This is a genomic window from Modestobacter sp. URMC 112 (assembly GCF_053502575.1).
This window is the reverse complement of sequence record NZ_CP199957.1, coordinates 786925-840476: the sequence shown is the minus strand read 5'-3', so window position 1 is coordinate 840476 and position 53552 is coordinate 786925. Positions and strand designations below refer to the sequence as shown.

Genomic DNA, 53552 nt, shown 5'->3' with positions numbered 1-53552 from the left:
GGGGCCTGGTCCCGCTCACCGCCGGGGCGCTCTCGGTCCCGCTGGTGCTGGTGGACCCGGTCCTGGCCGCCACCCTCGGGGTCGTCTGCGTGGTGGTGGGCGTGCTCGGGGCCCGGACCAGCTCCGGCCCCGAGCGGCGGCACCACCTGGCCGGCGCCGCGCTCGGCGTGGTGACCGAGGCGCTCCTGGTCCTGGCGCTGACCGTGCTCAGTTCCCCGCTCGGCGCAGTGGTCGAGTCACCGCCCCTGGTCGCCGTCCCGTGAGCACCCACCCCGAGCCCTGGCGAGGGCTGGGAGCAAGGCGACGTGCTGGAACGGCCCTCCTGCAAGGGCCCGGCCCGAGCTAGCGAGGGCTGGGGGGCAGGAGGGTCCTCACTCCCATTCGATGGTGCCCGGCGGCTTGCTGGTCACGTCCAGCACCACCCGGTTGACCTCGGCCACCTCGTTGGTGATCCGGGTGGAGATCCGGGCCAGCACGTCGTAGGGCAGCCGGGTCCAGTCCGCGGTCATGGCGTCCTCGCTGGACACCGGCCGCAGCACGACGGGATGGCCGTAGGTGCGGCCGTCACCCTGGACGCCGACCGAGCGGACGTCGGCCAGCAGCACCACCGGGCACTGCCAGATCTCGGTGTCCAGGTGGGCCGCGGACAGCTCGGCCCGGGCGATCGCGTCGGCCTGGCGGAGCACGGCCAGCCGGTCGGCGGTGACCTCCCCGACGATGCGGATGCCCAGCCCGGGGCCGGGGAACGGCTGGCGCTGCACCAGGGTGTCGGGCAGCCCCAGCTGGCGGCCCACCTCCCGCACCTCGTCCTTGAACAGCGTGCGCAGCGGCTCGACCAGGGTGAAGGTCAGGTCCTCGGGCAGCCCGCCGACGTTGTGGTGGCTCTTGATGTTCGCCGTCCCCGAGCCGCCGCCGGACTCCACGACGTCGGGGTACAGCGTCCCCTGCACGAGGAAGTCGACGGTCTCCCCGTGCGCCTGGGCGTCGGCGACGACGTCCAGCGCGGCCTGCTCGAAGACCCGGATGAACTCCCGGCCGATCGTCTTCCGCTTCTCCTCCGGGTCGCTGATCCCGGCCAGCGCACCGAGGAACTGCTCGCTCGCGTCGACCACCCGCAGGTCGGCGCCGGTGACGGCGACGAAGTCCCTCTCGATCTGCTCGGTCTCGCCCTCGCGCATCAGCCCGTGGTCGACGTACACGCAGGTGAGCCGGTCGCCGATGGCCCGCTGGACCAGCGCCGCGGCCACCGCGGAGTCCACGCCGCCGGACAGCCCGCAGATGGCCCGCCGGTCGCCGATCCGCTCCCGGATCGCCGCGACCTGCTCCTCGACGACGTTGGCCATGGTCCAGCTGGGCTGCAGGCCGGCGATGTCGAACAGGAAGTGCTCGAGCACCGTCTGCCCGTGCGCGGTGTGCCGGACCTCCGGGTGGAACTGCACCCCGGCCAGCCGGCGGTCGACGTCCTCGAACGCGGCGACCGGCGCGCCGGTGCTGGTGGCGGTCACGGTGAACCCGGGCGGGGCGGCGCTGACGGCGTCCCCGTGGCTCATCCACACCGACTGCTCCGGCGGCAGCGCGCCGAACAGCGACCCCGGGGTGGTGACCGTCAGCGGGGTGCCGCCGTACTCCCGGTCCCCGGTGCGGGCGACGGTGCCGCCCAGGCTCGCGGCCATCGCCTGGAAGCCGTAGCAGATGCCGAAGGCCGGGACGCCGGACTCGAACAGCGACGGGTCGACCTGCGGCGCGCCCTCGGCGTAGACGCTGGACGGCCCGCCGGAGAGCACGATCGCCGCCGGCTTGCGGGCCAGCACCTCGTCCACGGGGAGGTCGCCGGGGACGAGCTCGGAGTAGACGCCGGCCTCCCGGATGCGCCGGGCGATGAGCTGGGCGTACTGGGCGCCGAAGTCGACGACGAGGACCGTCGGGAAGTCCATGTCAGCCCACCCGGTGCGCCGGGGCGTCGGCGTGGCCCCCGATGACGAGGTCGACCCGCTGGAACTCCTTGAGGTCCCGGTAGCCGGTCTTGGCCATGGTGCGGCGCAGCGCGCCGAAGAGGTTGGTGCGCCCGTCGGAGGAGTCGGCCGGGCCGTGCAGCACCTGGTGGAGCGTGCCGCGCGGTGCGGCCGCGGCCGACGTCCCACCGCGGGGCAGCCGCGGGTGGGCGGCCACCGAGTCCCACCAGACGCCGCCACCGGGCGCCTCCTCGGCGGCGCGCAGCGGCTCCCCCACCTGGACGGCGTCGGCTCCGCAGGCCAGCGCCCGGGCGATCGCGCCGCTTGTCTCGATCCGGCCGTTGGCGATCACGTGCACGTAGCGGCCGCCGGTCTCGTCCAGGTAGTCCCGGCGGGCGGCGGCCGCGTCGGCGATGGCGCTGGCCAGCGGCACCCGGATGCCCATTACGGCGTCCCCGGTGGACCAGCTGTCGGCGCCGACGCCCACGACCACCCCGGCCGCGCCGGTGCGCATCAGGTGCAGCGCGGTCTGGTAGTCCGCCGCGCCGCCGACGACCACCGGGACGTCGAGGTCGGCGATGAACTCCTTGAGGTTCAGCGCCTCCCCGGCGGTGGTGACGTGCTCGGCGGAGACGATGGTGCCCTGGATGACCAGCAGGTCGACGCCCGCGGACAGCACGGCCGGCGCCAGCTGCAGGGTGTGCTGGGGCGACACCCGCACGGCGGTGGTGACCCCGGAGGCGGCCATCTCCTTGATCCGCGCGGTGACCAGGTCGGGCTTCACCGGCTCGGCGTAGACCTCCTGGAGCAGCGAGATCGGCGGTCCGCTGTCCGGGCCGGCGGCGTCCCGCAGCCGGCGGAGGACGTCGGTCGGGTCGTCGTAGCGGGTCCACAGGCCCTCGGCGTTGAGCACGCCCAGGCCGCCGGCCTCGCCGACGGCGACCGCCGTCGCCGGGCTGACGACGGCGTCGCTGGAACTGGTCACCAGCGGGATCTCGAACCGGAAGGCGTCGATCTGCCAGGCCGTGGACACGTCGTCGACGTCCCGGGTGCGGCGGCTGGGGACCAGCGACACCTCGTCGAGGTCGTAGCCGCGGCGGGCGAACCGGTTGAGGCCGATCTCCACGTTGTCGCGTACGGGCATCAGGTCACCGGGCCCGGTAGTTGGGGGCTTCGACGGTCATCTGGATGTCGTGCGGGTGGCTCTCGGTGAGCCCGGCGGAGGTGATCCGGGTCAGCTGCCCGCGCTCCTGCAGCTCGGCGACCGTCGCCGCGCCGGCGTAGCCCATCGACGCCCGCAGACCGCCGACCAGCTGGTGGGCGACCCCGGCCAGCGGCCCGCGGTAGGGCACCTGGCCCTCGATGCCCTCGGGCACGAGCTTGTCGTCGGAGAGGACGTCGTCGGCGAAGTAGCGGTCCCGGCTGAAGGACTGGTTGCCGCCGCGCTTCTGCATCGCACCGAGCGACCCCATGCCGCGGTAGGACTTGTACTGCTTGCCGTTCATGAAGACCAGCTCGCCGGGGGCCTCCTCGACGCCGGCGAACAGGCCGCCGAGCATCACCGTGTCCGCGCCGGCGACCAGGGCCTTGGCGATGTCACCGGAGTACTGCAGGCCGCCGTCGCCGATGACCGGCACCCCGGCCGGGCGGGCGGCGAGGGCCGCCTCGTAGATGGCGGTGACCTGGGGGACGCCGACGCCGGCGACCACCCGGGTGGTGCAGATGGAGCCCGGGCCCACGCCGACCTTGACCGCGTCGACCCCGGCGTCGACCAGCGCCTGGGCGCCGGCCCGGGTGGCCACGTTGCCGCCGACGACCTCGACGGCGAAGTCGGCCTTCACCCGGGCGACCATGTCCAGCACCGCGCGCTGGTGCCCGTGCGCGGTGTCCACCACGAGTACGTCGACGCCGGCGTCGACCAGCAGCCCGGCGCGCTTGTAGGCGTCCTCGCCGACGCCGAGCGCGGCGCCCACGACCAGCCGGCCGTCGGCGTCCTTGGTGGAGTTCGGGTACTGGTCGCGCTTGACGAAGTCCTTGACCGTGATCAGCCCGCGCAGCCGGCCGGCGTCGTCCACCAGCGGCAGCTTCTCGATCTTGTGCTGGCGGAGCAGGGCCAGCGCGGTGTCCGGGTCGACCCCCACCGGGGCGGTGACCAGCGGCATCGGCGTCATGACGTCGCGGACCAGCCGGTTCTGGTCGGTCTCGAAGCGCATGTCGCGGTTGGTGACCATGCCGACCAGCACACCGTCGGCGTCGGTGACCGGTGCCCCGGAGATGCGGTAGCGGGCCGACAGCGAGTCCACCTCCGCGAGGGTGTTGTCCGGGGAGCAGGTGACCGGGTTGGTGACCATGCCCGCCTCGGACCGCTTCACCAGGTCCACCTGGCCGGCCTGGTCCTCGGCGGAGGTGTTGCGGTGCAGGACGCCCACGCCGCCGACGCGGGCCATGGCGATGGCCATCCGCGACTCGGTGACGGTGTCCATGGCCGAGGAGATCAGCGGGATGGCCAGCCGGATGTTGCGGGTGAGGCGGCTGCTGGTGTCGACCTCGGCGGGGACGACGTCGGAGGGCCCCGGGATGAGCAGGACGTCGTCGTAGGTCAGCCCCAGGGGGGCGAACTTGGCGGGCAGTTCGGGACGGTGCTCATCGGGCTGCATGCGTGCCGCCACCCTCTCGAGACGATGGGGGGCGCGCCGGGAGGGCGCACGGGGACCCACATGATGGTAGGCGGACGCCCCGAGGAGGCCGCCGCCCCGTTACCGTTGGCCGGTGGGCGGGCGTGCACGTCCACCTGCTGGGTCGCCAGCAGCGCAACGGGGCCGGCACGAGCTGGCGAGGAGGACGCGTGGACGCGTGGGACGACGCATTCGGGGCGGAGCCCGAGTTCGGGCCCGACGACCGGTCGGGCCAGCCTCCGCTCAGCATCGAGGAGCGGGCCGGGGTGCTCGACGACCTGGCCGAGCTGGAGGTGTTCCGCACCCTGCTCGAGCCGACCGGGGTCAAGGGCATCGTCGTCGACTGCCCGGACTGCGAGGAGGAGCACCACGTCGACTGGGCGCTGATGCAGGCCAACCTGCGGCAGCTCCTGGACGAGGGCCAGACCGGCCGGCACGAGCCGCCGTTCGACCCCGACCCGGACGACTACGTCAGCTGGGACTACGCCAGCGGCTACGCCGATGGGGTGGCCGCGCTGGCCGAGCGCGAGGAGCCCAGCGGCCGGCACGGCTCGGCCGGCCGGCACGCCCGGGACGAATGACACTGCGATCCCGACGGATCGCACCGCGGCCACCTGCCGTCCCCGGAGGGAGCTGAGCCGCTGCGTCTGGCCCTCGCCGGACCCTCCGGGCCCAGCCGCAGGGGCCCGCCCTGAGCCTGCGAAGGGCGGCGGGGTCCTTCCTCAGACCATCATGCCGCGGCGGAAGCCGGTGGCGACCGCCTCGGCGCGGTCCTTGGCGCCCAGCTTGCGGAACAGCCGGCGGGCGTGGGTCTTGATGGTGTCCTCGGACAGGTAGAGCTCCCGGCCGATCTGGGCGTTGCTCTTGCCCTGGCTCATGCCGGTGAGCACCTGCATCTCCCGCATCGACAGCGCCACCTGGGGGACGTCGGGGACGGTCGACCGGACGGTGGTGGGTGCCATGCCGGCCAGCGGGCTGGCACCGGCCCACGAGGGCGCCCCGGTGGAAGGCGGGCCGCCCGGGCTGCCGTTGGGGACACCGACCTGGTGCGGCGAGCGCGGCGCCGGGGCCATCCCCTGGACCGGTCGCTGAGGCTCGGGGCGCATGCCCGTGCGGGACAGCCCGAGGCCGAGCTCGAGGGGACTGGCGTCCCAGCGCAGAAAGCCGCGGGCACCGAGCGCGACGGCGGCGCGGACCGTGTCGGCGTCCTCCGGCGCTCCCAGCATCAGCACCGGCAGGCCGGGGTGCGTCCGCAGCACCTGGGTGGCGACGGACAGCCCGCTGTCGGTGGCGCGCTGGGTCCCGACCAGCAGGACGTCGGGCAGCCGGTTGGCCAGCCGTGCGGTCAGCGACACCGGGTCACCGACGGCCTCGACCCGGTTGACGAACGACAGCGCGAGCAGCCGGCCCGCCACGTCGTCCCGCACTCGGCGCCGCTCGTCGAACACCCACACGACGGCACCGCCGCCGTTGCCCCGCACCCTGTCCTCGATCACCGTTGCTCCTGTCCGCGCCGGGCTCCGGGGGAGCCGGCGACATACCGGCCGGGCGTCGCCCGACCGGGTGGCCGTGGCGGGGAGACCCGCCGCGGGGACGCCGGCCCGGGTGGACCCGATCGGTGTCTCCATCCCGGGTGGTCGGCACTCCCTGTGAGCACCTTGATCCACTCAGTCAGGTGAGGGCAGTGCTTCTCACTCCAGGGGGTGACGGGACACCACGGTGGCGCGGGGCTCGTGTCGGTGATGCACACCTGCGCAGATCCCGCAGCACGAGCGTGGGAGGGACGTGTTTGCGTCGTGATGGCAGCGGGCACGGGCTCCCACGTGACCGGGACGCCCCCCGGGTGCAACCGAGCCGAGGAGGTCCCATGGCCGACATCCGTCGACTGCCCACACCCGTTGCCGAGGTGTGGGACTGGCAGCTGCACGGCGCCTGCCGGGGCGAGAGCACGTCCCTGTTCTTCCACCCCGACGGTGAGCGCGGCCCGGCCCGTGCCCGTCGTCAGGCCGCCGCCAAGGCCGTCTGCGGACGCTGCCCGGTGCTCGACGCCTGCCTCCAGCACGCGCTGTCGGTCCGTGAGCCCTACGGGGTCTGGGGCGGCATGAGCGAGGAGGAGCGCACCCGGCTCATCGCTGCGGAGCCCGCGGCCATCGCCTCGGGGGTCTGACCCCTCCCTCGCGGGGCAGCCTCCCCCCGCGACACAACGCCGAGAGGGCCGGTCCGACAGTCGTCGGACCGGCCCTCTCGGCGTCTGGAGCGGCCGGCCGGCCGGGATCACCCGGCCGGCCGTCCGGCCCCGCTGCAGGGCCCCGCCGCGAGCTCGCGAGTGGTGGGAGGGCAGCGGTCAGGCCCCGCTCAGAGGCTCACCCCGAGCGTGCGAGGGGTGAGGAGAGCGGGGTCCTCAGTGGCTGTGCCCGTGGCCGTGCGAGTGGCCGTGGGTGTGCTGGCCACCCGCGGCGGGCTCGGGCTCGGCCGGCTTCTCGACGACGGCGGAGTCCGTGGTCAGCACCATGGCCGCGATCGACGCGGCGTTGGAAAGCGCGGCCTTGGTGACCTTGACCGGGTCGATGACGCCCTGGGCGGCCAGGTCACCGAACTCCCCGGTGGCGGCGTTGAAGCCCTGCCCGGCGCCCAGCTCGCGGACCCGGCCGACGACGACCGGCCCCTCGAACCCCGCATTGGAGGCGATGAGGGACAGCGGGGAGTCGATGGCGCGGCGGACCGAGCGGGCCCCGACCAGCTCGTCCCCGGTCAGGGACAGCCCGTCGATGGCCGCCGCGGCGTGCACCAGCGCGGCGCCACCCCCGGGGACGACGCCCTCCTCCACCGCGGCGCGGGTGGCGGCGATGGCGTCCTCGATCCGGTGCTTCTTCTCCTTCATCTCGACCTCGGTGGCCGCCCCGACCCGGATGACCGCGACGCCGCCGGCCAGCTTGGCCAGCCGCTCCTGCAGCTTCTCCCGGTCCCAGTCGGAGTCGGTGTCCTCGATCTCGCGACGGATCTGCGCGATCCGGTCCTGGATCGCACCGGACGTCCCGCCGCCGTCGACCAGCGTGGTGTCGTCCTTGGTGACGGTGACCCGACGGGCGGTGCCGAGCACCTCGAGGCCGACGGAGTCCAGGGACAGCCCGACGTCCTCGGTGACGACCTGGCCGCCGGTGACGACGGCGAGGTCGGCCATGAACGCCTTGCGCCGGTCGCCGAAGTACGGCGACTTGACCGCCACGACCCGGATCGTCTTGCGGATGGAGTTGACCACCAGGGTGGACAGCGCCTCCCCCTCGACGTCCTCGGCCACGATGAGCAGCGGCCGCGAGCCGCCGGCGAGGACCTTCTCCAGCAGCGGCAGCAGGTCGGCCAGCGCGCTGATCTTCCCGCTCACCAGCAGCACGAGGGCGTCCTCGAGGACGGCCTCCATGGCCTCGGGGTCGGTGACGAAGTAGGGGGACAGGTAGCCCTTGTCGAACTGCACGCCCTCGGTGACGTCCAGGTCGGTGGAGAAGGTGTTGGCCTCCTCGACGGTGATGACGCCGTCCTTGCCGACCCGCTCCATCGCCTCGCCGATCAGCTCGCCGACCTCGGCGTCCTGGGCGGAGATGGTGGCGACGCCGGCGATGGAGGCCTGGTCGGTGACGGGGGTGGCGGCCTTGTCGAGCGCGGCGCTGACGGCGTCCACGGCAGCGCGCATGCCGCGGCCCAGGGCCATCGGGTTCGCACCGGCGGTGACGTTGCGCAGGCCCTCGTGCACGAGTGCCTGGGCCAGCACCGTGGCGGTGGTGGTGCCGTCGCCGGCGACGTCGTTGGTCTTGGTGGCGACGTTCTTGGCGAGCTGGGCGCCGAGGTCCTCGTAGGGGTCCTCGAGCTCGATCTCGCGGGCGATCGTCACGCCGTCGTTGGTGATGACCGGCGCGCCGAAGTTCTTGTTGATCACCACGTTGCGGCCTCGCGGGCCGAGGGTGACCTTGACGGCGTCGGCGAGCTTGTCGACACCGCGCTCGAGGGCCCGGCGGGCGTCCTCGTCGAACAGGATGATCTTGGCCATGCCAGACCTCTCTCAGGTGGTGCGGAGCGTGCGGGGGCAGACGACGACCGCCCCGGGACCCGGTGGTTCGGGTCGCCGGGGCGGTTGAAGGACCCCGTCCTCCTCACCCCTCGCAAGCTCGGGGCGAGCCTCTGGACGGGGCCGACGTCGCTGAGGTGGGTGCCTGTCTTACTTTTCCACGACGGCGAGCAGGTCGCGGGCGGAGAGGACGAGGTAGTCCTCACCGGCGTAGCGCACCTCGGTGCCGCCGTACTTCGAGTAGACGACCACGTCGCCGACGTTGACGTCGAGCGGGACGCGGTTGCCGTTGTCGTCGATGCGGCCGGGGCCCACGGCGATGACCGTGCCCTCCTGCGGCTTCTCCTTGGCGGTGTCCGGGATGACCAGACCGGAGGCGGTGGTGGTCTCGGCCTCGTTGGCCTGGACCACGACCCGGTCTTCCAGCGGCTTGATGTTGACCTTGGTAGCGGTCGTCACGATGTGACGCCCCCTTCGTGTCGACGGGCTCGTGAGGATGGTGCTGATGCTGTGGCACGTGGCTGGCGACCTGCCGTCGCGGGGATCAGGTACCGGCCTGTGTCGTCTGGCACTCTACCCATGCGAGTGCCAGCCGCTCAACCGGGTCCGGCGGCACCCTCCCGGCCCTGGTGCGCGAGGCTGTCCCGGTGCCCACCGGTGAGCGCCCCGAGGGGACCGACGAGCAGGCCGCGGACACGGTCCGCCAGGTGCGGGCCCTGGCCACCCCGGCCGGCGCGGCCGCGCTGAGCCGCGCGGCGGAGCTGCTGGCCGACCGCACCGACGCGGTGGCCGCGCTGACCCGCCTGCGTGCCGAGGTCGGGGTGGAGCTGGCCGGCCCGGCATGGGGCGTCGCGCGCCAGCGGGCCCGGGCCCGGCCGGTGTTCGGTGCCGACGCGGACCGGCTGCTGTTCACCGGCGACACCCTCGAGCAGGCCGGCCGTCCCGGGCTGGCCGACCGCCGCGCCGCCCGGCTGCTGGCGACGGGGGCGGCGTCGGCCGCCGACCTCGGCTGCGCCGCCGGCACCGACACGATGGCGCTGGCCCGGGCCGGCGCCGCGGTCGTGGCGGTCGACCGGGACCCGGTGGCTCGCGAGCTCACCGCGCTCAACGTAGCGGCCCTCGGGCTCCGCGGGGTCGACGTGCGCGACGGCGACGTCGTCGACCTGGTGGCCGCCGCGTCCGGAGGCCGGGTCGCCGGCTGCGACGCCGCCGTCCTCGACCCCGCGCGCCGGGCGGGCGGGCGGCGGCTGATGGACCCCGAGCGCTGGTCCCCGCCCTGGTCCACGGTGACCGGGCTGCTGGACCGGGTGCCGACCTGCGTGGTCAAGGTCGCCCCCGGGCTGGACCACGACCGGGTGCCCGCCGCGGTGGAGGCCGAGTGGGTCTCGGTGGGCGGCTCCATCGTCGAGGCGCTGCTGTGGGGCCGCGGGGTCACGGCCACCTGGCGGCGGGCGACCCTGGTCCGCGGGGACGACGTCCGGGAGCTCACCGCGGACGCCGACCCGGGGCCGTCTCCGGTCGGGCCGGTGCGCGGCTGGCTGCACGAGCCCGATGCCGCGGTGATCCGGTCGGGCCTGGTCTCCCTCGTGGCCGCCGACCTCGGGGCCACCGGCGTCGACCCTACGATCGCCTACCTGACCAGCGACGCCCCCTCGCCGTCCCCGTGGGTCAGCAGCCACCGGGTGACCGACGTGCTGCCGTTCTCGGTCAAGCGGCTCAAGGCGCTGCTGCGCACCCGCGGCGTCGGTCGGGTGACGGTGAAGAAGCGCGGCTCGCCGATCGAGCCCGAGGCACTCGCCCGCCAGCTGCGCGGGCCGGGCGCGGGGACGGCGGTCGTCGTGGTCACCCGGGTCGCCGGCGCGCCCACAGTGATCGTCTGTGAGGCCCCGTCCAGAGGCTCACCCTGAGCTCGCGAAGGGTGAGGAGGACGGGGTCCTTCAACGGCTGACGACGTCGATCGGCAGGGAGCTGTCGGCGCCCAGGTCGCCGTCCGACGGCGGGACCCCGCCCGCCACCAGCCGGGACCCCAGCGCGGCGACCATCGCGCCGTTGTCGGTGCACAGCCGCCGGCTGGGCACCCGCAGCACGATGCCCGCGGCGTCGCAGCGCTCCTGGGCGAGCGCCCGCAACCGCGAGTTGGCCGCCACCCCGCCGCCGATGACCAGGTGCTCGACGCCGGCGTCGCGACAGGCCCGCACCGCCTTGGCGGTGAGCACGTCGACCACCGCCTCCTGGAACGCGGCCGCGACGTCGGCGACCGGCACCGGCTCGCCGGCCCGCTGCCGGGCCTCGACCCACCGGGCGACCGCCGTCTTCAGGCCGGAGAAGGAGAAGTCGTAGGGGGCGTCCCGCGGACCGGTGAGGCCGCGCGGGAACGGGATGGACGCCGGGTCGCCGTCCTGCGCCGCGCGGTCGATGGGCGGGCCACCCGGGAAGGGCAGGCCCAGCACCCGGGCGACCTTGTCGAAGGCCTCCCCCGCCGCGTCGTCGACGGTCTGGCCCAGCGGCTGCACGTCCCGCGTCAGGTCGGGGACCAGGAGCAGCGAGCTGTGGCCGCCGGAGACCAGCATCGCGATCGTCGGCTCGGCCAGCGGTCCGTGCTCGAGCTCGTCGACGGCCACGTGCGCGGCGAGGTGGTTGACCCCGTACAGCGGCACGTCCAGCGCGAGCGCGTAGGCCTTGGCGGCCGCCAGCCCGACCAGCAGGGCCCCGGTGAGACCGGGTCCGGCGGTGACCGCGACCGCGTCGACGTCGCCGGCCCGCACGCCGGCCTCGGCCAGCGCGCGGTGCACGGTGGGGACCATCGCCTCCAGGTGCGCCCGGGACGCGATCTCCGGGACGACGCCGCCGAACCGCTCGTGCTCGGCCATGGAGGTGGCCAGCGCGTCGGACAGCAGCGTCCGCCCCCGCACCAGGCCGATCCCGGTCTCGTCGCACGACGTCTCGAACCCCAGCACCAGCGGCTCGCTCGACGTCATCGCTCGACCTCCCGGCTCATCACGACCGCGTCGGTGTTGCTCGGCTGGTAGTACCCGCGGCGCCGGCCGATCTCGGTGAACCCGCGGCGGCGGTAGAGGCCCTGCGCCGTCTCGTTGTCCGCGCGCACCTCCAGCAGCACCACCTGGCTGCGGGTGTCCGCCTCGGCCAGCAGGCTGTCCAGCAGCTTCGCCCCGACGCCCTGCCCCTGGGCGGCGCCGGCGACGCCGATGGTCGCGATGTGCGCCTCCTCGGGATAGGCGATCAGCCCGGCGTAGCCGATGACCGTGCCGGCCTCGTCGACGGCCACCAGGTAGTGACGGGTGTCGGTGCGGGCCAGCTCGTCCCGGTACATCGCCGCGGTCCAGGTGTCCGGGGCGAACAGCTCCTCCTCCAGCGCCAGGACGGCGGGGAGGTCGGCGCGGGTCATGTCCCGCAGCGTGACGCTCACGGCCGGCTGACCGCCTTGCGCGCGGCCGGCGGGACGGCGTCGGGACGGCGGAGGTACAGCGGCACCAGCGGGCCCGCGCCCGCCGGGTCGGCCAGCTGCGGCCCCGCGGCGCGCAGCAACCCCGCCGTCGTCACCTCCGCGGGCGTGACCCCGACGCCGAGCCGCTCGGCGAACGCGGCGTCCCCGACCACCGGACCGGACAGCGTCAGCTCGCCGGGCCGGTCCACCGCGGGGCCGGACACCCGGCTGCCGTCGGCGGCGTACCCGGCCCAGTAGACCTCCTTGCGCCGGGCGTCGGTGACGACCGTCCGGGCGCCGTCGCCGACGGCGTCCAGGGAGCAGACGCCGACGACGGGCAGCCCGCGGGCGTCGGCCAGCGCGGCGGCGGTCACCACCCCGACGCGCAGTCCGGTGTAGGGCCCGGGACCGAGCCCGGTGACGACGGCGTCCAGCTCCCGCATCGACCGCCCGGCGTCGGCCAGCACCGCGCGGATCGACGGGGTGAGCAGCTCGGCGTGCCGGTTGCCCGAGGCCACCCCCCGCTCGGCGAGCACCTGCACGCTGCCGTCGGAGGCGCGGCGGGCGAGCCCCACGACGAGGGTGGGGGTCGCGGTGTCGAGGGCGAGGACGAGCACGACGGACCAGCTTAGGCGTCCGTTCCGGGAGCGAGCAGTGCAGACGTCAGCCGGGGAGCCGCTGCTCCCAGCCGGGGCCGTGCGGGACCAGCCTGGCGGTCCGCACGTCGTCGTCCCGCCGGTCCAGCTCGACCACCAGGTGCTCGTCGGCGAGCTGCTCGACCAGCCCGTGTCCCCACTCCACGACGGTGACCGACTCCGCCGCGGTCGCGTCCAGGTCCAGGTCGTCGACGTCGGCCATGCTGCCCAGCCGGTAGGCGTCGACGTGCACCAGCGGCACCCGGCCGTCGCGGTGCACGCGGGCCAGCACGAACGTCGGCGAGGTGACCGGCCCGGCCACGCCCAGTCCGGCCCCGATGCCCTGGGTGAGCGCGGTCTTCCCGGCGCCCAGCGGACCGGCCAGGACGACGAGGTCCCCCGGGCGCAGCAGCCCGGCGATCTCCCGGCCGAGGGCCCGGGTCTCCTCGACGGTGGGCAGCTCGCGGGTGCGCCTCACAGCGCCGCCGCCACCGCGGTCAGGTCGGCCAGCAGCCCCGCCCGGGGCGCGCCGTTGGGGCCGAACCGGATGGCCGCCGACGGGTGGTAGGTCGCCCACACCGCGCGGCCGTCGACCGGGTGCGGCCGGCCGCGCGCCTCCGCGAGCACGGTGCGGGGACCGAGGAACCACTTCGCCGAGGAGAGGCCGAGGGCGATGACGACCGGGGGGTCCAGCAGCTCCAGCTGACGCCGCAGCCAGCCGCCGCAGCGGGCCACCTCGGGGGCCTTCGGCGTCCGGTTGGCCGGCGGCCGGCACTTGACCACGTTGAGCACGGCGGCCTGCGCGCGGTCCAGGCCGGCCTCGCCCAGCAGCTGGTCAAGCAGCGCGCCGGACCGCCCCACGAACGGCCGGCCGGTCTCGTCCTCCTGCGCCCCGGGGGCCTCGCCCACCAGGACGAACCGCGGCCGGCCGGCCGGCGCGTCGCCGACGACCACGCGCTGCCGGGTGGTGGCCAGCTCGGGGCAGGCCACGCAGCCGCTCGCCACGGCCGCGAGCGCGCTCCAGTCCGGTGCCGCCGCCGCGGTGCGGGCCACCTCCTCGGCGGCTGCGTCGAGGCGGGGCGGGCGGAGGGCGGCCACCCCAGCACCCTACGACCCGGTCGCGACCGGTCCCGCCCCGGCGCCTGACCTCAGGGCCGTCGGCTCAGCGCCGGGCCGACTGGTCAGCAGCCACCCGGCGCAGCAGCGCGGACAGCGCAGCGGTCACCTCGGCCGGTCGCTCCAGCAGCACCAGGTGGCCGGCGTCGGGGACGACGACGTACTCGGTGCGGTCGCTCCCCTCCCGGCCCAGCTCCTCGACGATCCGGTCGCTGTGCGCCCGCGGGATCATCTTGTCCGCGTCCCCGGTGAGCACCAGCGTGGGCACCTGGCGCAGCGGCTCGACCGCGCCGCTGGCGTCCAGCCCGGCGATCGCCGGGTAGAACTCGGCGATGACGTCCACCGGCGTGCCGGCGATCATGGCGTCGACGTAGCGGCCCAGGGCCGGGTCGACGTCGGTGGAGGCGAACGACAGCGACCAGGTGGCCGCCGAGACGACGTCGCGGGCCAGCCACCGCGTCCGCTCGGCGAACCGCGGCCCCCGCCGCATGACGAACGCGGCCACCGGGAGCACCGCGGCCCGCAGCCGGGTGAGCAGCTGCGGCAGGCCCAGGTCCAGGTCGGCCAGGTTGCCGCTGGAGGTGGAGACCAGGGCCACCCCGGCGACCCGGGTGCCGAACAGCTCCGGACGGCGCTGGGCCAGCGTGAGCACCGTCATGCCGCCCATCGAGTGCCCGACCAGCACCACCGGGCCGCGCGACACCCGGGCGGCGAGCACCGACTCGAGGTCGGCGGCGAGCTGGTCGATGGTCGCGTGGGCGGCGTCCCCCCGGCCGGAGGCGCCGTGCCCCCGCTGGTCGTAGAAGACCAGCCGGGCGGTGGGCCGGTGGCCGTTGGCGGTGGCGAGCTCCGTGGCCAGGTCGCGGCGCTGGAAGGTCCAGGACGCCATCGACAGCGAGTAGCCGTGTACGAAGACGACGGTCAGCGGGGCGTCCAGCGGACCGATCTCCTCGACGGCGAGCAGCACCCCGTCGTCGGTCTGCACCAGGGCGGTGCGGTCGGCCGTGCGGCTCGCCGTGCCCAGCGGGTCCTGCTCGCGCTGCTCGCGGGCCGGCATCTGCTCGAGCACCCGGCCGTCGTCGGCGGCCTGGGCGGACAGCCGGTCGGCGCGCACGCGGGAGGTCGCCGTCCGGGCGACGGCCACGCCCACCGCCGTGCCGGCGGCCGCCAGCCCGACCGCGGCGCCGATGAGCCCGGCGGTCCGGCCGAGCGAGTGCGGATGGCGCTGCGTCATCAGAAGGTCCCCGCCGTCCCGACGTAACGGCGGCGGAAGCGTCCGCCGACCCGCGTCACCAGCTCGTAGTGGATCGTGTCGACGGCGTCGGCCCACTGCTGGGCGGTGGGCTCGCCGTCGCTGCCCGGCCCCCACAGCACCACCGGGTCGCCGGGGGCGACGGGGTCGTCCCCGACGTCGAGCACGAACTGGTCCATGCACACCCGGCCGGCGATCGGCCGCTGCGCTCCGGCGGCCAGCACCGGAGCCCGGTTGCCCGCGGCCCGTGGGACGCCGTCGGCGTACCCGACCGGCACCAGGGCGAGGGTGGTCTCCCGCGCGGCGGAGTAGGTGTGGCCGTAGGAGACGCCGGCGCCGGCCGGGACCCGCTTCGTCAGCACCACCCGGGCCTGCACGGTCATCGCCGGCCGCAGCCCGTGGCGGCCGGGGTCGCCGCCCAGCGGGTCCAGGCCGTACAGCGCCACGCCGGGCCGGACCATGTCCGCCCACGTCTCGGGCAGCGCGATCGTGGCGGCCGAGTTGGCCAGGTGCCGGCGGGCGTCGGTCAGCCCGGCGGCCCGGGCGACCTCGACCGCCTCGTCGAACACCCGCACCTGCCGGCCGATGGTGGGGTGCTGCGGCGCGTCGGCGTAGGCCATGTGGCTCCAGAGCCCGACGACGGCGACCTCCCCGTCCGCCTGCGCGCGGCCCGCGGCGGCCACCAGCGCCGGCCAGTCCTCCGGGGTGGCGCCCTCGCGGCTCAGCCCGGTGTCCACGCACAGGTGCACCCGGGCGGTGCGGCCGGTGGCACGGGCCGCCGCCACCACCTCGGCCAGCCCCCACGAGGCGTTGACCGACACGTCGACGTCCGCGGTGAGCGCCGCCGCGTGGTCCTCCCCCGGCCCGTGCAGCCAGGCCAGCACCGGCGCGGTGACCCCGGCGGCGCGCAGTGCGAGGGCCTCCTCGAGGACGGCCACGCCGAGCTCGTCCGCGCCGCCGGCGAGCACCGCCCGCGCGGCGGGCAGCAGGCCGTGGCCGTAGCCGTCGGCCTTGACCACCGCCATCAGCGGGCGTCCCACCCGCTCCCGGAGGACGGCGGTGTTGGCCGCGATGGCGTCGAGGTCGACCACCACCTCGGCCCGGTCCTGCACGGTCTGCCCCAGGAGCGTCACGCCCCCACTGTCCCAGGCCGGGACGACGCGGGCCGCCCGCCCCGGCCGATCCGGCCGAGGGTCTCGGGCAGCCGCCGGACCAGGTCGCCGGCGATGAGCGGACCGTCCTCGGCGGCCAGCTGCCCGGCGCGGCCGTGCACGTGCGCGGCGACGGCGGCCGACTCCGCGGCGCCCAGCCCGGTGGCCAGGACCGCGCCGAGGACGCCGGCCAGCACGTCGCCGGTGCCGGCGGTGGCCAGCCAGGGGGTGCCGGTGGCGTTGACGAAGGCGCGGCCGGAGGCGTCGGCGACCACGGTGGCGTCGCCCTTGAGCAGCACCGTGCAGCCCAGTCCGGCGGCTCCGCGGCGGGCGGCCCCGACCCGGTCCTCCCCCGGCTCGCCGAACAGCCGGGCGAACTCCCGGTCGTGCGGGGTGAGCACGGTGGGCGCCGTCCGGTCCCCGACCAGCGCCGGCTCGCGGGCGACGAGGGTGAGCCCGTCGGCGTCCACCACCACCGGCAGGTCGCTCGCCAGCACCTCGGCCAGCGCGCTACGGGCGTCGTCGTCGGTGCCCATCCCCGGGCCGGCCACCCAGGCCTGCACCCGGCCGGCGTCGCCGGGCCGGCCGGCGGTGACGACGGCCTCCGGCCAGGCCGCCCGGACGCCCTCGGCGGCGGTGCCGGCGTACCGGACCAGCCCGGGGCGGGTGCGCAGCGCGGCTCCGGTGCACAGCACGCCGGCGCCGGGGTAGGTGGCCGACCCGGCGACGATCCCGACCACGCCGCGGGAGTACTTGTCGTCCACGGCGGTGGGCGGTTCCAGGTACGCGGCGACGTCGGCGTCGGTGAGCTGCTCGGCGTCGGGAGCGGGCAGGTGGCCGGCCAGCCCGATGTCGACCAGGTGCACGGTCCCGGCCACCCCGCGGGCGGCACCCACCACCAGCCCGGTCTTGACCGCCCCGAAGGTGACCGTGTGCTGGGCCGGGAAGACCTCCCCCGGGACGGCGCCGGTGTCGGCGGTGACCCCGCTGGGCAGGTCGACGGCCACCAGCAGCCCGGGGCCGGCGGTGGCGCGGCGCACCACCTCGGCCGCCGCGGGTCGCAGTCCGCCGGAGCCGCCGATGCCGACGATGCCGTCCAGCACCAGGTCGGCCCGGTCCAGGCCGGCGTCGTCCGGGCCGGTGACCCGGCCACCGGCCCGGCGCAGCGCCGCCAGGCCGTCGGCGTGGACCCGGTCGGGGTCGAGCAGGACCGCGCGCACCGCGGCGCCGCGACCGGCGAGCACCGCCCCGGCGAACAGGGCGTCCCCGCCGTTGTCCCCGGATCCGACGAGCAGCACCACCCGCGCTCCGTGCGCGCGGCCGAGCAGCCCGAGGCAGACGGTCGCGAGCCCGGTGGCGGCGCGCTGCATCAGGGTGCCGGCCGGCAGGCCGGCGAGCACCGAGCGCTCGGCCGCGCGGACCTGGTCGGCGGTGTACAGGCCGGTCATGCGGTCGGGCCCTCGGCGATCACCACGGCCGAGGCGATGCCCCCGTCGTGGGACAACGACACGTGCCAGCCGGTCACGCCGAGCTCCTCGGCGCGGCTGGCCACCGTGCCGCGGACGGTCAGCAGCGGCCGGCCGTGCTCCCCGACCTCGACCTCGGCGTCGTGCCAGCGCAGGTTCCCGGGAGCGCCGAGGGCCTTGGCCAGGGCCTCCTTGGCGGCGAACCGGGCGGCCAGCGACTCACCGGTGCGCGGGACGCCGGAGGGCGTGTGCTGCTCGGCGGGGGTGAACAGCCGGTCCCGCAGGCCCGGATGGCGGGTCAGGGAGGCGGCGAACCGCTCCACCGGACACACGTCGATGCCGACCCCGATGATCATGGTGACGTACTGGAACGGCCTCGGTGCAGGGGCCCACGGCGCGCTGGGGACGTGCTGGAGCGGCCCCTCTGCAGGGTCCCGCCGCGAGCTCGCGAGCGGTGGGGGGCAGAGGGGTCCTTCATTCGACGGTGACGCTCTTGGCGAGGTTGCGCGGCTGGTCGACGTCCAGGCCGCGGGTGTCGGCGATCTCGCAGGCCAGCACCTGCAGCGGCACCGTGGTGACCACCGGCGCCAGCAGCGTCGGCGTCCGCGGCACCCGGATCAGGTGGTCGGCGTAGGGCACGACGTCCTCGTCGCCCTCCTCGGCGATGACGATGGTGCGCGCGCCGCGGGCCCGGACCTCCTGGATGTTGCTGACCACCTTGCCGTGCACCGACCCGCGGCTACGCGGCGAGGGCACGATCACCACGACCGGCGTCCCCTGGTCGACGACGGCGATCGGACCGTGCTTGAGCTCGCCGGCGGCGAAGCCCTCGGCGTGGATGTAGGCCAGCTCCTTGAGCTTCAGCGCCCCCTCCAGGGCCACCGGGAAGCCGACGTGCCGGCCCAGGAAGAGGATCGTGCCCGCGTCGGCCAGCGACCGGCCGAGCTCGCGCACCGGCTCCATCTGCTCGAGCACCCGGCGGACGGCGTCGGGGAGCCGGCGCAGGTCCTCGACGATGGCGGCGATCTCGTCCTCGTACTTGATGCCGCGGACCTGGGCGAGGAAGAGCCCCACCAGGTAGCAGGCCACCAGCTGCGTGAGGAACCCCTTGGTCGAGGCGACGGCGATCTCCGGACCGGCGTGGGTGTAGAGCACGGCGTCGGACTCCCGCGGGATCGTCGACCCGTTGGCGTTGCAGATGGCCAGCACCCGGGCCTTCTGCGCCTTGGCGTGCCGCATCGCCATCAGGGTGTCCATCGTCTCGCCGGACTGGCTGATCACCACGACCAGCGTCGAGCGGTCCAGCACCGGGTCGCGGTAGCGGAACTCGCTGGCCACCTCGACCTCGACCGGGATGCGGGTCCAGTGCTCGATGGCGTACTTGGCGATCAGCCCGGCGTGGAAGGCGGTGCCGCAGGCGACGACGAAGACCTTGTCGATGTCCCGCAGCTCCTGGTCGGACAGGCGCACCTCGTCCAGCACCAGCTCGCCGGTCTCACCGAGGCGGCCGAGCAGGGTGTCCGCGACGGCCTGCGGCTGCTCCGCGATCTCCTTGAGCATGAACCAGGGGTAGCCGCCCTTCTCGGCCGCCGCGGCGTCCCAGTCGACGGTGTACGAGGTCGGCTCGACGGGGGCGCCGGCGAAGTCGGTGGTGGTGGCCCCCCGGGTCCGGTGCAGCTCCACGACCTGGTCCTGGCCGAGCTCGAGGGCGTTGCGGGTGTGGCCGATGAACGCCGACACGTCGGAGCCGAGGAAGTACTCGCCGTCGCCGATGCCCACCACCAGCGGGCTGTTCCGCCGGGAGGCGACCAGGGTGTCCGGCTCCTCCGCGTGGGTGGCCACCAGCGTGAACGCACCCTCCAGGCGGCGGCTGACCACCCGCATGGCCTCCGCCAGCCGGCCCTCCCCGGGGGCGGTCTCCCGGTACGCCGCCGCCAGCAGGTGGGCGGCGACCTCGGTGTCGGTCTCCGAGGTGAACTCCACCCCGGCCCTCTCGCACTCGTCGCGCAGCGCCGGGAAGTTCTCGATGATGCCGTTGTGCACCACCGCGACGGTGCCGTCGGCGGACACGTGCGGGTGCGCGTTGCGGTCGGTGGGGCCGCCGTGGGTGGCCCAGCGGGTGTGCCCGATGCCGATGGTGGCCGCGGGCAGAGCCGCGTCGGCCAGCTCCTTCTCCAGGTTGGCGAGCTTCCCGGCCTTCTTCGCCGTGCTCAGCCGGCCGTCGGCCAGCACGGCCACGCCGGCCGAGTCGTAGCCGCGGTACTCCAGCCGGCGCAGCCCCTCCAGGACGACGTCCAGCGAGTCCTGCGGGCCGACGTACCCCACGATGCCGCACATCCGTCGAACGATACCGGCGATGGCCCCGCCGTCCGGGAGGACGACCGGGGCACCGCCGGGATCACACCGCGGCGACGACCTCGGCGAGGCGCGCCGCGGTGGCCTCGGCCTGCTCCTGGGTGGGCGCCTCCACCATCACCCGGACCAGCTGTTCGGTCCCCGACGGGCGCAGCAGCACCCGGCCGCTGTCGCCGAGCTCGGCCTCCACCGCGTTCACGGCGCCGGCCACCTCGTCGCTCTCCACCACCGCGAGCCGGTCGCTGACCGGCACGTTGACCAGGATCTGCGGCAGTCGGCGGACGACCGAGGCCAGCTCGGCCAGCGAGGCGCCGGTGGCGCTCATCCGGGACAGCAGGGCCAGGCCGGTGAGCAGCCCGTCCCCGGTGGTCGCCCAGTCGAGGAACACCAGGTGGCCGCTCTGCTCGCCGCCGAGGCTGAGCCCGCGGGACCGCAGCGCCTCGAGCACGTAGCGGTCCCCGACGGCGGTGGTGTGCACCTGGATCCCGGCCGCCCGCATGGTGTGGTGGAAGCCGAGGTTGCTCATCACGGTGGCCACGACGGTGTCGTCGGTGAGGTTGCCGCTCTCGTGCAGCGCGAGCGCGCAGATGGCCAGGATGGCGTCGCCGTCGACGACGGTGCCGTCCGCGGTGACCGCCAGGCAGCGGTCGGCGTCGCCGTCGTGGGCGATGCCGATGTCGGCACCGTGCCGCGCGACGGCGGCCTGCAGCGGCCCCAGGTGGGTGGAGCCGATGCCGTCGTTGATGTTCCAGCCGTCGGGCTCGCCGCCGATGACGTGCACCTGGGCCCCGGCCCGGCGGTACACCTCGGGTGCGCACCGGGCGGCCGCACCGTGAGCGCAGTCGACGACGACGCGCAGCCCGGTCAGCGGCTGCCGGAGCGCGGACAGCACGTGGTCGACGTAGTCCTCGGTGGCCCCCGGGAGGTCCCGCACCCGGCCGATGCCGCCGCCCGTGGGGCGGTGGTCCGGGTGCGCATCCCGGCCGGTGACCTGCCGCTCGATGGACGCCTCGACGGCGTCGGGCAGCTTGTGCCCTCCGCGGCTGAACAGCTTGATGCCGTTGTCGGGCATCGGGTTGTGGCTGGCCGAGATCATCACGCCGAGGTCGGCGCCGGTCTGCCCGGTGAGGTGCGCGACGGCCGGGGTGGGCAGCACGCCCACCCGCAGCACCTCGGCCCCCGCGCTGGCCAGCCCGGCCACGACCGCGGCCTCGAGCATCTCGCCGCTCGCCCGCGGGTCGCGGCCGACGACCGCGACGGGACGCGAGGTCCCGTCGCGGTCGGCGAGCACGCCGGCGGCCGCCCGGGCCACCGAGAGGGCCAGCTCCGGCGTGAGGTCGGCGTTGGCCAGACCACGGACGCCGTCGGTACCGAAGAGGCGACCCATGGACGACTCGGTCGGACCGGGCGTCAGCGCTTGGAGTACTGGGGCGCCTTGCGGGCCTTCTTCAGGCCGTACTTCTTCCGCTCCGTGACGCGCGGGTCACGGGTCAGGAAGCCGGCCTTCTTCAGCGCCGGCCGGTCGTCGGGCTCGACCTCGATGAGGGCACGGGCGATGGCCAGGCGCAGCGCGCCGGCCTGGCCGGAGACGCCGCCGCCGTGCAGCAGGCCGACGACGTCGTACTGCTCGCCCTTCTCCAGGATCACCAGCGGCTCACGGATGAGCTGCTGGTGCACCTTGTTGGGGAAGTACTCCTCGATGCTGCGGCCGTTGAGCTTGAACTGGCCGGTACCGGGGAGCAGCCGGACGCGGACGACGGCCTCCTTGCGGCGGCCGACCGTCTGGATGGGACGCCCGTCGGCGTCGGTCACGGTCTGGGCGCTGGTCACTGGGACACCTGCTTGATCTCGAAGGTCTGGGGCTGCTGGGCGGCGTGCGGGTGCTCCGGCCCGGCGTACACCTTGAGCTTGGAGATCATCTGCCGGCCCAGCGAGTTGTGCGGGAGCATGCCCTTGACGGCGCGCTCGATGACGCGGTCCGGGCGGGTGCGGATCTCGTCACCGACGTTGATGGTCTTCAGACCACCCGGGTAGCCGGAGTGCCGGTAGGCGAGCTTGCTGTCGCGCTTGGAGCCGGTGAGGGCCACCTTGCCCGCGTTGACGATGACGACGAAGTCGCCGGCGTCCACGTGCGGCGCGAACTGCGGCTTGTGCTTGCCGCGCAGCAGGATGGCGGTCTGGCTGGCCAGTCGGCCGAGCACCACGTCGGTGGCGTCGATGACGTGCCAGGCCCGGGTGATGTCACCGGGCTTGGGGGTGTACGTGCGCACGAGGCTCACAGTCCTTGTCGTCGTCAGGCGGGCGGCTGGTCGGATCGCCTCACCGAGCACGGGAGACAGACCCTGGAGGGTCGAGAGGACGCGCACGCACCAGCCGGCGTCGCGCGCCAGCAGACGACGATACCAGTCGAAGGACCCCCGTCCTCCCCACCCTTCGCAAGCTCAGGGCGGGCCCCTGGACGGGGGCCTAGACGACTTCCCGGAGCCGGCCCGTCGAGACGTCGTAGACGGTGCCGCGGACGTCGTGGGAGAGCAGGTAGGGGCTCTCCCGGACCAGGCGCATGGACTCCCGCACGTCGTCGTCCACGTCGGTGAACGCGCGAGCCGCCCACGGCGGCCGCCGACCGGTGGCCCGCTCGACGGTGTCGGCGAAGGAGACGTCGTCGGTGGTCATCAGCCCGCACTCGGTGTGGTGGACCAGGACGATCTCGCGCGTGCCCAGGGCGTGCTGGCTGACGGTCAGCGACCGGATGACGTCCTCGGTGATGACACCACCGGCGTTGCGGATGACGTGCGCGTCGCCGATGTCCAGACCCAGCACACCGAACAGCGGGATGCGGGAGTCCATGCACGCCACCACGGCGACCTGCCGCGCCGGGCGCACCGGCTTGCTGCCCGGGAACTGCTCCGCCCACCGCTCGTTCGCCTCGAGCATCCGGTCGATCTCGGCCACGTGCCCTCCTCCGTCTGTGATCCCAGCGACCCTAACCGGCGGCGCCGAGGCCACCCCCATGCTCATCCGCCAGGATGGGCGGATGCGCACGGTCGAGGAACACCAGGCGGTGGTGGCCGGGCTCGTCGGGCTGCTGCCGGTCGAGGAGGTGGCGGTGACCGCCGCCGCCGGGCGCGTGCTGGCCGAGGACCTCCCCGCCCGGGTCGCCCTGCCCGGCTTCGACAACTCGGCGATGGACGGCTACGCCGCCCGCTGGGCCGAGGTCGGGACGGCGAGCGGCCAGGCGCCGGTGCGGCTCCCGGTCGCCGCGGACATCCCGGCCGGCCGCACCGACGTCCCGGTGCTCGAGCCCGGGACGGTGCACCGCATCATGACCGGCGCGCCGATGCCGGCCGGCGCGGACGTCGTCGTCCCGGTCGAGCTCACCGACGCGGCCACCGACGTGGTGACCATCACCGGCTCCCCCGCCGCGGGCACCCACCTGCGCCGGGCCGGGGAGGACATCACCGCCGGCACGGTGGCGCTGCGCTCCGGGACGGCGCTGGGCGCCGCGCAGCTCGGGCTGGCCGCCGCGGTCGGGCACGCCGCCCTGCCGGTGCGCCGCCGCCCCCGCGTGCTGGTGCTCTCCACCGGCAGCGAGCTGGTCGCCCCGGGCTCCCCGCTGGCGCCGGGGCAGATCTACGAGTCCAACTCGGTGCTGCTCGCCGCGGCCGTCGAGGACGCCGGCGGCGAGGCCCGGACCCTGCACTTCGTCCCGGACGACGTCGACACGTTCCTGCGCACGGTCCGGGCCGAGCTCGCCACCGCCGACCTGCTGATCACCAGCGGCGGGGTCAGCGCGGGCGCCTACGAGGTGGTCAAGGACGCCTTCGGGGAGCTGGGCACCGTGGAGTTCGTCAAGGTCGCGATGCAGCCGGGCGGACCGCAGGGCGCCGGCACCGTGGACGGCGTCCCGGTGGTCACCCTGCCGGGCAACCCGGTGAGCTCCTTCGTCTCCTTCGAGGTCTTCGTCCGGCCCGCGCTGCGCCGCGCGCTGGGCCACGGCAGCCCCGACCGGCTGCGCACCTCCGCCCGGCTGACCGAGGGGCTGCGCTCCCCCGCCGGCCGGCGCCAGTTCCTCCGTGGCCGCTTCGACGGGGAGGTGGTCACCCAGGTCGGTGGCCCCGGCTCGCACCTGGTCGCGCACCTGGCCCGGGCCAACTGCCTCGTCGTCGTCCCCGAGGACGTGACCGAGCTGCCCGCCGGCGCCGAGGTCGTCGTCGTCCTGATCGAAGGAGCCCTCCAGTGACCGAACCCCGCCTCACCCACGTCGACGAGACCGGCGCCGCCCGGATGGTCGACGTCACCGCCAAGCCGGTGACCGCCCGGGTCGCCACCGCGGCCGGCCGGGTGCTGGTCAGCCCGGAGGTCGTCGCGCTGCTGCGCGGCCGCGGCGTGCCCAAGGGCGACGCCGTCGCCGTGGCCCGGATAGCCGGGATCGCCGGCGCCAAGCGGACGCCGGACCTGATCCCGCTGTGCCACCCGATCGCCCTGCACGGCGTGACGGTGGACGTCGAGGTCACCGACGACGCGGTGGAGATCACCGCCACCGCGCGCACCGCCGACCGGACCGGGGTGGAGATGGAGGCGCTGACCTCGGTCGCCGTCGCCGGCCTCACCGTGATCGACATGGTCAAGGCGGTGGACCCGCGGGCCACCGTCAGCGACGTGCGGCTGCTGGCCAAGTCCGGCGGCAAGAGCGGGGAGTGGACCCGGTGAGCGAACTGCCCGGCGACGCCCGCGCCGTCGTCGTCACCGCGTCGAACCGCGCCTCGGCCGGCGTCTACGAGGATCGCAGCGGCCAGGCGCTGGCCACGGGGCTGCGGGACCTCGGCTTCGAGGTGGACGGGCCGCACGTCTGCCCGGACGACGTCGACCAGCTCGCCGAGGTGCTGCGGGAGGCGGTGGCGTCCGGCGCCGACGTCGTCCTCACCACCGGCGGGACCGGCCTGTCCCCCACCGACGTGACGCCCGAGGCGACCCGCTCGGTCATCGAACGCGAGGCGCCGGGCATCGCCGACGCGGTCCGCCGGTACGGGGAGCCGACGGTGCCCACCTCGGTGCTGTCCCGGGGGCTGGCCGGCATCGCCGCCCGGACCCTGATCGTGAACCTGCCCGGCTCCACCGGCGGCGTGCGCGACGGCCTGGCGGTGCTCGGCCCGCTGCTGCCGCACGTGGTCAGCCAGCTCCGCGGCGGCGACCACTGAGCACATCGCGACGCTTCGCGTCGCACCGCGGCCAGGTGCCGTCCCGGCAGGCGCTGAGCCGCTGCCCGCGTCCCCGGCGGGAGCCTCCGGCCCCGCGCCGGGTCCACGGAGCCGACTCCGTCGGCGACCTCGGTCCCGTTCCGCTGTGGGGCGTTCCCCTCAATCCAGGATGAGCCTGTCGGGGCGGGTGTAGACGTTGCAGCCGTCGCCGCGGAGGAAGCCGATCAGGGTGATGCCCACGTCCTCGGCCAGCTCGACCGCGAGCGAGCTGGGCGCCGACACCGCGGCGAGCACCGGGATGCCCGCCATGGCCGCCTTCTGGGTGAGCTCGAACGAGGACCGTCCGCTGACCATCAGCACGTGCCCGGACAGCGGCATCCGGCCCTCGCGGACGGCGTCGCCGACGACCTTGTCCACGGCGTTGTGCCGGCCGACGTCCTCGCGCAGTGCCACCAGCTCGCCCTCGGCGGTGAAGAGGCCCGCCGCGTGCAGCCCGCCGGTCCGCTCGAACACCTCCTGGGCGGCCCGCAGCCGGTCCGGCAGCGCGAGCAGCGTCGCCAGGGTCAGCCGCGTGCCGTCGGCGGCGACGTCGACGGTCGTCTTCGTGCGGATCGCGTCGATGCTCGCCTTGCCGCACACGCCGCACGAGCTCGAGGTGTAGAAGTTCCGGTCCAGCGCGGTGTCCGGCGCCTCCACGCCCGGGGCCAGGTCGACGTCGACGACGTTGTAGGTGTTGCGCCCCTCGTCGTCCACGGAGTTGCAGTACCGCAGCCCGGCCACGTCCGCCGAGGAGTGGATCACGCCCTCGGTGACGAGGAACCCGTGCACCAGGTCGAAGTCGTGCCCCGGCGTCCGCATGGTGACCGCGAGCGGCGTGCCGCCCAGCCGGATCTCGAGCGGCTCCTCGGCGGCCACGGTGTCGGGCCGGGTGCCGTGCACGGCACCCCGGATGCGCAGCACGGGCGTACGGCTGGTGACTCGTCCCACGGAGCCGACGGTACTCACCGGTAGCGCCCTACCGTTCGCCCCATGGACGCCCTCCCGCCCTACGCGGCCGTGGTACTGGCCGGCGGCAAGGCGGCCCGGCTCGGCGGCCGGCACAAGCCGCAGCTGCAGGTGGGCGGCCGCGCGATGCTGGACACCGTGCTCGCGGCCGTGGCCGACGCGGAGCCCCGCGTGGTGGTCGGCCCGCCCCAGCCGGTGCCCGAGGGTGTGGTCCTGACCCGCGAGACGCCGCCCGGGGGCGGGCCCGTGCCGGCGCTGCGGGCCGGGCTCGCCGCCGTCCCGGGGGACGTGGTCGTGGTGCTGGCCGGCGACCTGCCCTTCCTGACCGCCGGCCTGGTCACCGCCCTGCGGGAACGGCTCACCGGCGACGGCGTCCTGGTGGTGGACGAGACCGGCCGGGACCAGCTGCTGCTGGGCGCCTGGCGGACGGAGGTGCTGCGCGCGGCGGTGGCGGGCGCGCGCGGGCCGACGTCGCTGCGGTCGGTGCTGGCCCCCCTTGCCGTCCGCCGCTACCGGCCCCCGGTCCCCCGAGGCGGCCCGGCGCCCTGGACCGACTGCGACACCCCCGCCGACCTGGCCCGCGCCCGGGCGCACCGCCCCGCCGACTGACCTCCGGGCCCACGGGTAGGGCCGGCACCATGCGCGTCGTCATCGCCGGAGCCCACGGCCAGGTCGCGCGCCGGTGGGCCGGCTGCTCACCGCCCGGGGCGACACCGTCCTCGGCGTCGTCCGGGACCCCGCCCAGCGCGACGACCTGACCGCCGACGGCGTCGACCCGGTGGTGCTGGACCTGGAGCGGGTGAAGGCCGAGGCTGTCGCGACCATGCCCTCGATGGGCGTCGAGTCGGTCGCCGGCGGGGCGACCCCCGAGGGCATGGACGAGGTCTTCGTCGCCTACCTGCGCGCCAAGCCGGCCGCTGAGGAGGACCTGCTGGCCCGCGCCGCCCTGGACCTCACGGTGCTGCGCCCCGGCGGGCTGACCGACGAGCCCGGCACCGGGCGGGTGCGGCCGGCCCGCCACGTCCCCCGCGGGGAGGTACCCCGGGACGACGTGGCCGCCGCCCTGGTGGCCCTGCTCGACCGCCCGGGCGGGGGTGCCGTCGTCGAGCTCGTCGGCGGGGACACCCCCATCGGGGACCCCGTTGCCGCCCTGACCTCCCCGCGCTAGGAGCGCTTCGCGCGGGTGACCAGCGCGCGGGCGGCGAGCTGCTCGTCCGGCGGGTAGTCCACGCGCACCAGGGTCAGCCCGGACGCCGGCGCGACCGGCACGTCGTTCGCGCGGGTCCGCAGGGACAGCAGCGTGGCGGGCCAGCCCGCCGGGCGGCGCCCCTCCCCCACCGCGAGCAGAGCCCCGACCAGGCTGCGGACCATCGAGTGGCAGAACGCGTCGGCCGACGCGCGCACCTCGACGAGGTCACCGTCCCGGCCGACGTCGAGGTCCAGCAGCGTGCGGACGGTCGTCGCGCCCTCGCGCCGGCGGCAGTACGCCGCGAAGTCGTGCTGGCCGACCAGCAGCGCCGCGGCCACCCGCATGGCGGGGACGTCGAGCCGGCGGGGCCAGCCGACCGTGTCGGCGCGGCGCAACGGGGGCGGGCCCGCGTCGGCGTCGGTGAGCCGGTAGACGTAGTGCCGGGCCAGCGCGCCGAAGCGGGCGTCGAAGGCGGGCGGCACGACCCGCACCGCCGTGACCGCGACGTCGGCCGGCAGCACGCCGCGCAACCGCCGCAGCAGCCTGTCCCGGTGCCCCGCCAGGAGGTCGGCGGGGAGGTCGGCGTGCGCCACCTGACCGGTCGCGTGCACGCCGGCGTCGGTGCGCCCGGCGACGGTCAGGTCCACGTCGCAGCGCAGCACCGTGGCCAGCGCCAGCTCCAGCTCGCCCTGCACGGTCCGCAGCCCGGGCTGCCGGGCCCAGCCGTGCAGGCCGGTGCCGTCGTAGGCGACGTCGAGCCGGACGCGGACGAGCCCGCCACCGGGGTCGGTGACGGGCTCGTCGTGGTGCGCGTGCTCCAGGGCGGTGCTTACTTCGGGTCGGGCGCCGACTCGCCGCCGGGGGCCTGACGTCCGGCGGTGGCGGCGTCGCCGAGCTCGGCTGCCTCCACCTCGGCCGCAGCCGCGGCCGCGACGTCCGGGGACAGCGCCGGGTCGTCGACCAGGGCGGCGTTCTCCCGGGTGGGCTCCGGGGTCACGTCGGAGTCGTCCTGGACCTCGCCGTCGGGGTTGAAGACGTCGGCGACGACCTCCTGGGCCTCCGCGACGTCGTCCTCGGACGCCGCAGTGGCACCGGTGACGGCCGGGCTGGTGTCCCCGCCCGGACCGGTGGTCTCGCCCTCGTTCTCCACGACCTGGACGTCGTCGTCGGAGGTGTCGTCGGAGGCCTCGAGGGCGTCCGCGGTGACCTCACCGGCCGCGGAGGCGGCGCCGGCACCGCTGGCGAACCGCGTGCCACGGGCCCGCTCGGCCTCGCCGACGGCCTGCTGACCGACGGTCAGCGCCTCGACCAGCTCGATGACCGCCATCGGCGCGTTGTCGCCCTTGCGGGGACCGACCTTGACGATGCGCGTGTAGCCACCGGGCCGGTTCTCGAAGCGGGGACCGATGTCGGCGAACAGGTGGTGCACGACGTCCTTGTCCCGGATCGTCGTCATCACCTGGCGCCGGGCGTGCAGGTCACCGCGCTTGGCGAAGGTGACGAGCTTCTCGGCCAGCGGACGCAGCCGCTTGGCCTTGGCCTCGGTGGTGGTGATCCGGCCGTGCTCGAACAGCGAGGTGGCCAGGTTGGCCAGCATCAGCCGCTGGTGCGCGGGGGAACCGCCGAGACGGGGGCCCTTGGTGGGGGTGGGCATGTCGGTCCTTCCTCAGGCGGCCGGGCGGGCGTGTGCCGGGCTGCGTCGTCCATCACGTGCTGCATGTGCTGCGTCCGGGCCAGTGTGGCGGGTCCGGACGCGGAGCCGGACGGCGGGTTCACCGCCGTCCGGCTCGGCCCCGCTGCAGGCCCCGTCCCGAGGCTCGCCCCGAGCGTGCGAGGGGTGAGGAGGACGGGGTCCTTCTACAGCGGGGTCCTTCGTCAGAGCTGCTCGGTCTCCTGGTAGCCGCCCTCGGCGTACTCCTGGCCGTCGGCGTACTCGGTGACGCCCTGGTAGGCGTCGGTCTCGTAGCCCTCGTCGTAGCTCTCGATCGAGGAGGGCACGAACCCGGGCGGGCTGTCCTTGAGCGCGAGGCCCATGGCAGCCAGCTTCAGCTTGACCTCGTCGATGGACTTGGCACCGAAGTTCCGGATGTCCAGCAGGTCGGCCTCGGAGCGGGTGACGAGCTCGCCGACGGTGTGCACGCCCTCGCGCTTGAGGCAGTTGTACGACCGGACGGTGAGGTCCATGTCCTCGATCGGCATCGAGAAGTTCGCGATGTCGGCGGCCTCGGCCGGGCTGGGCCCGACCTCGATGCCCTCGGCGTCGACGTTCAGCTCACGGAGCAGGCCGAACAGCTCGACCAGCGTGGAGCCGGCGCTGGCGATCGCGTCCCGCGGCTCCATCGACGGCTTGGTCTCGACGTCGACGACCAGGCGGTCGAAGTCCGTGCGCTGCTCGACACGGGTGGCCTCGACGGCGTAGGTCACCTTGAGCACCGGGGAGTAGATCGAGTCGACGGGGATGCGACCGATCTCCTGGCCGGGCTGCTTGTTCTGGGTGGCCGGCACGTAGCCACGACCCCGCTCGACGACCAGCTCGATCTCGAGCCGGCCCTTCGCGTTCAGGGTGGCGATGTGCAGCTCGGGGTTGTGCACCTCGACACCGGCCGGGGGCGCGATGTCGGCGGCGGTCACCTCACCGGGACCCTGCTTGCGCAGGTACATGGTCACCGGCTCGTCGGAGTCGGAGCTGACGACCAGGCCCTTGAGGTTCAGGATGAGCTCGGTGACGTCCTCCTTGACGCCCGGCACGGTGGTGAACTCGTGCAGGGTGCCCTCGATCCGGATGCTGGTGACAGCAGCGCCGGGGATCGAGGAGAGCAGGGTGCGACGCAGCGAGTTGCCGAGGGTGTAGCCGAAGCCGGGCTCGAGGGGCTCGATGACGAAGCGCGAGCGCTGGGCGTCGATCGTCTCCTCGGTGAGGGTCGGACGCTGTGCGATGAGCATGGTGGATCTCCTCCAGGTCCTCCGGCGACCGCCATATGACGCCGTGAGGGGGTGGTGCCGCCGGGGCGGACATCGGTCCACCCGCCCCGCCGTCGTGCTGTCGTGCCGTGCTGGTCGTGCGGTCTAGCTGAGCGGCAGGGCGCCGATCACTTGGAGTAGAGCTCCACGATCAGCTGCTCCTGCACGGGGGTGTCGATCACCTGGCGCGCCGGGATCGAGTGCACCAGCACCTTGAGCTGGCTGCTGATGACCTCCAGCCACGGCGGCACCGGCCGCTGGCCGGCGCGGGCCTGGGCGATCTGGAAGGGCAGCATCTCGACCGACTTGGCGGCGACCTCGACGATGTCGTTGGCGCTCACCCGGTAGGACGGGATGTCGACCTTGCGGCCGTTGACCTTGATGTGGCCGTGGCGCACCAGCTGGCGGGCCATGTCGCGGGACTCGGCCAGGCCGGCCCGGTAGACCACGTTGTCCAGGCGGGACTCGAGGATCTGCAGCAGGACCTCACCGGTCTTGCCCGACTTCTTGTTCGCCTCTTCGTAGTAGCCGCGGAACTGCTTCTCCAGCACGCCGTAGATGCGGCGGGCCTTCTGCTTCTCGCGCAGCTGCAGCAGGTACTCGCTGTCCTTGGTGCGACCGCGGCCGTGCTCGCCCGGCGGGTAGGGCCGGATCTCGATCGGGCACTTCGGGGACTCGCACTTGCTGCCCTTGAGGAACAGCTTCATCTTCTCGCGCCGGCACATGCGGCAGTCGGCTCCGGTGTAACGGGCCACGTCAGGTACTCCTCGTTCGTCTCGTCAGTGACCGGTCAGACCCGGCGGCGCTTCTTGGGGCGGCAGCCGTTGTGCGGCTGCGGCGTCACGTCCTGGATCTGCCCGACCTCGAGGCCCGTGGCCTGGAGGGAGCGGATCGCCGTCTCGCGACCGGACCCAGGGCCCTTCACGAAGACGTCGACCTTGCGCATGCCGTGCTCCTGGGCCTTGCGCGCGGCGTTCTCGGCAGCCATCTGCGCCGCGAACGGCGTGGACTTGCGGGAGCCCTTGAACCCGACGTGCCCGGCCGAGGCCCAGCTGATCACGTTGCCCGTGGGGTCGGTGATCGACACGATCGTGTTGTTGAAGGTGCTCTTGATGTGCGCCGCGCCGTGGGCGACGTTCTTCTTCTCCTTGCGGCGCACCTTCTTGGCGGCACCCGCGCGAGCCCTGGGAGGCATGTCTCTCCGGTCTGTGTCTGTGTTCGTGGCCTGGTCGTGCACTGCACGGGGGCAGCAGGGTTGGGCAGCAACCCGGGGGCTGCGGGCGCGCGACCGGTCCGCGTCAGCGGACGCCGGGACCGCGCGCCGTCACGCCTGGGTCAGCGGGCCTTCTTCTTGCCCGCGATGGTCTTGCGCGGGCCCTTGCTCGAGCGCGCGTTGGTCTTCGTGCGCTGCCCGTGCACCGGGAGACCGCGGCGGTGCCGGATCCCCTGGTAGCAGCCGATCTCCACCTTGCGGCGGATGTCACCGGCCACCTCGCGGCGCAGGTCACCCTCGACGCGGAAGTGCTCGTCGATGTAGTCGCGCAACTTCAGCAGGTCCTCGTCGGTCAGGTCCTTGGCGCGCAGGTCGGGGCTGACGCCCGTCGCGGCCAGGGTCTCCTTCGCGGAGGTCTTGCCGATGCCGTAGATGTAAGTGAGAGCGATCTCCATCCGCTTCTCGCGGGGGAGGTCGACACCAGCCAGTCGTGCCATTTGTCAGGTACTCCCTCAGCCCTGGCGCTGCTTGTGCCGGGCGTTGTCGCAGATGACCATGACCCGGCCGTGCCGGCGGATCACCTTGCACTTGTCGCAGATCTTCTTCACCGACGGCTGGACCTTCACCGGTGCCGGCCCTCATTCCTCAGATCGATGTGTGCCGCCGTCCGCGCACGGTGGCGCGACCGGGCGGCGGTCACTTGTAGCGGTAGACGATGCGTCCGCGGGTCAGGTCGTAGGGCGAGAGCTCCACGACCACGCGGTCCTCGGGCAGGATGCGGATGTAGTGCTGCCGCATCTTGCCGCTGATGTGGGCGAGCACTCGGTGCCCGTTCTGCAGCTCGACCCGGAACATCGCGTTGGGCAGCGGTTCGACGACGCGACCCTCGACCTCGATGGCCCCGTCCTTCTTCGCCATGCCCTGCGGGCTCCTTCTTCTCGTCCGAGCTGACAGCGCCCATGCCGGACCGGCAGGAGCGGTGGTGCGGGATTCGGTGGTGCGGGCGGTCTCGCAGAGGCGCCCGGAGTCGTACGGCCACAGCACGACGACGGACGGCGCGAACGCCAACGGCCACTGTACTCCCAGGACCACCGGCTCTCCAACCCGGCCCACAGTGACAGCGACCATGCCCTGTCGGCCCCGCTGCAGGGGCCCACACCGAGCGTGCGAGGCGTGGGGGGCAGCGGGGTCCTCCTACTGCACGAGGGCCGTCAGGTGCGGGGGGTGATGCCGAACGGGGCGAGGCCGGCGACGCCGCCGTCGGTGGCGGTGAGCACCCACGGGCCCTCGGGCGTGATCGCCACGGTGTGCTCGAAGTGCGCGGCGCGCGACCCGTCCTTGGTCACCACGGTCCAGCCGTCCTCGAGCTCGGCGGTCGCCGGGTCGCCCACGGTGACCATCGGCTCGATGGCCAGGGCCAGACCCGGGACGAGCTTGGGCCCCCGCCCGGCGCGTCCGTAGTTGAGCACGTGCGGGTCCTGGTGCATCTCGGTGCCGATGCCGTGGCCGCCGTAGTGGTCGACGATCCCGTACCTGTGCGGGTGCGCGGTGATGGACTCCTCGACCGCGTGGCTGATGTCGGTCAGCCGGCCGCCGGCCACCGCCTTGGCCAGCCCGGCCCACATCGACCGCTCGGTGACGGCGATCAGCTCGGCGTCCTCCGCGGAGGGCTCCCCCACCGTGACGGTGACGGCGGAGTCCCCGTGCCAGCCGGCGAGGATCGCGCCGCAGTCGATCGAGATGTTGTCGCCCTCGGCGAGGGCGCGCCCCGGGTCCGGGATGCCGTGCACGACCTCGTCGTTGATCGAGGCGCAGATGCTGCCGGTGAAGCCGTGGTACCCGAGGAAGGAGGGCACCGCCCCGGCGGTCCGGATGTGGTCCTCGGCGATGGCGTCGAGCTCACCGGTGGTCACGCCGGGACGGACGGCGGCCCGCACCGCGTCGATCGCGCCGGCCACCACCAGCCCGGCGGCCCGCATCAGCTCGACTTCCTGCGCGGTCTTGATCTGGATCATCCGTCCACTCCACTTCGCCAGTACCGGGAGGCGGGCCAGGAGCGTGGAGCCGAGGTCACCGTGCACCGCCGTCCCGCCCTGCTCAGACCGCGGAAGCCGGACCCACGCCGAGCGCGGCCAGCGCCCGGCCGGTGACCTCGTCGATCTCCCCGATCGCGTCGATCCGGCTCAGCAGACCCGCCTCGTCGTAGAACCCCGACAGCGGAGCGGTCTGTTCCCGATACACCTCCAGCCGGTGGCGCACCGTCTCGGGCTTGTCGTCCTCGCGCTGGACCCACTCGCCGTCGACCTGCATCCGCCGTCCGGACAGCCGGCGCACAAGCTCGTCCTCGTCGACGACGAGCTCGAGCACCCGGTCGAGCTTCTGGCCGAGCTCCGCCAGGGAGTCCCGGAGCTGCTCGGCCTGGGCGATGGTCCGCGGGAAGCCGTCGAGCAGGAAGCCGTCGACCGCGTCGGCCTCGGCGAGCCGATCGGTGACCATGGCGACGGTGATCTCGTCAGGTACCAGGTCACCGGCGTCCATGTAGACCTTGGCCTGCTGGCCGAGGTCGGTCTGGCCGCTCACGTTGGCCCGGAAGATGTCCCCGGTCGAGATGGCCGGCACCGACAGCTCTCCGGCGATGATCTGGGCCTGGGTCCCCTTGCCGGCTCCCGGCGGTCCCAGCAGCACGACGCGCACTAGCGGAGGAACCCTTCGTAGCTGCGCTGGTTGAGTTGCGTCTCGATCTGCTTCACGGTCTCCAAGCCCACTCCCACCATGATCAGCACCGCGGTCCCGCCGAACGGGAAGTTCTGGTTCTGCCCCTCCTGGGTGATCGAGAGGAACAGGTTGGGCAAGACTGCCACGAGACCCAGGTAGATCGACCCGGGGAGGGTGATCCGGGACAGCACGTACTGCAGGTACTCCGCCGTGGGCCGGCCGGGACGGATGCCGGGGATGAAGCCGCCGTAGCGCTTCATGTCGTCGGCCCGTTCCTCGGGGTTGAACGTGATCGAGACGTAGAAGTACGTGAAGAACACGATGAGCGCGAAGTACACCGCGATGTGCACCGGGCTGCTCTGGTTGATGACGTAGTTCTCGATGAACCGGCGCACCGGCCCGCTGCTGTCGCCCTGCAACTGGCTGATCAGCTGGGGCAGGTACAGCAGGGACGAGGCGAAGATGACCGGGATGACACCGGCCTGGTTCACCTTGAGCGGCAGGTAGGTCGACGTGCCGCCGTACATCCGGCGGCCGACCATCCGCTTGGCGTACTGCACCGGGATCCGGCGCTGCGCCTGCTCGACGTAGACCACGGTGCCGATGATCAGCACGGCGATGGCGCAGACGATGCTGAAGATCAGGACGCCGCGGGTCTGCAGGATCGCCCCGCCCTCGGCCGGGATCCGGGCGGCGATCGAAGTGAAGATCAGCACGGACATGCCGTTGCCGATCCCCTTCTCGGTCAGCAGCTCGCCCAGCCACATGATGACGGCGGTGCCGGCGGTCAGGGTCACGACCAGGACGACGGTGGTCCACACCGAGTCCGACGGGATGATGTCCTGCGGGCAGTTGGGGAACAGCTGACCGCTGCGGGCCAGGGCGATGATCCCGGTGCTCTGCAGGACGGCGAGCGCGATGGTCAGGTACCGGGTGTACTGGGTCAGCTTCTGCTGGCCCGACTGCCCTTCCTTCTTCAGCTGCTCGAAGCGCGGGATCACCACGACCAGCAGCTGCACGATGATGCTGGCCGTGATGTACGGCATGATCCCCAGCGCGAACACCGACAGGCGCAGGAGCGCACCGCCGGAGAACAGGTTCACCAACGAGTAGACGTCGGCCTGGTCGGAGGCCTGTGCCTGGTCGAGGCAGCTGTTGATCGCCTCGACGGACACCCCGGGACCGGGGACGCTGGCGCCCAGCCGGTAGACGGCGATGATCGCCAGGGAGAACAGCAGCTTGCGCCGGAGGTCTGGCGTCCGGAACGCCGCGGCGAACGCCTGCAGCACGTGCCCTCCCCGAGTCGGTCGTATGAGTTTAAGGACCACCCTGCCCCCACCAGTCGCAGGCTCGCGACGGGGCCCTGCAGGGCGGACGTCGGATCGCACCTGTGGGAGCTGAGCGACAGAAGACCCCCGGGGCAGAGAGCCCCGGGGGTCGACCGCTGCTAGAGCTGGGTGGCGCTGCCCCCGGCCGCGGCGATCTTGTCCGCGGCGGACGAGGAGAAGGCGTGCGCCGACACGTGGACGGCGACACCGCCGAGGTCACCGGAGCCGAGGACCTTGACCGGCTGGCCACGGCGGACGGCGCCGGCCTCGGCCAGCGTGTCGGGGTCGATGGACCCGCCCTGCGGGAACAGGGAGGCGATCCGGTCCAGGTTCACGACCTGGAAGACGACCTTGTTGGGCCGGGTGAACCCGGACAGCTTCGGCAGCCGCATGTACAGCGGGGTCTGGCCGCCCTCGAAGCGGGCCGAGACCTGCACGCGGGCGCCGGAGCCCTTGGTGCCGCGACCGGCGGTCTTGCCCTTGGAGCCCTCACCACGACCCACGCGGGTCTTCTTGGTGTGGGCGCCGGGAGCCGGTCGCAGGTGGTGGACCTTGAGAGTCATGTCGTTCCCCGTCTCAGACGATCTCTTCGACGGCGACCAGGTGCGGCACCGTCGCGACCATCCCGCGGATCTCGGGACGGTCCTCCTGGACGACCGAGTCGTTGATCCGCTTGAGCCCCAGCGAACGCAGCGTCTGACGCTGGTTCGGCTTGGTGCCGATGGCCGACTTGACCTGGGTGACCTTCAGCTGAGCCACGTCAGACCCCCTGACCGGCCCGCGCCCGCAGCATCGCCGCCGGAGCGACGTCCTCGAGGGGCAGACCGCGGCGGGCCGCGATCTCCTCGGGACGCACGAGATCCTTCAGCGCCTGCATGGTCGCGTGCACGATGTTGATCGGGTTCGAGGACCCGAGGCTCTTGGAGAGCACGTCGTGGATGCCGGCGCACTCGAGGACGGCGCGCACCGGGCCACCGGCGATGACACCGGTACCCGGGCTGGCCGGCTTGAGCAGCACGACACCGGCCGCCGCCTCACCCTGCACCGGGTGCGGGATGGTGCTGGCGATGCGCGGCACGTTGTAGAAGTGCTTCTTGGCCTCCTCGACGCCCTTGGCGATGGCCGCGGGCACCTCCTTGGCCTTGCCGTAGCCCACGCCGACCTTGCCGTCGCCGTCGCCCACGATCACCAGGGCGGTGAAGCTGAAGCGCCGACCGCCCTTGACGACCTTGGACACGCGGTTGATGGCCACGACCCGCTCGATGAAGTTGCTCTTCTCGACCGGACCGCCGGGGCCGCGCCCGCCGTCACGGCGGTCACGCCGGTCGTTGCCGCCGCCGGCGCCACCGGCACCGCCGGCGCCACCGCCGCGTCGCTGTGGTCCTGGCATCAGACGTCCCTCTCGATCATGCTCGGCATCTCGTTCGTGGATGAGGTGCTCATCAGAAGTCCAGCCCGCCCTCGCGGGCGGCGTCGGCCAGCGCCGCGATGCGCCCGGAGTACCGGTTGCCCCCACGGTCGAAGACCACCGCGGTGATCCCGGCGGCCTTGGCGCGCTCGGCGACCAGGGCCCCCACCTGGCGGGACAGCGCGGACTTGTCGCCGTCGGCGCCCTTGAGGCTCGCGTCCAGCGTCGAGGCGCTGACCAGGGTGCGGCCGACGGTGTCGTCGACGACCTGGACGTGGATGTGCCGCGAGCTGCGCTTGACCACCATGCGGGGGCGCTCCGGCGTGCCGGAGACGCGCTTGCGCAGCCGGTTGTGCCGGCGGAGCCGGCCCACCCGGCGGGCGGTGCTGATGTCGGTGCCGACGGGCTTGTGCACCCTGGCGGCCTTCTCGGTGGTCCCGGTCTGGGACTGTGCCTGTGCCATCACTTGCCCGTCTTCCCGACCTTGCGCTTGACGACCTCGCCCTGGTACCGCACGCCCTTGCCCTTGTACGGGTCGGGCTTGCGGATCTTGCGGATCTTGGCGGAGACCTCGCCGACCTGCTGCTTGTCGATCCCGCTCACCCGAAGGCGGGTGGGGGCCTCGACGGTGAAGGAGATCCCCTCGGGGGCGCGCACCACGACCGGGTGGCTGAAGCCCAGCGCGAACTCGAGGTCGGCACCCCGGGCCTGCACGCGGTAACCGACGCCGACGATCTCCAGGGTCTTGTCGTACCCCTGGGTCACGCCGGTGATCATGTTGGCGATGAGGGTCCGGGACAGCCCGTGCAGGGCCCGGCTCTCCCGCTCGTCGTCGGGCCGCTGCACCTGCAGCGTGCCGTCCTCACCGCGCTCGACGGTGATGGGAGCCGCGACCGTGTGGCTCAGCTTCCCCTTCGGTCCCGAGACGTTGACCGTGCGCCCGTCGATGGCCACGTCCACGCCGCTCGGCACCGGAATCGGGAGTCGTCCGATCCGTGACATGTCAGCTCGCTCCTCTTACCAGACGTAGGCGAGGACTTCCCCACCCACGCCCTTCTTGTTCGCCTGCTTGTCGGTGAGCAGCCCGGTGGAGGTCGAGATGATCGCCACTCCGAGACCGCCGAGCACCTTGGGCAGAGCGGTGGACTTCGCGTAGACCCGCAGGCCCGGCTTGGACACCCGACGGAGGCCGGCGATGCTGCGCTCCCGGTTCGGCCCGTACTTGAGGTCGACCACGAGCTCCTTGCGCACGTGGCCGTCGACCTCGACGTCCTTGACGGTCCAGCCGCCGATGTAGCCCTCCTGCTGGAGGATCTCGGCCACCTTCGTCTTCAGCTTCGACGACGGCATGGCCGCCGCGTCGTGGTACGCCGAGTTCGCGTTGCGGATGCGCGTGAGCATGTCCGCGATCGGGTCGGTCATCGTCATGGGTGTGTGTTGCCTCTCTCGCCGCGGTTCCCTCCGCACGGTGCGGGGGCCTTTCGGCGATCGGTACTACGGGAAAGGTGCGTTGCGAGCCCGGACGGATGTCTGGGACCGGCCCTGTCGTAGGGGCCCCGCGACGTGCGAAGCGCGTCGTGGGGGGACGACGGGGTCCTTACCAGCTGGACTTGGTGACGCCGGGAAGCTCGCCGGCGTGGGCCATCTCGCGGACGCAGATCCGGCACAGGCCGAACTTGCGGAAGACGGCGTGCGGACGGCCGCAGCGCTGGCAGCGGGTGTACCCGCGGACCGCGAACTTCGGCTTGCGGGCCGCCTTGTTGATGAGAGCCTTCTTGGCCATTTCTGTGATCCCCTCGCCCGCGGTCAGCGGGTCGCGTTCACGACGGTCTGGCCGGCGAAGGGGAAGCCGAGCAGCGTGAGCAGCTCGCGACCCTCCTCGTCGGTGGTGGCGGTGGTGACGAGCGTGATGTCCATGCCCCGGGGCCGGTCGATCCGGTCCACGTCGATCTCACGGAACATCGACTGCTCGGTCAGCCCGAAGGTGTAGTTGCCGTGGCCGTCGAACTGCTTGGGGTTCAGACCGCGGAAGTCACGGATGCGGGGCAGCGCCAGGCTCAGCAGGCGGTCGAGGAACTCCCACATGCGGTCGTTACGCAGGGTGACCTTGGCGCCGATGGGCATGCCCTCACGCAGCTTGAACTGGGCGATGGACTTGCGGGCGCGGACGACGATCGGCTTCTGGCCGGTGATCGCCGTCAGGTCGCGGACGGCGCCGTCCATCAGCTTGGCGTCGCGGGTGGCCTCGCCGACCCCCATGTTCACCACGATCTTGACCAGACCGGGGATCTGCATGACGTTGTCGTAGCCGAACTCGTTCTTCAGCGCCGGCGCGATGTCCTCGCGGTAGCGGGCGAGCAGCCGGGGCAGCTCACGGGTGGGTGCGCTCATGGCTTCAGAGGTCCTTACCGGTGCGCCGCGAGACCCGGATGCTGCGGCCTTCCTCGTCCTTGCGGTAACCGACCCGGGTCGGCGTGTCCTCGGAGTCGATGACCATCACGTTGCTCACGTGGATGGCGGCCTCCTGGGTGACGATCCCGCCCGACTGGGCACCGCGCTGGGTGGTGCTGATCCGGGTGTGCTTCTTCACCCGGCCGATGCCCTCGACGAGGACCTTCTGGGTCTTGGGGTAGGCGGCGATGACGCGGCCCTTCGCACCCTTGTCCTTGCCGGACAGGACGACGACCGAGTCGCCCTTCTTGACCTTCATCGACGGGGTCTTCCCGCTGGTCGGCTGAGCCATGGTCACAACACCTCCGGGGCGAGCGAGATGATCCGCATGAACCGCTTGTCGCGGAGTTCCCGGCCCACGGGGCCGAAGATGCGCGTGCCGCGCGGGTCGCCGCTGTCGCGGATGATGACCGCGGCGTTCTCGTCGAAGCGGATGTAGGAGCCGTCGGGACGACGGCGCTCCTTCACCGTGCGGACGACGACGGCCTTGACCACGTCGCCCTTCTTGACGCCGGCGCCGGGCAGCGCGTCCTTGACGGTGGCGACGATGACGTCACCGATGCCCGCGTAGCGTCGGCCGGACCCGCCGAGCACACGGATGCACAAGATCTCCTTGGCACCGGTGTTGTCGGCGACTCGCAGCCGCGACTCCTGCTGGATCACAACCTGCTCCTGTGTCTCTGCGGCGACAGCCGGACCGGATCGGTGAACCGGCTGTCCGGCACCCACGTGCGTACGCACCGGCAGCGAGCGCCGCCGGTGCGTACGAGCACGGGTACCGGGATGCGGCGCGCACCCGGGGGGCGCGCCAGTCGTCCAGGGTACTCCCTGCCGGCCGGCCCCGAGAGACCGGCGTCGGGTTCGCCTACTTGGCCTTCTCGACGACGGTCACCAGGCGCCAGCGCTTGGTGGCCGAGGTGGGCCGCGTCTCCATGATCTGGACGCGGTCGCCGATGCCGGCGGTGTTCTGCTCGTCGTGCGCCTTGAGCTTGCTCGTCCGGCGGAGCACCTTGCCGTACAGGCCGTGCTTCACCCGGTCCTCGACCTCGACGACGATGGTCTTCTCCATCTTGTCGCTGACGACCAGGCCCTCGCGCACCTTGCGGTCACCACGGCGGGCGATCTCGGGGGTGCCGGTCTGCTGGGTCTCGCTCATGCCACACCCTCGTTCGGGGCGACCGAGAGGCCCAGCTCGCGCTCACGCATGATCGTGTAGATCCGGGCGATGTCGCGGCGGACGGTCTGCAGTCGCCGGTTGTTGTCCAGCTGGCCGGTGGCCACCTGGAACCGCAGGTTGAACAGTTCCTCGCGCGACTCACGCAGCCGCGTGGCCAGCTCGTCGGCCGACAGCTCGCGCAGTTCGGGGGCGGACAGTCCGGCGGCCATCACACCTCTCCTTCACGGGTGATGAAGCGGCACTTCATGGGGAGCTTGTGGATCGCGCGGCGCATGGCCTCGCGGGCCACGGGCTCGGCGACACCGGACAGCTCGAACATGATCCGGCCCGGCTTCACGTTGGCCACCCACCACTCGGGCGAGCCCTTGCCCGAGCCCATGCGGGTCTCGGCCGGCTTCTTGGTCAGCGGGCGGTCCGGGTAGATGGAGATCCACACCTTGCCGCCACGCTTGATGTGGCGGGTCATGGCGATACGGGCGGACTCGATCTGCCGGTTGGTGACGTACGCCGGCTCCAGGGCCTGGATCGCGAAGTCACCGAAGTTGATCGCGGTGCCACCCTTGGCGGCACCCGACCGGCTCGGGTGGTGCTGCTTGCGGTGCTTGACCCGACGTGGGATGAGCACGTGTCAGCCCTCCGTGTTCTCGGCACCGGCGGCCGTGGCGGCCGCGGTGCCCTCGGCGCCGGCGGCCTCGCCGACGCTCTGTGCGGGAGCGGCGTCGCCGGAGGTCGCGGCCACGGCGCTGGCCGTGGTGTCGACGGTGTCGGCGGACGCCTCGGGAGCCTGGCCGGCCGGGGTCTCGGCCGCTGCGCGACCGGCCTCGGTGCCGCCGGCGGTGGTGCCGGTCGAGCCCGACCGGCGCTGCGGACGCTGGGCCCGCTCGCGGCGCTGCTGACGCTGGGCGAGCGCCTCGAGGGCCTCCCGCTCGGCGCGCGAACCGCTGGCGTCGCCCTTGTAGATCCAGACCTTGACGCCGATGCGGCCGAAGGTCGTGCGGGCCTCGTAGATGCCGTAGTCGATGTTCGCCCGGAGGGTGTGCAGCGGCACGCGACCCTCGCGGTAGAACTCCGACCGGCTCATCTCGGTGCCGCCCAGACGACCGGAGCACTGCACCCGGATGCCCTTGACCTGCGGGCTGCGCTGGGCGGACTGCATGGCCTTGCGCATCGCGCGGCGGAAGCTGACACGGCTGGACAGCTGCTCGGCGACACCCTGGGCGACCAGCTGCGCGTCCGACTCGGGGTTCTTCACCTCGAGGATGTTCAGCTGCACCTGCTTGCCGGTGAGCTTCTCCAGCTCCCCGCGGATGCGGTCGGCCTCGGCGCCGCGGCGGCCGATGACGATGCCCGGGCGCGCGGTGTGGATGTCCACCCGGACGCGGTCACGGGTGCGCTCGATCTCCACCTTCGAGATGCCGGCGCGCTCCATGCCCTTGCCCATGAGCTTGCGGATCGCCACGTCCTCCTTGACGTAGTCCGCGTACAGCTTGTCCGCGTACCACCGGGACTTGTAGTCGGTGGTGATGCCGAGCCGGAACCCGTGCGGGTTGACCTTCTGACCCACTAGCGGGTCCCTCCCCTCGTGTTGCTCTTCTGCTGGACGGCCGGGCCGGACTGCCCGGTGTCGCGCCGTGCCTTGCGAGACCGCTGGGCGAGCTCGGCGTTCGAGCTCACCTCGGTGACCTCGACGGTGATGTGGCTGGTCCGCTTGTTGATGCGGAACGCCCGGCCCTGCGCCCGCGGACGGATCCGCTTGAGCGTCGGGCCCTCGTCGACGAACGCCGCGCTCACCACGAGGGCGGCCGGGTCCAGACGGAGGTTGTGCTCGGCGTTGGCCACCGCGCTGGCGACGACCTTGGCCACCGGCTCGCTGGCGCTCTGCGGGGCGAAGCGCAGCAGCGCGAGCGCCTCGGAGGTCGGCAGGTAGCGGACCATGTCCACCACCCGGCGCGCCTTCATCGGGGTGACGCGGACGAACCGGGCGGTGGCCCGGGCGACCGGCGTCTCCTGTCCCAACTGGGAAGTCATGTCAGCTTCTCTCTACCTGGTCGGCCGTCAGCCGCGCCGCGACCGGCGGTCGTCCTTGACGTGCCCGCGGAACGTGCGGGTGGGCGCGAACTCGCCGAGCTTGTGCCCGACCATCGCCTCGGTCACGAAGACCGGGACGTGCTTGCGGCCGTCGTGCACCGCGAGGGTGTGGCCGAGCATGTCGGGGATGATCGTCGAGCGCCGCGACCAGGTGCGGATGACGTTCTTGGTGCCCTTCTCGTTCTGGGCGTCCACCTTGGCGAGCAGGTGGTCGTCGACGAAGGGGCCCTTCTTGAGGCTACGTGGCATGTCTGGAGAGCTCCTCTACCCGCTCAGCGCTTCTTGCCGGTGCGCCGGCGGCGCACGATCATGGCGTCACTGGCCTTCCGCTTGCGCGTCCGGCCCTCCGGCTTGCCCTTCGGGTTCACCGGGTGGCGGCCACCGGAGGTCTTGCCCTCACCACCACCGTGCGGGTGGTCGACCGGGTTCATGGCCACACCGCGGACGGTCGGGCGCTTGCCCTTCCACCGCATCCGGCCGGCCTTGCCCCAGTTGATGTTCGACTGCTCGGCGTTGCCGACCTCGCCGACCGTCGCGCGGCAGCGGACGTCGACGTTGCGGATCTCGCCCGAGGGCATCCGCAGCTGGGCGAAGCGGCCCTCGCGGGCGACCAGCTGGACGCTGGTCCCGGCCGAGCGGGCGATCTTGGCCCCGCCACCCGGGCGCAGCTCGATGGCGTGGACCACCGTGCCGACCGGGATGTTGCGCAGCGGCAGGTTGTTGCCCGGCTTGATGTCCGCGGCCGGGCCGCACTCGACGGTGTCGCCCTGCTTCAGCCGCGCCGGCGCGATGATGTAGCGCTTCTCACCGTCGGCGAAGTGCAGCAGCGCGATCCGCGAGGTGCGGTTCGGGTCGTACTCGATGTGCGCGACCTTGGCCGGCACGCCGTCCTTGTCGGCCCGGCGGAAGTCGATCAGCCGGTACGCGCGCTTGTGCCCGCCGCCCTGGTGCCGGGCGGTGACCCGGCCGTGGACGTTGCGCCCGCCACGACCGTGCAGCGGCCGGACCAGCGACTTCTCGGGATGGTCGCGGGTGACCTCGGCGAAGTCGGCGACGGACGAGCCGCGGCGGCCCGGCGTCGTCGGCTTGTACTTACGGATGGCCATGGTTCCTCAGAGTCCCTGTCTGTTCTCTCTGGTCCGATCGGTGGTCCGGGCTGGCGACGGCGGAAGCCGTCAGGCGCCCGGGCCCCCGAAGAGCTCGATGCGGTCGCCGGGGGCGACGGAGACGATGGCGCGCTTGGTGTCCTTGCGCTTCCCCATCACAGCGCCCTTGGAGCGCTTCCTCTTCCCCTGGCGGTTGATCGTGTTGACGGCGAGGACCTTCACGTTGAAGACCTGCTGCACAGCGATCTTGATCTGCGTCTTGTTCGCGTCCGGCCGGACGATGAACGTGTACTTGTTCTCGTCGAGCAGGCCGTAGCTCTTCTCCGAGATGACCGGGGACAGCAGGACGTCCCGGGGGTCGCGGACGCTCATGCCTTCTCCTCGGTGGTGTCGGTGGTGCCGTCCTCGGTGGGCGCCTGCGCGTCCGGCCCGGCGTTGGCGGCGGCCGCCTGCTCGGCGGGCGCGGCAGCGGCCTCGGCGGCGGTGGACGGAGCGGCCTCCTGCGGGTCGGCGGCGGGAGCCGTCGTCCGCGGCTTGGCGGCCACCGACTGGGGGGCCGCCGACGCGGAGGTCACCTCGACGGTGCCCTCGCCCTCGGCCGGGGCGATCGACGGCACGCCGCCGGAGAGCCCCGAGGTGGACAGGTCGGGCAGCTCGGCGGACGAGGCGCGCCCCGTGACGCTCTTGCCCTTGGCCGGCCCGGCGACGTACTCGGCGAGCGCGGTCTCGGTGAAGACCACCTCGTCGGCGACGAGCACGTCGTAGGTGTTGAGCTGGCCGGCCTCGATCAGGTGCACCCGCGGCTCGTTGCGCAGGCTGATCCAGTTGAGGACGTCGTCGCGGTCGAGGACGACCAGCACGCGCTTGGCGGTGGTGATGCCGTTGAGCACGGCCAGCGCGGACTTCGTCGAGGGGGTGTCCCCGTCGACGAACGCGGAGACCACGTGCACGCGGTCCTCGCGGGCCCGGTCCGAGAGGGCACCGCGCAGCGCGGCGGCCTTCATCTTCTTGGGCGTCTTCTGGTCGTAGTTGCGCGGCACCGGGCCGTGCGAGATGCCACCGCCGGAGAACTGCGGCGCACGCAGCGACCCCTGACGGGCCCGGCCGGTGCCCTTCTGGCGGTACGGCTTGGCGCCGGTGCCGCTGACCTGGGCGCGCGTCTTGGTCGAGTGCGTGCCCTGGCGCGCCGCGGCGAGCTGGGCGACGACGACCTGGTGCAGCAGGGACACGTTGGCCGGGGCGTCGAAGAGCTCGCCGGGCAGCGTCACGCTGCCGGAGGTCTCCCCCGCCGGGGTGCGGACGTCGACCTGGCGGTCGGTCCGGGTGTCGGTCGGCTGGCTCACTTCTCGTCACTCCTCACGGGCCCGCCCTTGACCGCGGAACGGACGAGCAGCAGCCCCCCGCGCGGACCGGGGACGGCGCCCTTGATCAGCACCAGGCCCTTCTCGGTGTCGACCGCATGGACGGTCAGCGAGAGCGTCGTCGTGGTGACGTTGCCCATGCGACCGGCCATCCGGACGCCCTTGAAGACGCGGCCGGGGGTGGAGGCGCCACCGATCGAGCCGGGGGCGCGGTGCTTGCGGTGGGTGCCGTGGCCGGCGCCGAGGCCCTTGAAGCCGTGACGCTTCATGACGCCGGCGGTGCCCTTGCCCTTGCTTGTGCCGATGACGTCGACCTTGGCGACGTCGGAGAGGACCTCGGCGGTCAGCTCCTGGCCCACCTGGTAGTCACTGGCGTCCTCGGTGCGCAGCTCGACGACGTGCCGCCGGGGCGTGACGCCCGCCTTGGCGAAGTGCCCGGCCTCGGGCTTGTTCACCTTGCGGGGGTCGATCGCGCCGAAGCCGAGCTGGACGGCGGAGTACCCGTCCTTCTCGGGGGTGCGGACCTGCGTGACCACGCACGGGCCCGCCTTGACGACGGTCACCGGCACGATGCGGTTGTTCTCGTCGAAGACCTGGGTCATCCCCAGCTTCTCGCCGAGGAGACCACGGAATGTGCTCGCCATGTCTGGAACAGCCCTTACTGGATGTTGACGTCGACCGAGGCCGGCAGGTCGATGCGCATGAGCGCGTCCACCGTCTTCGGCGTCGGGTCGAGGATGTCGATGAGCCGCTTGTGCGTGCGCATCTCGAAGTGCTCGCGCGAGTCCTTGTACTTGTGCGGCGAGCGGATCACGCAGTACACGTTCTTCTCCGTCGGCAGCGGCACCGGGCCGACGACGCGCGCTCCGGTCTTCGTCACCGTGTCCACGATGCGCCGCGCCGAGGCATCGATGGCCTCGTGGTCGTAGGCCTTCAGCCGGATGCGGATCTTCTGTCCCGCCATCGCCTGTCTTCGCTCCTGCCGATCGGGTGGTTCTGGGGTCACTGGGTCGGTTGACCCGGGGGTCCCGGGGCGACCCGGGGGGTGGGCGGCGGCCGTCCGGCCGCCGCCCACCGGGGACTCACTTGTTGATCTTGACGACCCGGCCGGCGCCGACGGTGCGGCCACCCTCGCGGATGGCGAAGCGCAGGCCCTCCTCCATGGCGATCGGCTGGATCAGCTCGACCGTCATCTCGGTGTTGTCGCCGGGCATGACCATCTCGGTGCCCGCGGGCAGGGTCACGACGCCGGTGACGTCCGTCGTCCGGAAGTAGAACTGGGGACGGTAGTTGTTGAAGAACGGCGTGTGCCGGCCACCCTCGTCCTTCGAGAGGATGTAGACCGAGCCCTCGAAGTTCGTGTGCGGGGTGATCGAGCCCGGCTTGACGATGACCTGGCCGCGCTCGACGTCCTCGCGCTTGATGCCGCGCAGCAGCAGACCGACGTTGTCACCGGCCTGGCCCTGGTCGAGCAGCTTGCGGAACATCTCGACGCCGGTGACGGTCGTCTTGTGCGAGCCGGGACGGATCCCGACGATCTCGATCTCCTCGGAGACCTTGACGATGCCGCGCTCCACGCGACCGGTCACCACGGTGCCGCGGCCGGTGATGGTGAAGACGTCCTCGACGGGCATGAGGAACGGCTTGTCGATCTCACGCTCGGGCTCGGGGATGGCCGTGTCGACGGCGTCCATGAGCTCCATGAGCTTGTCGCCCCACTCGGCGTCGCCCTCGAGGGCCTTCAGCGCGGAGACGCGGACCACGGGGACGTCGTCGCCCGGGAACTCGTACTCGGACAGCAGCTCACGGACCTCCAGCTCGACGAGCTCGAGGATCTCCTCGTCGTCCACCATGTCGGCCTTGTTCAGGGCCACCACGATGTAGGGGACGCCGACCTGGCGGGCCAGGAGGACGTGCTCCTTGGTCTGCGGCATCGGGCCGTCGGTCGCCGCGACCACCAGGATGGCGCCGTCCATCTGCGCCGCACCGGTGATCATGTTCTTGATGTAGTCGGCGTGACCGGGGCAGTCGACGTGCGCGTAGTGACGGTTCTCCGTCTGGTACTCCACGTGCGCGATCGAGATCGTGATGCCGCGGGCCTTCTCCTCGGGCGCCTTGTCGATCTGGTCGAACGCGGACGCCTCGTTGAGGTTCGGATACTTGTCGTGCAGGACCTTGGTGATCGCCGCGGTGAGCGTCGTCTTCCCGTGGTCGATGTGCCCGATGGTGCCGATGTTGACGTGCGGCTTGGTCCGCTCGAACTTGGCCTTGGCCACTGAGGTTCCTCTCGGTCGGTTCTTCGCAGTCGTTCGCGTGTCTGGGGGGTGCGAGCTCACGCTCGCGGTGGCCGGCGGCGTCAGCCGCCCACCGGTTACTCGCCGGTCGCCTTGGCGATGATCTCCTTGGCGACGTTGGAGGGAACCTCGGCGTAGGTGTCGAACACCATGGTGTAGCTCGCCCGTCCCTGGGTGCGGCTGCGCAGGTCGCCCACGTAGCCGAACATCTCCGACAGCGGCACCAGGGCCCGGACGACGCGGGCGCCGGAGCGCTCCTCCATCGCCTGGATGGTCCCGCGGCGGGAGTTCAGGTCGCCGATCACGTCACCCATGTAGTCCTCGGGGGTGACGACCTCGACGGCCATCAACGGCTCGAGCAGGGCCGGGCTGGCCTTGCGTGCGGCCTCCTTGAAGACCATCGAGCCGGCGATCTTGAAGGCCATCTCCGAGGAGTCGACCTCGTGGTACTGGCCGTCGACGAGGGTCGCCTTGACGCCCACCATCGGGTAGCCGGCCAGGATGCCGTACTGCATCGCGTCCTGCATGCCGGCGTCGACCGACGGGATGTACTCCCGCGGGATGCGACCACCGGTCACGGCGTTGACGAACTCGTAGGTCGGGCCGTCGGCGGCGACCTCGAGCGGCTCGATGCTCACCTGCACCTTGGCGAACTGGCCCGACCCACCCGTCTGCTTCTTGTGGGTGTAGTCGACCTTCTCGACGGCCTTGCGGATCGTCTCGCGGTAGGCGACCTGGGGCTTGCCGACGTTCGCCTCGACGCGGAACTCGCGCCGCATGCGGTCGACCAGGATCTCCAGGTGGAGCTCGCCCATGCCGGAGATGACGGTCTGGCCGGTCTCCTCGTCCAGGCGGACCTGGAACGTCGGGTCCTCCTCGGCGAGCTTCTGGATCGCGGTGCCCAGCTTCTCCTGGTCGCCCTTGGTCTTCGGCTCGATGGCCACCGAGATGACCGGCGCGGGGAAGGTCATCGACTCCAGGATCACCGGCTTCTGCGGGTCGCAGAGCGTGTCCCCGGTGGTCGTCTGCTTCATGCCGTTGACGGCCACGATCTCGCCGGCACCCACGCCCTGGCGCTCCTCGCGCTTGTTGGCGTGCATCTGGTAGATCTTGCCGACCCGCTCCTTGCGGTCCTTGGTGCTGTTCAGCACCGGGGACCCGGCGTCCAGCTTGCCGGAGTAGACCCGGATGTAGGTGAGCTTGCCCAGGTGCTGGTCGGTCTGGATCTTGAACGCCAGTGCCGAGAACGGCTCGTCCTCGTCGGCGTGCCGCAGCACCTCGGTCTCGCCGTCGAGCGCGGTACCGACGATGGCCTCGATGTCCAGCGGGCTGGGCAGGTAGTCGACGACCCCGTCGAGCAGCGGCTGCACGCCCTTGTTCTTGAACGCCGTCCCGGTGAGCACCGGGTTGACCTGGCCGGCGATGGTCGCCTTGCGGATGGCGGCCTTCAGCCGGTCGACGGTGATCTCCTCGCCTCCGAGGTAGTCCTCCATCAGCGAGTCGTCGAAGTCGGCGATGTTCTCCAGGAGCTTCTCGCGGTACTCGGCGGCCTGGTCGGCCAGCTCGGCGGGGATCTCCTCGATGGCGTAGTCCTCGCCCATCTTGGTCTCGCCGCGCCAGGTCAGCGCGCGCATCTGCACCAGGTCGACGACGCCGATGAAGTCGGCCTCGGCACCGATCGGCAGCTGCAGCACCAGCGGGTTGGCGGCCAGCCGCTCGATCATCATCTGGACGCACCGGAAGAAGTCCGCGCCGGTGCGGTCGAGCTTGTTGACGAAGCACATGCGCGGGACGCCGTACTTCTCCGCCTGCCGCCAGACCTGCTCGGTCTGCGGCTCCACGCCGGCGACACCGTCGTAGACCGCAACAGCACCGTCGAGCACCCGCAGGGACCGCTCCACCTCGACGGTGAAGTCGACGTGCCCGGGGGTGTCGATGATGTTGATGTCGTGGTCGTTCCAGGAGCACTTGGTCGCGGCCGACGTGATGGTGATGCCGCGCTCCTGCTCCTGCTCCATCCAGTCCATCGTGGCCGCGCCGTCGTGGACTTCACCGATCTTGTAGTTGATGCCGGTGTAGAAGAGGATCCGCTCGGTCGTCGTCGTCTTGCCGGCGTCGATGTGCGCCATGATCCCGATGTTGCGGGTCTTGGCGAGTTGGGCCGCGTTCTGGGCCATTACGTCACTCCTCTTCCTGTTCGTCCGTGCGCGGTGACCGGGGGTCGCCCGGTCTCACCGCGGGCAGCGGCTGCTGGTCGACCGGGGGTCACCAGCGGTAGTGCGCGAAGGCCTTGTTCGACTCGGCCATCTTGTGGGTGTCCTCGCGCCGCTTCACGGCGGCGCCGAGGCCGTTGCTCGCGTCGAGCAGCTCGTTCATCAGGCGCTCGGTCATCGTCTTCTCGCGGCGGGCCCGGCTGTACTGGATGAGCCAGCGCAGGCCGAGGGTGGTGCTGCGGGAGGCGCGGACCTCGATCGGCACCTGGTAGGTCGCACCGCCGACGCGGCGGCTGCGGACCTCGAGAGCCGGCTTGACGTTGTCCAGCGCACGCTTGAGCGTGACGACCGGGTCGGTGTCGTTCTTCGCCCGGACGCCCTCCAGGGCGCCGTAGACGATCGCCTCGGCGACCGAGCGCTTGCCGTCGACGAGCACCTTGTTCACCAGCTGGGTCACCAGCGGCGACTGGTACACCGGGTCGGCGACGAGCGGACGACGGGGAGCGGGTCCCTTGCGAGGCATGTCAGCTCTTCTCCTTCTTCGCGCCGTACCGGCTGCGAGCCTGCTTGCGGTTGCGGACGCCCTGGGTGTCCAGCGAGCCACGGATGATCTTGTAGCGGACGCCGGGGAGGTCCTTCACCCGGCCGCCGCGCACGAGCACCATCGAGTGCTCCTGCAGGTTGTGGCCGACGCCCGGGATGTAGGCGGTCACCTCGATGCCACTGGTGAGGCGGACGCGAGCGACCTTGCGCAGCGCCGAGTTCGGCTTCTTCGGCGTCGTCGTGTAGACGCGCGTGCACACGCCGCGGCGCTGAGGGGAACCCTTCAACGCCGGGGTCTTGGTCTTCTCGACCTTGTCCTCGCGGCCCTTGCGGACCAGCTGCTGGATCGTGGGCATGGGTGGCCTGGATCTCCTGCCTGCGCTGGGTCGTGCTGTGGATGGGTGGTGCACTGCTGTGGTGTGCCCGGTGGCCCGGCCTGAGTCTGCCCGCACGACCCTGTCCGGTACACGCGGTCGGGCGTGTCGCCCTTCGCGAGAACCGGCCAGATTGGTGGAACCGACTCGTCCGCCCCTCGCGACTCGGCACCGGCCAGCCCGCCTGGCGGCGGGCGGGACCCCCGGCACCGGGGGTCGTGGACGACCTCCGGGCACCCAGGTGCACCGCGAACGGGAGCAAGGCCCAGGTCTCCCTGGGCACGGCTGACCACGATACCCGGGCATCGGAACCCGGTGCAAACCGGGTCCGGATGCCTGCGCGGGCGCCGGGTCAGCCACCGCACAGGCAGAACCATCGCCGGGGGCGACACATTCCCGTCCAGGTGCGGCGTACTGCCTCGGCGCCCGGCCACCGGGGGCCGGGCGGGCTCCCCTGCCCCGAGGAGGGCGGGAGCTACGTGGCCTGCGGTGGCCGGCCGGGACCGTACCGCCGGTCACAGTAGCGCGCCCGCACCGGCGGCGGGAGTGACCACCCGTCCGGGCCCGCCCGCATCGCTGCTGTCACACCCCCGCCCTACCGTCGGGGTCGACCCGCCCCCCCGCCACCCCCGGAGGCCCCGTGCTGCCCGACTCCGCCCGTGAGCTCAAGGCCCTGCTGTCCCAGCGGCTGTCCGACGCACCGCCGGGCAGCGTGCTCCCCCGAGGGTCCGGGCAGGCGGAGGCGTACGACCTCGGTGGGGCGACCCGGTGGAGCGGCGTCGCGCTCGGGCTGGCGCCGGTGGGACCCCGGTCGGTGCACCTGGCGGTCCGGCTGGTGGCGGAGGCCGACGCGGCCGCGGTGCTCGGCGGCCTGGACGAGGCCGCCCGCGGGGAGGTGGACGTGCGGGTCATCGGGCGGGTGCGGCCGCTGTCCTCCCCCGGGTCGTCACCCGAGGAGCTGCAGCGACGGGTGCGCCCGCTGCGCCCCGGGCTCTCGGTCGGCCACCCCGCCGTCTCCGCCGGCACGCTGGGCGGCTTCGTCCGGGCGCCCGGGGACGACCGGCTGCTGGTGCTGTCCAACAACCACGTGCTGGCCGCCAGTGACGCGGCGACCGCGGGCGACGCGGCACTGCAGCCCGGGGTCGCCGACGGCGGCACCCCGGCGGACCGGATCGGCGTCCTGTCGTCGTCCGTGCCGCTCTCCCCCGAGCCGGGCAACCTGGTCGACGCCGCGGTGGCCGTGCTGGACCCGGCGGAGACGGCCGACCCGGCCGGCTACCCGGGCGGCGCGCTGGCGGCGCTGGTGGCCGCGGTCGACGACGTGGACCCCGACGAGCTGGTGGAGAAGGTGGGCCGCACCACCGGGCACACCCGCGGCCGGGTCACCGCCGTGGAGGTGGACGGCGTCGGCGTGCAGTACGACGAGGGCATCGTCACCTTCGACGACCAGGTGGAGATCGAGGGCCTCACCGGCGCGTTCAGCGCCGGCGGCGACAGCGGCTCGGTCATCTGGCGCGGCAGGGACCGCGCGCCGCTGGGCCTGCTGTTCGCCGGCTCCTCGACCGGCGGGAGCGCCGGCGGCGGGGTCACGTTCGCCAACCCGATGGCCACCGTGCTCCGCGAACTCGGGGTGGACTGGGCGAAGGACCCCCTGCCCCCCACCACTCGCTAGCTCGCGGCGGGGCCCTGCAGGGGGCCATCGGGTGCAGGAGCACTGTCCGCCGGCGGTCCGGCGGGGCACGATGGGGGCATGACCGACCGTGCCTCCGCCCGGGCCGCCAAGTCCGCCCTGGCCGCCCGCTTCGCCGGCGACCCCGGGGTGGCTGCCGTGGGCCTGGCCCGGCAGGACGCCGAGTACGTGGTGCGGGTCGACCTGACCGAGGCCGGCGCGGGGTCGCGGGTGCCCCGGGACGTGGACGGCGTCCGGGTGGTCACGCACGTGATCGGCCCGGTGCGGGCCCTGTAGGAGAAGGACCTGGTCCTCCTCACCCTCGCAGACTCGGGGCGAGCCTCTGGACCAGGCCGCCGGCGGCCGCCCCGGCCCCAGGCCGGCCGGTCACCGGCGCTAGCGTCGCCCGCAGCGGTGCCGACGAGGGGCACCGCGCTCGCTGAGGAGGACGCGTGCGCATCGGTATCCAGGCCAGCTACGCCGGGGGCTTCGCGGAGACGGCGGCGGAGATCCGCGACCTCGAGTCCGCCGGCCTCGACCTCGCGATGGTCGCCGAGGTCTACACGTTCGACGCCGTCAGCCAGCTGGGGTACCTGGCCGCGGTCACCGAACGGGTCGAGCTGATGAGCGGCATCCTGCCCATCTACTCCCGGACCCCCGCGCTGACGGCCATGACCGCGGCCGGACTGGACTTCGTGTCCGGTGGCCGCTTCACCCTCGGCCTCGGGGCCTCCGGGCCGCAGGTGGTCGAGGGCTGGCACGGCGTGCCCTATGACGCGCCGCTGCAGCGCACCCGCGAGGTCGTGGAGATCTGCCGGCAGGTGTGGCGGCGCGAACGGCTGGTCCACGACGGCCCCAAGTACACCGTCCCGCTGCCCGCCGACCAGGGCACCGGCCTGGGCAAGCCGCTCAAGCTGATCAACACCCCGGTCCGCGAGCGGATCCCCGTGCTGCTGGCCGCGATCGGGCCCAAGAACGTCGAGCTGGCCGCGGAGATCGCGGAGAAGTGGGAACCCATCTTCTTCAACCCCGAGCGGGCCGAGGACGTCTGGGGGGCCTCGCTGGCCGCGGGCAAGGCGAAGCGCGACCCGGCGCTGGGTGAGCTGGACGTCGTCGTCGGCGTCCCCGTCGCGATCGGCGACGACGTCGAGC

At 73.1% G+C, this 53552-nt stretch carries 69 protein-coding genes (2 of these 69 only partly in view); 12 read left to right on the top strand and 57 right to left on the bottom strand.

Annotated features, from left to right (window positions below):
* On the top strand, positions 1–263 hold the 3' portion of the coding sequence (locus ACWIX6_RS04110) for a hypothetical protein (protein ID WP_448615568.1). Its footprint begins 58 nt before the window's first position; only the last 263 of its 321 coding nucleotides appear in the window; its start codon lies off the left edge, out of view; the stop codon is at positions 261–263.
* A 108-nt stretch (positions 264–371) separates the two neighbouring features.
* Here ACWIX6_RS04110 and guaA read toward each other — a convergent pair whose 3' ends face one another.
* The 3 genes from guaA to guaB are packed head-to-tail and all read right to left on the bottom strand — an operon-like array spanning position 372 to position 4609.
* Entirely contained in the window at positions 372–1934 is a 1563-nt protein-coding gene (gene guaA / locus ACWIX6_RS04105; RefSeq protein WP_448615567.1) for a glutamine-hydrolyzing GMP synthase, read from the bottom strand.
* A gap of 1 nt (position 1935) precedes the next feature.
* On the bottom strand, positions 1936–3096 hold the full coding sequence (locus ACWIX6_RS04100; RefSeq protein WP_448615566.1) for a GuaB3 family IMP dehydrogenase-related protein: 1161 nt from the start codon (positions 3094–3096) through the stop codon (positions 1936–1938).
* Between the two features lie 4 nt (positions 3097–3100).
* Positions 3101–4609, bottom strand: coding sequence for an IMP dehydrogenase (gene guaB / locus ACWIX6_RS04095; RefSeq protein WP_448615565.1), 1509 nt, complete (start codon positions 4607–4609; stop codon positions 3101–3103).
* 188 nt (positions 4610–4797) lie between these two features.
* On the opposite strand from guaB, the gene ACWIX6_RS04090 reads away from it, so the two are divergent.
* Positions 4798–5208: a DUF5319 family protein gene (locus ACWIX6_RS04090; RefSeq protein WP_448615564.1), complete on the top strand. Its 411-nt coding sequence runs from the start codon at positions 4798–4800 to the stop codon at positions 5206–5208.
* A 141-nt stretch (positions 5209–5349) separates the two neighbouring features.
* On the opposite strand, the gene ACWIX6_RS04085 is transcribed toward ACWIX6_RS04090, so the two are convergent.
* Entirely contained in the window at positions 5350–6123 is a 774-nt protein-coding gene (locus ACWIX6_RS04085) for a response regulator transcription factor (protein WP_448615563.1), read from the bottom strand.
* A gap of 371 nt (positions 6124–6494) precedes the next feature.
* On the opposite strand from ACWIX6_RS04085, the gene ACWIX6_RS04080 reads away from it, so the two are divergent.
* Positions 6495–6794: a WhiB family transcriptional regulator gene (locus tag ACWIX6_RS04080; protein WP_448615562.1), complete on the top strand. Its 300-nt coding sequence runs from the start codon at positions 6495–6497 to the stop codon at positions 6792–6794.
* Positions 6795–7028: 234 nt separating this feature from the next.
* On the opposite strand, the gene groL is transcribed toward ACWIX6_RS04080, so the two are convergent.
* Together groL and groES are read right to left on the bottom strand one after the other, a co-directional pair.
* Positions 7029–8669 carry a chaperonin GroEL gene (gene groL, locus ACWIX6_RS04075; RefSeq protein WP_448615561.1) on the bottom strand — a complete coding sequence of 547 codons (1641 nt, stop codon included), beginning with the start codon at positions 8667–8669 and terminating at the stop codon, positions 7029–7031.
* 168 nt (positions 8670–8837) lie between these two features.
* Positions 8838–9146 carry a co-chaperone GroES gene (gene groES, locus ACWIX6_RS04070; protein ID WP_179654014.1) on the bottom strand — a complete coding sequence of 103 codons (309 nt, stop codon included), beginning with the start codon at positions 9144–9146 and terminating at the stop codon, positions 8838–8840.
* 170 nt (positions 9147–9316) lie between these two features.
* On the opposite strand from groES, the gene ACWIX6_RS04065 reads away from it, so the two are divergent.
* Entirely contained in the window at positions 9317–10594 is a 1278-nt protein-coding gene (locus ACWIX6_RS04065; RefSeq protein WP_448615560.1) for a THUMP-like domain-containing protein, read from the top strand.
* A 30-nt stretch (positions 10595–10624) separates the two neighbouring features.
* Here the strand turns inward: ACWIX6_RS04065 and tsaD are convergent, their stop codons facing one another.
* From tsaD to ACWIX6_RS03995, 14 genes are all read right to left on the bottom strand, one after another.
* Positions 10625–11665 (bottom strand): tRNA (adenosine(37)-N6)-threonylcarbamoyltransferase complex transferase subunit TsaD, encoded by a 1041-nt coding sequence (tsaD, locus tag ACWIX6_RS04060; protein ID WP_448615559.1) that lies wholly within the window; start codon positions 11663–11665, stop codon positions 10625–10627.
* On the bottom strand, positions 11662–12114 hold the full coding sequence (gene rimI, locus ACWIX6_RS04055; RefSeq protein ID WP_448615558.1) for a ribosomal protein S18-alanine N-acetyltransferase: 453 nt from the start codon (positions 12112–12114) through the stop codon (positions 11662–11664). Before rimI ends, tsaD begins: the two co-directional genes overlap by 4 nt.
* Positions 12111–12749, bottom strand: a complete 639-nt coding sequence (tsaB, locus tag ACWIX6_RS04050) for a tRNA (adenosine(37)-N6)-threonylcarbamoyltransferase complex dimerization subunit type 1 TsaB (protein WP_448615557.1) — start codon at positions 12747–12749, stop codon at positions 12111–12113. The genes rimI and tsaB overlap by 4 nt, the downstream gene beginning before the upstream one ends.
* A gap of 46 nt (positions 12750–12795) precedes the next feature.
* A complete protein-coding gene (gene tsaE, locus ACWIX6_RS04045; protein ID WP_448615556.1) occupies positions 12796–13245 on the bottom strand; it encodes a tRNA (adenosine(37)-N6)-threonylcarbamoyltransferase complex ATPase subunit type 1 TsaE in 450 nt (149 codons plus the stop codon).
* Positions 13242–13865 carry a uracil-DNA glycosylase gene (locus tag ACWIX6_RS04040; protein WP_448615555.1) on the bottom strand — a complete coding sequence of 208 codons (624 nt, stop codon included), beginning with the start codon at positions 13863–13865 and terminating at the stop codon, positions 13242–13244. Before ACWIX6_RS04040 ends, tsaE begins: the two co-directional genes overlap by 4 nt.
* A gap of 64 nt (positions 13866–13929) precedes the next feature.
* Positions 13930–15117 carry an alpha/beta fold hydrolase gene (locus ACWIX6_RS04035; protein ID WP_448615554.1) on the bottom strand — a complete coding sequence of 396 codons (1188 nt, stop codon included), beginning with the start codon at positions 15115–15117 and terminating at the stop codon, positions 13930–13932.
* Positions 15117–16268, bottom strand: a complete 1152-nt coding sequence (gene alr / locus ACWIX6_RS04030; protein ID WP_448615553.1) for an alanine racemase — start codon at positions 16266–16268, stop codon at positions 15117–15119. Before alr ends, ACWIX6_RS04035 begins: the two co-directional genes overlap by 1 nt.
* Positions 16265–17734 carry an NAD(P)H-hydrate dehydratase gene (locus ACWIX6_RS04025; RefSeq protein ID WP_448615552.1) on the bottom strand — a complete coding sequence of 490 codons (1470 nt, stop codon included), beginning with the start codon at positions 17732–17734 and terminating at the stop codon, positions 16265–16267. Before ACWIX6_RS04025 ends, alr begins: the two co-directional genes overlap by 4 nt.
* Positions 17731–18108, bottom strand: coding sequence for a holo-ACP synthase (locus ACWIX6_RS04020; RefSeq protein ID WP_448615551.1), 378 nt, complete (start codon positions 18106–18108; stop codon positions 17731–17733). The genes ACWIX6_RS04025 and ACWIX6_RS04020 overlap by 4 nt, the downstream gene beginning before the upstream one ends.
* Positions 18109–18226: 118 nt before the next feature.
* Entirely contained in the window at positions 18227–20089 is a 1863-nt protein-coding gene (gene glmS, locus ACWIX6_RS04015; RefSeq protein WP_448615550.1) for a glutamine--fructose-6-phosphate transaminase (isomerizing), read from the bottom strand.
* Between the two features lie 61 nt (positions 20090–20150).
* Positions 20151–21494, bottom strand: coding sequence for a phosphoglucosamine mutase (glmM, locus tag ACWIX6_RS04010; RefSeq protein ID WP_448615549.1), 1344 nt, complete (start codon positions 21492–21494; stop codon positions 20151–20153).
* A 23-nt stretch (positions 21495–21517) separates the two neighbouring features.
* Complete coding sequence (rpsI, locus tag ACWIX6_RS04005; RefSeq protein WP_179654026.1) at positions 21518–21937, bottom strand: 30S ribosomal protein S9; 420 nt, start codon at positions 21935–21937, stop codon at positions 21518–21520.
* Positions 21934–22377 carry a 50S ribosomal protein L13 gene (rplM, locus tag ACWIX6_RS04000; protein ID WP_448615548.1) on the bottom strand — a complete coding sequence of 148 codons (444 nt, stop codon included), beginning with the start codon at positions 22375–22377 and terminating at the stop codon, positions 21934–21936. The genes rpsI and rplM overlap by 4 nt, the downstream gene beginning before the upstream one ends.
* Positions 22378–22573: 196 nt before the next feature.
* On the bottom strand, positions 22574–23059 hold the full coding sequence (locus tag ACWIX6_RS03995) for a beta-class carbonic anhydrase (RefSeq protein WP_448615547.1): 486 nt from the start codon (positions 23057–23059) through the stop codon (positions 22574–22576).
* 82 nt (positions 23060–23141) lie between these two features.
* Between ACWIX6_RS03995 and moeA the strand changes: the two genes are divergently transcribed.
* From moeA to ACWIX6_RS03980, 3 genes are read left to right on the top strand one after another with little or no spacing between them, the layout of a single operon-like run.
* Positions 23142–24347: a molybdopterin molybdotransferase MoeA gene (moeA, locus tag ACWIX6_RS03990; RefSeq protein WP_448615546.1), complete on the top strand. Its 1206-nt coding sequence runs from the start codon at positions 23142–23144 to the stop codon at positions 24345–24347.
* Positions 24344–24817: a cyclic pyranopterin monophosphate synthase MoaC gene (gene moaC / locus ACWIX6_RS03985; RefSeq protein ID WP_448615545.1), complete on the top strand. Its 474-nt coding sequence runs from the start codon at positions 24344–24346 to the stop codon at positions 24815–24817. Before moeA ends, moaC begins: the two co-directional genes overlap by 4 nt.
* A complete protein-coding gene (locus ACWIX6_RS03980; RefSeq protein WP_448615544.1) occupies positions 24814–25305 on the top strand; it encodes a MogA/MoaB family molybdenum cofactor biosynthesis protein in 492 nt (163 codons plus the stop codon). Before moaC ends, ACWIX6_RS03980 begins: the two co-directional genes overlap by 4 nt.
* 159 nt (positions 25306–25464) lie before the next feature.
* Here ACWIX6_RS03980 and fdhD read toward each other — a convergent pair whose 3' ends face one another.
* Positions 25465–26292, bottom strand: a complete 828-nt coding sequence (gene fdhD / locus ACWIX6_RS03975) for a formate dehydrogenase accessory sulfurtransferase FdhD (RefSeq protein WP_448615543.1) — start codon at positions 26290–26292, stop codon at positions 25465–25467.
* Positions 26293–26334: 42 nt separating this feature from the next.
* Here fdhD and mobA point away from each other — a divergent pair, with 42 nt between their 5' ends.
* Positions 26335–26919 carry a molybdenum cofactor guanylyltransferase gene (gene mobA, locus ACWIX6_RS03970; protein ID WP_448615542.1) on the top strand — a complete coding sequence of 195 codons (585 nt, stop codon included), beginning with the start codon at positions 26335–26337 and terminating at the stop codon, positions 26917–26919.
* A 73-nt stretch (positions 26920–26992) separates the two neighbouring features.
* On the top strand, positions 26993–27478 hold the full coding sequence (locus ACWIX6_RS03965; protein WP_448615541.1) for an NAD(P)H-binding protein: 486 nt from the start codon (positions 26993–26995) through the stop codon (positions 27476–27478).
* On the opposite strand, the gene truA is transcribed toward ACWIX6_RS03965, so the two are convergent.
* The 36 genes from truA to rpsL all read right to left on the bottom strand — a co-directional run bounded on the left by truA (position 27475) and on the right by rpsL (position 50713).
* Positions 27475–28320, bottom strand: coding sequence for a tRNA pseudouridine(38-40) synthase TruA (truA, locus tag ACWIX6_RS03960; RefSeq protein WP_448616972.1), 846 nt, complete (start codon positions 28318–28320; stop codon positions 27475–27477). The genes ACWIX6_RS03965 and truA overlap by 4 nt on opposite strands.
* A gap of 8 nt (positions 28321–28328) precedes the next feature.
* The gene (gene rplQ, locus ACWIX6_RS03955; RefSeq protein ID WP_448615540.1) at positions 28329–29153 is read right to left on the bottom strand and encodes a 50S ribosomal protein L17; all 825 of its coding nucleotides are present in this window, start codon (positions 29151–29153) and stop codon (positions 28329–28331) included.
* 221 nt (positions 29154–29374) lie between these two features.
* Positions 29375–30442 carry a DNA-directed RNA polymerase subunit alpha gene (locus ACWIX6_RS03950; protein ID WP_448615539.1) on the bottom strand — a complete coding sequence of 356 codons (1068 nt, stop codon included), beginning with the start codon at positions 30440–30442 and terminating at the stop codon, positions 29375–29377.
* Positions 30443–30588: 146 nt separating this feature from the next.
* On the bottom strand, positions 30589–31215 hold the full coding sequence (rpsD, locus tag ACWIX6_RS03945; protein ID WP_448615538.1) for a 30S ribosomal protein S4: 627 nt from the start codon (positions 31213–31215) through the stop codon (positions 30589–30591).
* A gap of 35 nt (positions 31216–31250) precedes the next feature.
* Positions 31251–31655 (bottom strand): 30S ribosomal protein S11, encoded by a 405-nt coding sequence (gene rpsK, locus ACWIX6_RS03940; protein ID WP_179654038.1) that lies wholly within the window; start codon positions 31653–31655, stop codon positions 31251–31253.
* Between the two features lie 140 nt (positions 31656–31795).
* On the bottom strand, positions 31796–32170 hold the full coding sequence (rpsM, locus tag ACWIX6_RS03935) for a 30S ribosomal protein S13 (protein ID WP_179654039.1): 375 nt from the start codon (positions 32168–32170) through the stop codon (positions 31796–31798).
* Between the two features lie 15 nt (positions 32171–32185).
* Complete coding sequence (gene rpmJ, locus ACWIX6_RS03930) at positions 32186–32299, bottom strand: 50S ribosomal protein L36 (protein WP_012950458.1); 114 nt, start codon at positions 32297–32299, stop codon at positions 32186–32188.
* Between the two features lie 70 nt (positions 32300–32369).
* Positions 32370–32591, bottom strand: a complete 222-nt coding sequence (gene infA, locus ACWIX6_RS03925; RefSeq protein WP_012950459.1) for a translation initiation factor IF-1 — start codon at positions 32589–32591, stop codon at positions 32370–32372.
* Between the two features lie 293 nt (positions 32592–32884).
* Positions 32885–33688, bottom strand: a complete 804-nt coding sequence (map, locus tag ACWIX6_RS03920) for a type I methionyl aminopeptidase (RefSeq protein WP_448615537.1) — start codon at positions 33686–33688, stop codon at positions 32885–32887.
* A gap of 82 nt (positions 33689–33770) precedes the next feature.
* Complete coding sequence (locus tag ACWIX6_RS03915) at positions 33771–34367, bottom strand: adenylate kinase (protein ID WP_448615536.1); 597 nt, start codon at positions 34365–34367, stop codon at positions 33771–33773.
* The gene (gene secY / locus ACWIX6_RS03910; RefSeq protein ID WP_448615535.1) at positions 34367–35677 is read right to left on the bottom strand and encodes a preprotein translocase subunit SecY; all 1311 of its coding nucleotides are present in this window, start codon (positions 35675–35677) and stop codon (positions 34367–34369) included. Before secY ends, ACWIX6_RS03915 begins: the two co-directional genes overlap by 1 nt.
* Before the next feature lie 158 nt (positions 35678–35835).
* Positions 35836–36279, bottom strand: a complete 444-nt coding sequence (rplO, locus tag ACWIX6_RS03905) for a 50S ribosomal protein L15 (protein WP_448615534.1) — start codon at positions 36277–36279, stop codon at positions 35836–35838.
* A gap of 13 nt (positions 36280–36292) precedes the next feature.
* Positions 36293–36475 (bottom strand): 50S ribosomal protein L30, encoded by a 183-nt coding sequence (gene rpmD / locus ACWIX6_RS03900; RefSeq protein ID WP_164699904.1) that lies wholly within the window; start codon positions 36473–36475, stop codon positions 36293–36295.
* Position 36476: 1 nt separating this feature from the next.
* Complete coding sequence (rpsE, locus tag ACWIX6_RS03895; RefSeq protein WP_448615533.1) at positions 36477–37106, bottom strand: 30S ribosomal protein S5; 630 nt, start codon at positions 37104–37106, stop codon at positions 36477–36479.
* Positions 37107–37158: 52 nt separating this feature from the next.
* Positions 37159–37587 (bottom strand): 50S ribosomal protein L18, encoded by a 429-nt coding sequence (gene rplR / locus ACWIX6_RS03890; RefSeq protein WP_448615532.1) that lies wholly within the window; start codon positions 37585–37587, stop codon positions 37159–37161.
* Positions 37587–38126: a 50S ribosomal protein L6 gene (gene rplF, locus ACWIX6_RS03885; protein WP_448615531.1), complete on the bottom strand. Its 540-nt coding sequence runs from the start codon at positions 38124–38126 to the stop codon at positions 37587–37589. Before rplF ends, rplR begins: the two co-directional genes overlap by 1 nt.
* Positions 38127–38141: 15 nt before the next feature.
* A complete protein-coding gene (gene rpsH / locus ACWIX6_RS03880) occupies positions 38142–38546 on the bottom strand; it encodes a 30S ribosomal protein S8 (RefSeq protein WP_448615530.1) in 405 nt (134 codons plus the stop codon).
* A gap of 175 nt (positions 38547–38721) precedes the next feature.
* Positions 38722–38907, bottom strand: a complete 186-nt coding sequence (locus ACWIX6_RS03875) for a type Z 30S ribosomal protein S14 (protein WP_448615529.1) — start codon at positions 38905–38907, stop codon at positions 38722–38724.
* 23 nt (positions 38908–38930) lie between these two features.
* Positions 38931–39515, bottom strand: a complete 585-nt coding sequence (gene rplE / locus ACWIX6_RS03870; protein ID WP_448615528.1) for a 50S ribosomal protein L5 — start codon at positions 39513–39515, stop codon at positions 38931–38933.
* 4 nt (positions 39516–39519) lie between these two features.
* Positions 39520–39867, bottom strand: coding sequence for a 50S ribosomal protein L24 (gene rplX / locus ACWIX6_RS03865; RefSeq protein WP_448615527.1), 348 nt, complete (start codon positions 39865–39867; stop codon positions 39520–39522).
* 2 nt (positions 39868–39869) lie between these two features.
* On the bottom strand, positions 39870–40238 hold the full coding sequence (gene rplN, locus ACWIX6_RS03860) for a 50S ribosomal protein L14 (RefSeq protein ID WP_029433456.1): 369 nt from the start codon (positions 40236–40238) through the stop codon (positions 39870–39872).
* 202 nt (positions 40239–40440) lie between these two features.
* Positions 40441–40731 (bottom strand): 30S ribosomal protein S17, encoded by a 291-nt coding sequence (gene rpsQ / locus ACWIX6_RS03855; RefSeq protein WP_448615526.1) that lies wholly within the window; start codon positions 40729–40731, stop codon positions 40441–40443.
* Positions 40728–40961: a 50S ribosomal protein L29 gene (gene rpmC, locus ACWIX6_RS03850; protein WP_091536438.1), complete on the bottom strand. Its 234-nt coding sequence runs from the start codon at positions 40959–40961 to the stop codon at positions 40728–40730. The genes rpsQ and rpmC overlap by 4 nt, the downstream gene beginning before the upstream one ends.
* Positions 40961–41377: a 50S ribosomal protein L16 gene (gene rplP / locus ACWIX6_RS03845; protein ID WP_110550656.1), complete on the bottom strand. Its 417-nt coding sequence runs from the start codon at positions 41375–41377 to the stop codon at positions 40961–40963. The genes rpmC and rplP overlap by 1 nt, the downstream gene beginning before the upstream one ends.
* Before the next feature lie 3 nt (positions 41378–41380).
* Complete coding sequence (gene rpsC, locus ACWIX6_RS03840) at positions 41381–42316, bottom strand: 30S ribosomal protein S3 (RefSeq protein ID WP_448615525.1); 936 nt, start codon at positions 42314–42316, stop codon at positions 41381–41383.
* Positions 42316–42780 (bottom strand): 50S ribosomal protein L22, encoded by a 465-nt coding sequence (rplV, locus tag ACWIX6_RS03835; RefSeq protein ID WP_448615524.1) that lies wholly within the window; start codon positions 42778–42780, stop codon positions 42316–42318. The genes rpsC and rplV overlap by 1 nt, the downstream gene beginning before the upstream one ends.
* A 27-nt stretch (positions 42781–42807) precedes the next feature.
* Positions 42808–43089, bottom strand: a complete 282-nt coding sequence (gene rpsS / locus ACWIX6_RS03830; protein ID WP_091061398.1) for a 30S ribosomal protein S19 — start codon at positions 43087–43089, stop codon at positions 42808–42810.
* A gap of 23 nt (positions 43090–43112) precedes the next feature.
* Positions 43113–43946, bottom strand: coding sequence for a 50S ribosomal protein L2 (rplB, locus tag ACWIX6_RS03825; protein ID WP_448615523.1), 834 nt, complete (start codon positions 43944–43946; stop codon positions 43113–43115).
* Between the two features lie 69 nt (positions 43947–44015).
* The gene (gene rplW / locus ACWIX6_RS03820; protein ID WP_014742856.1) at positions 44016–44318 is read right to left on the bottom strand and encodes a 50S ribosomal protein L23; all 303 of its coding nucleotides are present in this window, start codon (positions 44316–44318) and stop codon (positions 44016–44018) included.
* Positions 44315–45289, bottom strand: coding sequence for a 50S ribosomal protein L4 (gene rplD / locus ACWIX6_RS03815; RefSeq protein ID WP_448615522.1), 975 nt, complete (start codon positions 45287–45289; stop codon positions 44315–44317). The genes rplW and rplD overlap by 4 nt, the downstream gene beginning before the upstream one ends.
* Positions 45286–45951 (bottom strand): 50S ribosomal protein L3, encoded by a 666-nt coding sequence (rplC, locus tag ACWIX6_RS03810; protein ID WP_448615521.1) that lies wholly within the window; start codon positions 45949–45951, stop codon positions 45286–45288. Before rplC ends, rplD begins: the two co-directional genes overlap by 4 nt.
* A gap of 14 nt (positions 45952–45965) precedes the next feature.
* On the bottom strand, positions 45966–46271 hold the full coding sequence (gene rpsJ / locus ACWIX6_RS03805; RefSeq protein ID WP_014742859.1) for a 30S ribosomal protein S10: 306 nt from the start codon (positions 46269–46271) through the stop codon (positions 45966–45968).
* Between the two features lie 118 nt (positions 46272–46389).
* The gene (tuf, locus tag ACWIX6_RS03800) at positions 46390–47583 is read right to left on the bottom strand and encodes an elongation factor Tu (protein WP_448615520.1); all 1194 of its coding nucleotides are present in this window, start codon (positions 47581–47583) and stop codon (positions 46390–46392) included.
* A 95-nt stretch (positions 47584–47678) separates the two neighbouring features.
* The gene (fusA, locus tag ACWIX6_RS03795; RefSeq protein ID WP_448615519.1) at positions 47679–49778 is read right to left on the bottom strand and encodes an elongation factor G; all 2100 of its coding nucleotides are present in this window, start codon (positions 49776–49778) and stop codon (positions 47679–47681) included.
* An 88-nt stretch (positions 49779–49866) separates the two neighbouring features.
* Positions 49867–50337: a 30S ribosomal protein S7 gene (gene rpsG, locus ACWIX6_RS03790; RefSeq protein WP_448615518.1), complete on the bottom strand. Its 471-nt coding sequence runs from the start codon at positions 50335–50337 to the stop codon at positions 49867–49869.
* A 1-nt stretch (position 50338) separates the two neighbouring features.
* A complete protein-coding gene (gene rpsL / locus ACWIX6_RS03785; RefSeq protein ID WP_153359811.1) occupies positions 50339–50713 on the bottom strand; it encodes a 30S ribosomal protein S12 in 375 nt (124 codons plus the stop codon).
* 658 nt (positions 50714–51371) lie between these two features.
* Between rpsL and ACWIX6_RS03780 the strand changes: the two genes are divergently transcribed.
* The 3 genes from ACWIX6_RS03780 to ACWIX6_RS03770 all read left to right on the top strand — a co-directional run.
* The gene (locus ACWIX6_RS03780; RefSeq protein ID WP_448615517.1) at positions 51372–52403 is read left to right on the top strand and encodes a hypothetical protein; all 1032 of its coding nucleotides are present in this window, start codon (positions 51372–51374) and stop codon (positions 52401–52403) included.
* A gap of 78 nt (positions 52404–52481) precedes the next feature.
* Complete coding sequence (locus tag ACWIX6_RS03775; RefSeq protein WP_448615516.1) at positions 52482–52697, top strand: hypothetical protein; 216 nt, start codon at positions 52482–52484, stop codon at positions 52695–52697.
* A 155-nt stretch (positions 52698–52852) separates the two neighbouring features.
* Positions 52853–53552 carry the 5' portion of an LLM class F420-dependent oxidoreductase gene (locus tag ACWIX6_RS03770; protein WP_448615515.1) on the top strand. It continues 347 nt past the right edge of the window, so 700 of the gene's 1047 nt are visible here — the first part of the coding sequence; the start codon lies at positions 52853–52855; its stop codon lies off the right edge, out of view.

Excerpts from the sequence above, each read along its gene's own strand:
- fusA (WP_448615519.1), bottom strand. The coding sequence starts at position 49,778 with ATGGCCCAGAACGCGGCCCAACTCGCCAAGACCCGCAACATCGGGATC.
- map (WP_448615537.1), bottom strand. The coding sequence starts at position 33,688 with ATGATCCAGATCAAGACCGCGCAGGAAGTCGAGCTGATGCGGGCCGCC.
- ACWIX6_RS04080 (WP_448615562.1), top strand. The coding sequence starts at position 6,495 with ATGGCCGACATCCGTCGACTGCCCACACCCGTTGCCGAGGTGTGGGAC.
- rplO (WP_448615534.1), bottom strand. The coding sequence starts at position 36,279 with ATGACTCTCAAGGTCCACCACCTGCGACCGGCTCCCGGCGCCCACACC.
- rpsL (WP_153359811.1), bottom strand. The coding sequence starts at position 50,713 with ATGCCCACGATCCAGCAGCTGGTCCGCAAGGGCCGCGAGGACAAGGTC.
- glmS (WP_448615550.1), bottom strand. The coding sequence starts at position 20,089 with ATGTGCGGCATCGTGGGGTACGTCGGCCCGCAGGACTCGCTGGACGTC.
- rpsG (WP_448615518.1), bottom strand. The coding sequence starts at position 50,337 with ATGCCTCGCAAGGGACCCGCTCCCCGTCGTCCGCTCGTCGCCGACCCG.
- ACWIX6_RS04025 (WP_448615552.1), bottom strand. The coding sequence starts at position 17,734 with ATGACCGGCCTGTACACCGCCGACCAGGTCCGCGCGGCCGAGCGCTCG.
- glmM (WP_448615549.1), bottom strand. The coding sequence starts at position 21,494 with ATGGGTCGCCTCTTCGGTACCGACGGCGTCCGTGGTCTGGCCAACGCC.
- ACWIX6_RS03950 (WP_448615539.1), bottom strand. The coding sequence starts at position 30,442 with ATGCTCATCGCACAGCGTCCGACCCTCACCGAGGAGACGATCGACGCC.
- rplR (WP_448615532.1), bottom strand. The coding sequence starts at position 37,587 with ATGGCACAGGCACAGTCCCAGACCGGGACCACCGAGAAGGCCGCCAGG.
- rplC (WP_448615521.1), bottom strand. The coding sequence starts at position 45,951 with ATGGCGAGCACATTCCGTGGTCTCCTCGGCGAGAAGCTGGGGATGACC.
- rpsJ (WP_014742859.1), bottom strand. The coding sequence starts at position 46,271 with ATGGCGGGACAGAAGATCCGCATCCGGCTGAAGGCCTACGACCACGAG.
- rplE (WP_448615528.1), bottom strand. The coding sequence starts at position 39,515 with ATGAGCGCACCCACCCGTGAGCTGCCCCGGCTGCTCGCCCGCTACCGC.
- rpsM (WP_179654039.1), bottom strand. The coding sequence starts at position 32,170 with ATGGCACGACTGGCTGGTGTCGACCTCCCCCGCGAGAAGCGGATGGAG.
- guaB (WP_448615565.1), bottom strand. The coding sequence starts at position 4,609 with ATGCAGCCCGATGAGCACCGTCCCGAACTGCCCGCCAAGTTCGCCCCC.
- rpsE (WP_448615533.1), bottom strand. The coding sequence starts at position 37,106 with ATGCCAGGACCACAGCGACGCGGCGGTGGCGCCGGCGGTGCCGGTGGC.
- rplV (WP_448615524.1), bottom strand. The coding sequence starts at position 42,780 with ATGACTTCCCAGTTGGGACAGGAGACGCCGGTCGCCCGGGCCACCGCC.
- rpmC (WP_091536438.1), bottom strand. The coding sequence starts at position 40,961 with ATGGCCGCCGGACTGTCCGCCCCCGAACTGCGCGAGCTGTCGGCCGAC.
- moeA (WP_448615546.1), top strand. The coding sequence starts at position 23,142 with ATGCGCACGGTCGAGGAACACCAGGCGGTGGTGGCCGGGCTCGTCGGG.
- guaA (WP_448615567.1), bottom strand. The coding sequence starts at position 1,934 with ATGGACTTCCCGACGGTCCTCGTCGTCGACTTCGGCGCCCAGTACGCC.
- tsaD (WP_448615559.1), bottom strand. The coding sequence starts at position 11,665 with ATGACGTCGAGCGAGCCGCTGGTGCTGGGGTTCGAGACGTCGTGCGAC.
- rpsQ (WP_448615526.1), bottom strand. The coding sequence starts at position 40,731 with ATGAGCGAGACCCAGCAGACCGGCACCCCCGAGATCGCCCGCCGTGGT.
- rpsH (WP_448615530.1), bottom strand. The coding sequence starts at position 38,546 with ATGACCGACCCGATCGCGGACATGCTCACGCGCATCCGCAACGCGAAC.
- ACWIX6_RS04020 (WP_448615551.1), bottom strand. The coding sequence starts at position 18,108 with ATGATCATCGGGGTCGGCATCGACGTGTGTCCGGTGGAGCGGTTCGCC.
- infA (WP_012950459.1), bottom strand. The coding sequence starts at position 32,591 with ATGGCGAAGAAGGACGGGGCCATCGAGGTCGAGGGTCGCGTCGTCGAA.
- rplB (WP_448615523.1), bottom strand. The coding sequence starts at position 43,946 with ATGGCCATCCGTAAGTACAAGCCGACGACGCCGGGCCGCCGCGGCTCG.
- mobA (WP_448615542.1), top strand. The coding sequence starts at position 26,335 with ATGGACGCCCTCCCGCCCTACGCGGCCGTGGTACTGGCCGGCGGCAAG.
- rplQ (WP_448615540.1), bottom strand. The coding sequence starts at position 29,153 with ATGCCCACCCCCACCAAGGGCCCCCGTCTCGGCGGTTCCCCCGCGCAC.
- ACWIX6_RS03775 (WP_448615516.1), top strand. The coding sequence starts at position 52,482 with ATGACCGACCGTGCCTCCGCCCGGGCCGCCAAGTCCGCCCTGGCCGCC.
- rpsS (WP_091061398.1), bottom strand. The coding sequence starts at position 43,089 with ATGCCACGTAGCCTCAAGAAGGGCCCCTTCGTCGACGACCACCTGCTC.
- ACWIX6_RS03875 (WP_448615529.1), bottom strand. The coding sequence starts at position 38,907 with ATGGCCAAGAAGGCTCTCATCAACAAGGCGGCCCGCAAGCCGAAGTTC.
- rplF (WP_448615531.1), bottom strand. The coding sequence starts at position 38,126 with ATGTCACGGATCGGACGACTCCCGATTCCGGTGCCGAGCGGCGTGGAC.
- rplW (WP_014742856.1), bottom strand. The coding sequence starts at position 44,318 with ATGAGCGTCCGCGACCCCCGGGACGTCCTGCTGTCCCCGGTCATCTCG.
- rpsK (WP_179654038.1), bottom strand. The coding sequence starts at position 31,655 with ATGCCTCCCAGGGCTCGCGCGGGTGCCGCCAAGAAGGTGCGCCGCAAG.
- ACWIX6_RS04100 (WP_448615566.1), bottom strand. The coding sequence starts at position 3,096 with ATGCCCGTACGCGACAACGTGGAGATCGGCCTCAACCGGTTCGCCCGC.
- rplX (WP_448615527.1), bottom strand. The coding sequence starts at position 39,867 with ATGGCTCAGCCGACCAGCGGGAAGACCCCGTCGATGAAGGTCAAGAAG.
- groL (WP_448615561.1), bottom strand. The coding sequence starts at position 8,669 with ATGGCCAAGATCATCCTGTTCGACGAGGACGCCCGCCGGGCCCTCGAG.
- ACWIX6_RS04035 (WP_448615554.1), bottom strand. The coding sequence starts at position 15,117 with ATGACGCAGCGCCATCCGCACTCGCTCGGCCGGACCGCCGGGCTCATC.